Origin of the sequence: Alkalihalobacillus sp. MEB130 (assembly GCF_032335535.1) — a bacterium.
Classification (GTDB): Bacteria; Bacillota; Bacilli; order Bacillales; family Bacillaceae_D; genus Halalkalibacter.
In genome coordinates, this window is sequence record NZ_JAOANA010000029.1 from 1 (window position 1) to 40,976 (window position 40,976).

At 38.9% G+C, this 40,976-nt stretch carries 43 protein-coding genes, 10 tRNA genes and 1 rRNA gene; 49 read left to right on the top strand and 5 right to left on the bottom strand.

Features of this window, described 5'->3' with window-relative positions; all coding sequences use genetic code 11:
* The 9 genes from nirB to N0O92_RS21035 all read left to right on the top strand — a co-directional run.
* Nucleotides 1–1,415: nitrite reductase large subunit NirB (nirB, locus tag N0O92_RS20995; RefSeq protein ID WP_315616682.1), on the top strand; the 1,415-nt coding region annotated here is incomplete at its 5' end.
* A gap of 20 nt (nt 1,416–1,435) precedes the next feature.
* Nucleotides 1,436–1,762: a nitrite reductase small subunit NirD gene (gene nirD / locus N0O92_RS21000; RefSeq protein WP_315616684.1), complete on the top strand. Its 327-nt coding sequence runs from the start codon at nt 1,436–1,438 to the stop codon at nt 1,760–1,762.
* Nucleotides 1,763–2,270: 508 nt separating this feature from the next.
* Nucleotides 2,271–3,710: a PTS mannitol transporter subunit IIBC gene (locus tag N0O92_RS21005; protein ID WP_315616686.1), complete on the top strand. Its 1,440-nt coding sequence runs from the start codon at nt 2,271–2,273 to the stop codon at nt 3,708–3,710.
* Nucleotides 3,711–3,856: 146 nt separating this feature from the next.
* Nucleotides 3,857–5,998 carry a BglG family transcription antiterminator gene (locus tag N0O92_RS21010; protein ID WP_315616688.1) on the top strand — a complete coding sequence of 714 codons (2,142 nt, stop codon included), beginning with the start codon at nt 3,857–3,859 and terminating at the stop codon, nt 5,996–5,998.
* 13 nt (nt 5,999–6,011) lie between these two features.
* The gene (locus N0O92_RS21015) at nt 6,012–6,449 is read left to right on the top strand and encodes a PTS mannitol transporter subunit IIA (protein WP_315616690.1); all 438 of its coding nucleotides are present in this window, start codon (nt 6,012–6,014) and stop codon (nt 6,447–6,449) included.
* 1 nt (nt 6,450) lies between these two features.
* The gene (locus N0O92_RS21020) at nt 6,451–7,608 is read left to right on the top strand and encodes a mannitol-1-phosphate 5-dehydrogenase (protein WP_315616692.1); all 1,158 of its coding nucleotides are present in this window, start codon (nt 6,451–6,453) and stop codon (nt 7,606–7,608) included.
* 145 nt (nt 7,609–7,753) lie between these two features.
* Nucleotides 7,754–8,569, top strand: a complete 816-nt coding sequence (locus tag N0O92_RS21025; protein WP_315616694.1) for a uroporphyrinogen-III synthase — start codon at nt 7,754–7,756, stop codon at nt 8,567–8,569.
* A 180-nt stretch (nt 8,570–8,749) separates the two neighbouring features.
* On the top strand, nt 8,750–9,493 hold the full coding sequence (gene pxpB, locus N0O92_RS21030; RefSeq protein WP_315616696.1) for a 5-oxoprolinase subunit PxpB: 744 nt from the start codon (nt 8,750–8,752) through the stop codon (nt 9,491–9,493).
* Nucleotides 9,484–10,473, top strand: a complete 990-nt coding sequence (locus tag N0O92_RS21035) for a 5-oxoprolinase subunit C family protein (protein ID WP_315616698.1) — start codon at nt 9,484–9,486, stop codon at nt 10,471–10,473. Before pxpB ends, N0O92_RS21035 begins: the two co-directional genes overlap by 10 nt.
* Before the next feature lie 7 nt (nt 10,474–10,480).
* On the opposite strand, the gene N0O92_RS21040 is transcribed toward N0O92_RS21035, so the two are convergent.
* Nucleotides 10,481–11,233, bottom strand: coding sequence for an IclR family transcriptional regulator (locus N0O92_RS21040; protein ID WP_315616700.1), 753 nt, complete (start codon nt 11,231–11,233; stop codon nt 10,481–10,483).
* 165 nt (nt 11,234–11,398) lie between these two features.
* Here N0O92_RS21040 and N0O92_RS21045 point away from each other — a divergent pair, with 165 nt between their 5' ends.
* The 6 genes from N0O92_RS21045 to N0O92_RS21070 all read left to right on the top strand — a co-directional run bounded on the left by N0O92_RS21045 (nt 11,399) and on the right by N0O92_RS21070 (nt 17,251).
* The gene (locus N0O92_RS21045) at nt 11,399–12,586 is read left to right on the top strand and encodes an NRAMP family divalent metal transporter (protein WP_315616762.1); all 1,188 of its coding nucleotides are present in this window, start codon (nt 11,399–11,401) and stop codon (nt 12,584–12,586) included.
* A gap of 12 nt (nt 12,587–12,598) precedes the next feature.
* On the top strand, nt 12,599–13,357 hold the full coding sequence (locus tag N0O92_RS21050) for a LamB/YcsF family protein (RefSeq protein ID WP_315616702.1): 759 nt from the start codon (nt 12,599–12,601) through the stop codon (nt 13,355–13,357).
* 255 nt (nt 13,358–13,612) lie between these two features.
* The gene (locus N0O92_RS21055) at nt 13,613–14,224 is read left to right on the top strand and encodes a YitT family protein (protein WP_315616704.1); all 612 of its coding nucleotides are present in this window, start codon (nt 13,613–13,615) and stop codon (nt 14,222–14,224) included.
* 158 nt (nt 14,225–14,382) lie between these two features.
* Complete coding sequence (locus tag N0O92_RS21060; protein WP_315616706.1) at nt 14,383–14,901, top strand: GNAT family N-acetyltransferase; 519 nt, start codon at nt 14,383–14,385, stop codon at nt 14,899–14,901.
* 310 nt (nt 14,902–15,211) lie between these two features.
* The gene (locus tag N0O92_RS21065; RefSeq protein ID WP_315616708.1) at nt 15,212–16,621 is read left to right on the top strand and encodes an alanine/glycine:cation symporter family protein; all 1,410 of its coding nucleotides are present in this window, start codon (nt 15,212–15,214) and stop codon (nt 16,619–16,621) included.
* A 141-nt stretch (nt 16,622–16,762) separates the two neighbouring features.
* Entirely contained in the window at nt 16,763–17,251 is a 489-nt protein-coding gene (locus tag N0O92_RS21070) for an RDD family protein (protein WP_315616710.1), read from the top strand.
* Nucleotides 17,252–17,436: 185 nt separating this feature from the next.
* On the opposite strand, the gene N0O92_RS21075 is transcribed toward N0O92_RS21070, so the two are convergent.
* Entirely contained in the window at nt 17,437–17,745 is a 309-nt protein-coding gene (locus tag N0O92_RS21075; protein WP_315616712.1) for a winged helix-turn-helix transcriptional regulator, read from the bottom strand.
* A 198-nt stretch (nt 17,746–17,943) separates the two neighbouring features.
* On the opposite strand from N0O92_RS21075, the gene N0O92_RS21080 reads away from it, so the two are divergent.
* Both N0O92_RS21080 and N0O92_RS21085 read left to right on the top strand, forming a co-directional pair.
* Entirely contained in the window at nt 17,944–18,360 is a 417-nt protein-coding gene (locus N0O92_RS21080) for a universal stress protein (RefSeq protein ID WP_315616714.1), read from the top strand.
* Between the two features lie 196 nt (nt 18,361–18,556).
* Nucleotides 18,557–18,697, top strand: a complete 141-nt coding sequence (locus tag N0O92_RS21085) for a BH0509 family protein (RefSeq protein ID WP_315616716.1) — start codon at nt 18,557–18,559, stop codon at nt 18,695–18,697.
* A gap of 285 nt (nt 18,698–18,982) precedes the next feature.
* Here N0O92_RS21085 and mgtE read toward each other — a convergent pair whose 3' ends face one another.
* Nucleotides 18,983–20,347, bottom strand: coding sequence for a magnesium transporter (gene mgtE / locus N0O92_RS21090; RefSeq protein ID WP_315616718.1), 1,365 nt, complete (start codon nt 20,345–20,347; stop codon nt 18,983–18,985).
* Between the two features lie 376 nt (nt 20,348–20,723).
* On the opposite strand from mgtE, the gene N0O92_RS21095 reads away from it, so the two are divergent.
* The 6 genes from N0O92_RS21095 (at nt 20,724) to N0O92_RS21120 (ending at nt 26,787) form a co-directional block, all read left to right on the top strand.
* Entirely contained in the window at nt 20,724–21,782 is a 1,059-nt protein-coding gene (locus N0O92_RS21095) for an ABC transporter ATP-binding protein (RefSeq protein ID WP_315616720.1), read from the top strand.
* Nucleotides 21,783–21,935: 153 nt separating this feature from the next.
* A complete protein-coding gene (locus N0O92_RS21100; RefSeq protein ID WP_315616722.1) occupies nt 21,936–23,057 on the top strand; it encodes an extracellular solute-binding protein in 1,122 nt (373 codons plus the stop codon).
* A 36-nt stretch (nt 23,058–23,093) separates the two neighbouring features.
* A complete protein-coding gene (locus N0O92_RS21105; RefSeq protein WP_315616724.1) occupies nt 23,094–24,779 on the top strand; it encodes an ABC transporter permease in 1,686 nt (561 codons plus the stop codon).
* A 138-nt stretch (nt 24,780–24,917) separates the two neighbouring features.
* Nucleotides 24,918–25,241: a DUF2325 domain-containing protein gene (locus N0O92_RS21110; protein ID WP_315616726.1), complete on the top strand. Its 324-nt coding sequence runs from the start codon at nt 24,918–24,920 to the stop codon at nt 25,239–25,241.
* A 25-nt stretch (nt 25,242–25,266) separates the two neighbouring features.
* Entirely contained in the window at nt 25,267–25,800 is a 534-nt protein-coding gene (locus N0O92_RS21115) for a hypothetical protein (protein ID WP_315616728.1), read from the top strand.
* A gap of 96 nt (nt 25,801–25,896) precedes the next feature.
* Nucleotides 25,897–26,787, top strand: coding sequence for a metal ABC transporter substrate-binding protein (locus N0O92_RS21120; RefSeq protein ID WP_315616730.1), 891 nt, complete (start codon nt 25,897–25,899; stop codon nt 26,785–26,787).
* Between the two features lie 44 nt (nt 26,788–26,831).
* On the opposite strand, the gene N0O92_RS21125 is transcribed toward N0O92_RS21120, so the two are convergent.
* The gene (locus tag N0O92_RS21125; RefSeq protein WP_315616732.1) at nt 26,832–27,581 is read right to left on the bottom strand and encodes a rhomboid family intramembrane serine protease; all 750 of its coding nucleotides are present in this window, start codon (nt 27,579–27,581) and stop codon (nt 26,832–26,834) included.
* Between the two features lie 196 nt (nt 27,582–27,777).
* Between N0O92_RS21125 and acpS the strand changes: the two genes are divergently transcribed.
* The 14 genes from acpS to N0O92_RS21195 all read left to right on the top strand — a co-directional run bounded on the left by acpS (nt 27,778) and on the right by N0O92_RS21195 (nt 38,854).
* Nucleotides 27,778–28,131 carry a holo-ACP synthase gene (acpS, locus tag N0O92_RS21130; RefSeq protein ID WP_315616734.1) on the top strand — a complete coding sequence of 118 codons (354 nt, stop codon included), beginning with the start codon at nt 27,778–27,780 and terminating at the stop codon, nt 28,129–28,131.
* 232 nt (nt 28,132–28,363) lie between these two features.
* A complete protein-coding gene (locus N0O92_RS21135; RefSeq protein WP_315616736.1) occupies nt 28,364–29,374 on the top strand; it encodes a LolA family protein in 1,011 nt (336 codons plus the stop codon).
* A 110-nt stretch (nt 29,375–29,484) separates the two neighbouring features.
* Nucleotides 29,485–30,618, top strand: coding sequence for an alanine racemase (alr, locus tag N0O92_RS21140; protein WP_315616738.1), 1,134 nt, complete (start codon nt 29,485–29,487; stop codon nt 30,616–30,618).
* Between the two features lie 187 nt (nt 30,619–30,805).
* Entirely contained in the window at nt 30,806–31,090 is a 285-nt protein-coding gene (locus N0O92_RS21145; protein ID WP_034631317.1) for a CopG family ribbon-helix-helix protein, read from the top strand.
* A 3-nt stretch (nt 31,091–31,093) separates the two neighbouring features.
* Nucleotides 31,094–31,444 carry a type II toxin-antitoxin system PemK/MazF family toxin gene (locus tag N0O92_RS21150; RefSeq protein WP_034631315.1) on the top strand — a complete coding sequence of 117 codons (351 nt, stop codon included), beginning with the start codon at nt 31,094–31,096 and terminating at the stop codon, nt 31,442–31,444.
* Nucleotides 31,445–31,606: 162 nt separating this feature from the next.
* Entirely contained in the window at nt 31,607–32,425 is an 819-nt protein-coding gene (locus N0O92_RS21155) for an STAS domain-containing protein (RefSeq protein ID WP_315616743.1), read from the top strand.
* Between the two features lie 16 nt (nt 32,426–32,441).
* Nucleotides 32,442–32,798 (top strand): STAS domain-containing protein, encoded by a 357-nt coding sequence (locus N0O92_RS21160; RefSeq protein WP_315616745.1) that lies wholly within the window; start codon nt 32,442–32,444, stop codon nt 32,796–32,798.
* 3 nt (nt 32,799–32,801) lie between these two features.
* Nucleotides 32,802–33,215: an anti-sigma regulatory factor gene (locus tag N0O92_RS21165; RefSeq protein WP_315616747.1), complete on the top strand. Its 414-nt coding sequence runs from the start codon at nt 32,802–32,804 to the stop codon at nt 33,213–33,215.
* 70 nt (nt 33,216–33,285) lie between these two features.
* Entirely contained in the window at nt 33,286–34,299 is a 1,014-nt protein-coding gene (locus N0O92_RS21170) for a PP2C family protein-serine/threonine phosphatase (RefSeq protein WP_315616749.1), read from the top strand.
* 55 nt (nt 34,300–34,354) lie between these two features.
* The gene (locus tag N0O92_RS21175) at nt 34,355–34,678 is read left to right on the top strand and encodes an STAS domain-containing protein (protein ID WP_315616751.1); all 324 of its coding nucleotides are present in this window, start codon (nt 34,355–34,357) and stop codon (nt 34,676–34,678) included.
* Nucleotides 34,675–35,160 carry an anti-sigma B factor RsbW gene (rsbW, locus tag N0O92_RS21180; RefSeq protein WP_315616753.1) on the top strand — a complete coding sequence of 162 codons (486 nt, stop codon included), beginning with the start codon at nt 34,675–34,677 and terminating at the stop codon, nt 35,158–35,160. Before N0O92_RS21175 ends, rsbW begins: the two co-directional genes overlap by 4 nt.
* A complete protein-coding gene (sigB, locus tag N0O92_RS21185; protein WP_315616754.1) occupies nt 35,123–35,908 on the top strand; it encodes an RNA polymerase sigma factor SigB in 786 nt (261 codons plus the stop codon). The genes rsbW and sigB overlap by 38 nt, the downstream gene beginning before the upstream one ends.
* Entirely contained in the window at nt 35,908–36,507 is a 600-nt protein-coding gene (locus N0O92_RS21190; RefSeq protein ID WP_315616756.1) for a SpoIIE family protein phosphatase, read from the top strand. Before sigB ends, N0O92_RS21190 begins: the two co-directional genes overlap by 1 nt.
* Nucleotides 36,508–36,673: 166 nt before the next feature.
* Nucleotides 36,674–38,854, top strand: a complete 2,181-nt coding sequence (locus tag N0O92_RS21195; protein ID WP_315616758.1) for a Tex family protein — start codon at nt 36,674–36,676, stop codon at nt 38,852–38,854.
* Between the two features lie 56 nt (nt 38,855–38,910).
* Here the strand turns inward: N0O92_RS21195 and cmpA are convergent, their stop codons facing one another.
* Entirely contained in the window at nt 38,911–39,030 is a 120-nt protein-coding gene (gene cmpA / locus N0O92_RS21200; RefSeq protein ID WP_315616760.1) for a cortex morphogenetic protein CmpA, read from the bottom strand.
* Between the two features lie 106 nt (nt 39,031–39,136).
* Between cmpA and N0O92_RS21205 the strand changes: the two genes are divergently transcribed.
* From N0O92_RS21205 to N0O92_RS21260, 12 genes are all read left to right on the top strand, one after another.
* Entirely contained in the window at nt 39,137–39,586 is a 450-nt protein-coding gene (locus N0O92_RS21205; RefSeq protein ID WP_315616764.1) for a SprT family protein, read from the top strand.
* Nucleotides 39,587–39,710: 124 nt separating this feature from the next.
* Nucleotides 39,711–39,785 (top strand) — tRNA-Asn (locus N0O92_RS21210).
* Nucleotide 39,786: 1 nt separating this feature from the next.
* Nucleotides 39,787–39,877 (top strand) — tRNA-Ser (locus N0O92_RS21215).
* Nucleotides 39,878–39,890: 13 nt separating this feature from the next.
* A tRNA-Glu gene (locus N0O92_RS21220) sits at nt 39,891–39,965 on the top strand.
* Nucleotides 39,966–39,999: 34 nt separating this feature from the next.
* Nucleotides 40,000–40,075, top strand: a tRNA-Val gene (locus N0O92_RS21225).
* 4 nt (nt 40,076–40,079) lie between these two features.
* Nucleotides 40,080–40,156: transfer RNA gene (locus tag N0O92_RS21230), tRNA-Asp, on the top strand.
* 8 nt (nt 40,157–40,164) lie between these two features.
* A tRNA-Leu gene (locus tag N0O92_RS21235) sits at nt 40,165–40,246 on the top strand.
* Nucleotides 40,247–40,284: 38 nt separating this feature from the next.
* A tRNA-Leu gene (locus tag N0O92_RS21240) sits at nt 40,285–40,371 on the top strand.
* Nucleotides 40,372–40,397: 26 nt separating this feature from the next.
* Nucleotides 40,398–40,474: transfer RNA gene (locus tag N0O92_RS21245), tRNA-Pro, on the top strand.
* Nucleotides 40,475–40,482: 8 nt separating this feature from the next.
* Nucleotides 40,483–40,556: transfer RNA gene (locus tag N0O92_RS21250), tRNA-Gly, on the top strand.
* Between the two features lie 41 nt (nt 40,557–40,597).
* A tRNA-Ile gene (locus N0O92_RS21255) sits at nt 40,598–40,674 on the top strand.
* Nucleotides 40,675–40,869: 195 nt separating this feature from the next.
* Nucleotides 40,870–40,976: ribosomal RNA gene (locus tag N0O92_RS21260) — 16S ribosomal RNA — on the top strand; the annotation flags it as partial.

The following is a 40,976-nucleotide window of genomic DNA, read 5'->3' on the forward strand; positions in this document are numbered from 1 at the left end:
ATGCTGAAGATACGAAGGCCATTCGTGTTCATGATGAATTCGAAGGCATTTATAAGAAAGTGGTTGTTAAAGACAACAAAGTGATTGGGGCCGTTTTATTTGGTGATACATCAGATTCGACTCGTCTGCTTAGCATGATGCGAAAAGAAGAGGACATTTCAGGGATGAGCAAAGTCGCGCTTCTTCCATCAGAAAGTGGAGAAGCACCGGTGAGTCCGGTTGTGGCGATGGCAGATGACGATAATGTGTGTGACTGTAACGGAATTTCCAAAGGAGCAATCTGTTCAGCGATTACCGATCAAGGATTAACCACGGTTGAACAAGTGAAGCAATGTACGACAGCCGGTCGTTCTTGTGGAGGCTGTAAACCGCTTATTGCAGACCTTTTAACGTTAACAACTGGAGAAGAAGTAGGAAATGTTCCTGAACCATTATGTGGCTGTACGACTCATACCCACGAAGAAGTAGTCGCAGAAATTCGCGAGCTTGGCTTAACGCATCCACGTGAAGTGATGAATGTTCTTGGCTGGGAATCGGATGAAGGCTGTTCGAAGTGTCGCCCAGCGATTAACTACTATTTAAAAATGGTCGATCCTATTAAAAATGCTGATGACCCAACATCACGCTTCATCAACGAACGTGCGCACGCGAACATCAATCATAATGGTACCTTTACCGTTGTCCCAAGAATGTATGGCGGAGTAACAAATGCAGAGCAATTACGTAAAATTGCTGATGTCGCAGATAAGTATAATGTTCCATTGTTAAAAGTAACAGGTGGCCAACGTATCGACTTATTCGGGGTAGAAAAAGAAGATTTACCGAAAGTGTGGAGTGACCTTGGTATGAGATCAGGTTCAGCTTACGCAAAAGCACTTCGAACTGTCAAAACATGTGTTGGAGAGCAGTTCTGTCGTTTTGGAACACAAGATTCGATCGGTCTCGGTGTGGAGTTAGAGAAGAAATTTGAATACATCAACACCCCACATAAAGTAAAGATGGCAGTATCGGCTTGTCCACGTAACTGTGCAGAGTCAGGCATTAAAGACTTTGGAGTGGTCGGAGTGGATGGCGGTTGGGAGCTTTACGTTGGTGGAAACGGCGGGGTAGATCTACGCGGCGGAGACTTATTCTGTAAGGTGAAAACGAAAGAAGAAATCATCGATACGATCAGTGCCTTTATGCAGTACTACAGAGAACATGCCAGATATTTAGAGCGTACATCCCACTTTGTTGAACGTGTTGGTTTAGATCATATGAAGAAAGTCGTTCTAGAAGATGAGGAAGGCCGCAAAGCCCTTATTGAGAGAATGGACGTAGCGTTATCGACCGGAAAAGATCCTTGGAAAGAAATCGTCGAAAACGAAGAACTACAACAAGAATTTAAAAAGAAAGAAGTTCAAGTACTTTCTTAAATTGGAGGGGGAGCATTCATATGAGTAAAGTTGATAGTGCAAACAAGGTTCATGTAGCAAATATTTCGGATTTATCTGTAGGAGTAGGTCAAAGAGTCAACGTAGCTGGCGAAGAGATTGCGTTGTTCAAGCAAAAAGACGGTGTAATTCGCGCCATTCAAAACAGTTGTCCTCATAAAGGAGGTCCTTTGTCAGAAGGAATTGTCAGTGGCGAGCATGTCTTTTGTCCGCTTCACGATTGGAAAATCAGCATGAAAGACGGGCAAGTGCAGGCGCCAGATGTTGGCTGTGTGAAGAAATATGATGTAGAAGTAGTGGACGAAGCCATATATATCGTGATGGATTGAGAGCCATTAAAAGAGAGTTCCTTAAAGAAGGTGCTCTTTTTTTGTGCCTTGGTACATTTTTAAGGGAGCGGACACCAGGTTCGTTATTTAGAAAAAATTAGCGCTATGGGAAGTATAAACGGACAGGAGAGACCTTATTTGCCTAAAAAAGAGGGGTTTTTACGTAAAATTAGTGAAATAGAGGAACCACGGTCCTTTTAAACAGAAAAAAGGTAGTATTAAAAGAAATAGGGCATCTACAGTCCGTTTGTTGCATGTATTAGTGGCTATGGCTCCGCATACTGAAAGCCTCAAAGCTTTTTTTATTCTCTAAGTAATACAGATCAATTTAAGCGTAACGGCTTCCTTTTTTGACAAAAAAAGGACAATTTAATATTCGATTAAAATTTTGGCAACAATACAATTGACAAAAGAAGCTTTTCTATAGATGGATTCTCATCTGTAACCGCTTTATTATAGAGGTACAGCAAGACAAGATAAAACAAGCAAGACGAAGGGAGATAGAAAGATGGATTCACCTAAAACTAATTCAAATATCAAAGTTAGAATTCAACGCTTTGGTAGTTTTTTAAGTGGCATGATTATGCCGAATATTGGAGCATTTATAGCATGGGGACTTATTACTGCATTATTTATCCCGACAGGTTGGTTACCAAATGAGAACTTAGCAGAACTTGTTGGTCCGATGATTACGTACCTTCTTCCGCTATTAATCGGTTTTACTGGTGGTCGAATGGTGTATGACCTACGAGGAGGGGTCGTAGGTGCGACTGCAACAATGGGGGTTATCGTTGGAGCAGACATCCCAATGTTCCTAGGAGCAATGGTTATGGGTCCACTTGGTGGGTGGCTCATTAAGCAAGTTGATAAGTATTTCGAGAACAAAGTAAAATCTGGTTTTGAAATGTTAGTTAATAACTTCTCAGCTGGTATTATTGGGGGAGCGTTAACGCTTGTTGCGTATGTTGGTGTAGGTCCGATTGTTTATGGATTAAACCAAACACTTGCAGCAGGAGTAAACTTCCTAGTTACAAACAATTTGTTACCACTTGCGAGTATTTTAATTGAACCAGCCAAAGTATTATTCTTAAACAACGCCATTAATCACGGGATTTTAGGTCCGATTGGAATTGAGCAAGCAGCACGTGAAGGAATGTCAATCTTATTCCTATTAGAAGCAAACCCTGGACCTGGTCTTGGTATTTTACTTGCTTTCATGTTATTTGGAAAAGGAATGGCGAAACAATCAGCACCTGGTGCGACAATTATTCATTTCTTTGGAGGAATTCATGAGATTTACTTCCCGTATATCTTAATGAAACCTGCACTTATTGTAGCGGCAATTGCTGGTGGCGCAACAGGCGTATTTACACTAATGTTATTTAACGGTGGACTTGTAGCAGCTCCATCACCAGGTAGTATCATTGCAATACTTGCGATGACACCACGTGGCGGATACTTTGCAGTCATTGCCGGTGTTATTGCCGCAACAGCTGTTTCCTTTATCATTGCTTCTATTATTCTTAAGAGTTCAAAGGCAACAGATGAAGGTGACTTAGCAAAAGCAACAGCACAAACTTCTGCATTAAAAGGAAAAGAAAGCAGAGCATCTGTATTAGTGAATCAAGAAGAAACAAAAGAAGCATCAACTGAAAATAATGAAGTAGTGAAAGAAAATGTGAATAAAATCATTTTTGCATGTGATGCTGGTATGGGTTCGAGTGCTATGGGTGCATCGATTTTAAGAAATAAAGTTAAAAAAGCTGGCTTGGAAATTGATGTTACAAATACGGCTATCAATAATATTCCAAACGACGCTGATATCGTTATTTCGCACAAAGATCTAACAGACCGTGCGAAAGCAAAATTGCCTACTGCCGTTCATATTTCAGTAGAGAACTTCTTAAATAGTCCGAAGTATGATGAGCTAATTGAAAAGTTAAAATAGGATTGCGAAGGAAGGTGGAAAGTTATTCACCTTCCTTCTTTTTTAAATTATGGCAACAATGAACGAGACGAAATCGAAATTACCTTTTGTTGAATCAATAATTCAGCTCGATTATGATTAAAATATAGTCATGTGGTATTTTAATTTTGTCATCAACTTTGAAAGTGAATGAGGTGAATGCCATTTACATTACGGCAAGAGAAAGGCAGATCTTAGAACACTTGTTATCATCAGATCAAGAAATAACGGTAAAAGGCCTAGCTGAAAAAATTGATGTTAGTGTGAGAACCGTTCATCGCGATTTAAAAGGTGTTGAGGACATTCTAAAAGAATATGACTTGAGTTTGCTAAAAAAATCTGGTGTTGGTGTTCAACTAGTTGGCTCGCATGATCAGATTGAAAACCTGAAGTTGTTTCTCTTTAATATTCAGCATAATGAATATACACCTGAGGAAAGACAGACGATTATTTTATGTACACTGCTAGAGTCGGTTGAACCTGTTAAGCTTTTGGCTATAGCAAGTGATTTAAATGTCACCATTGCCACCATCAGTAACGACTTAAATAAAGTAGAAGAGCAGTTGCAAAATCATGAAAATCTTATCTTGGTTCGAAAACGAGGCTATGGTGTTGAAATAGTAGGAGATGAAACATCGAAGAGAAAGGCAATGAGTAAGATCATTTCAGAAAATGTTGATGAATTTGATTTGTTATCTTTGATTAGAGAAAACATCCAAAAGAAAACATCACAACAAACAGAACTGATTTCTGAAAGGTTATTAGGTTTAGTTGACAAAAGAAACCTACTCATTGTTGAAAAGGCTATAGAAGAAATAAACAAAGAACTTCCTTATTCCATAGCAGATAGTGCTTACATGGGATTAGTTGTTCACTTAGCATTGGCCATGGAAAGAATCTTACAAGGTGAGAACATATCAATCGACCAAGCCTACCTAGAACATTTGGAAGTCACTTCTGAATTCAAAATTGCAGAAAAAATAATTGAGAAGCTAGAAAAAGTATTTCAAACCAAGATTCCTAAAGCAGAGGTTGGTTATATTACGATGCATCTGCGAGGAGCTAAATTACGGCTAGATAAGGAATATCTAATTGAAGATACAAGCCTGCAAATAGCTTTAAAAGCAAAAAGTTTAATTCTTCACGTTGAAAAAGAAACAGGAGAGTCGTTAGCCGACAATCATGAACTGCTTCAAGGGTTAGTTGCCCATTTAAGTCCAGCTCTCTTTCGTATCAAACAAAACATGGGTATTAGCAATCCGCTTCTAGATAAAATTAAACAAGATTACTCTCATTTGTTTCATGTAGTACAAGATGGGGTGAAGCTCGTTTTTCCTGAATTAGAAGTTCCAGAAGAGGAAATTGGTTATTTGGTTCTTCATTTTGGCTCGGTTCTGTTAGGGAGACATAAAAAAGAGTCATTAAAAGCCCTGATTGTTTGCTCAAGTGGAATTGGGACGTCGAAAATGTTAGCAACAAGTCTGCAACAAGAAGTTCCTGAAATAAAAGAGTGTAGAAATGTGTCGATGTTTGAGCTTATTCAAATCGATAATCATGAGTATGATTTGATCTTATCAACCATTCGTCTACCGGATTTTAACCGAGAGTATATTTTAGTTAATCCTATCTTAACGAGCGATGAGATTGAGAAGATTAAATCTTTTATTCATAAACAAAAGCAGAATGTTACAGAAGGACCAAAACAAGATATAGATTTTCCGACGTTATCTAGAAAAGAAAATACGATCGAGCGGATGAAGGTAATAAAAGAGTATTCGGACACGATCGTAACGATTTTACAAGGATTAAAAGTGTCTACGTATAAAGAAGACCAAAATCTCTCTTCCCTCCTCCAATCTGCTTGTGAAACACTGTTGAGTGAAGGGGTTATATCAGAATTACCTACTGTTATACACGATTTATTGGAACGAGAGAAAATAGGTGGATTAGGAATACCAAATACAAAGTTAGCACTTTACCATGCAAGAAGTGATGCTGTAAGGAAGCCATCCTTCACGATTCATGCATTGCACGAACCACAAACGATAACGGGAATGGATCAAGTTGAGATGAAGGTAGAGACTATTTTGCTTATGCTTTCTCCTCGAGAACTAGCTACCCCGTCACTAGAAATATTAAGTCAAATTAGCGCAGTAATTATTGAAAATGAGTTAAGTATTATTAGGTTTGAATCAAAAGATGAGAACAAAATATCGTCTTATTTAGCATCGAAGTTAGAAAGCTTTTTTAAAGAAAAAACAAATTATTAAGGAGTGTTTTAATATGTCATTACCAATTTTGTCAAATGAGAACATTGTATTAAACACAGAAGTGGATACGAAGGAAAATGCAATTAAATTAACGGGTGAACTACTTGTTAATCGTGGGTATGTTGAACCAGCATATATTGACAGAATGTTAGAGCGAGAAGAGCTTACTTCTACTTATATGGGGAACTTTGTGGCTATCCCGCACGGAACAGAAGAAGGGAAGGCTTCTGTGAAAGAATCAGGTATCGCTATTATCCAAGTTCCTAATGGAGTCGATTTCGGTGAAGGAAATATCGTAAAGTTATTAATTGGAATTGCTGGTAAAGGTGATGAGCACCTAGACATTTTGTCGCAAATTGCCATTGTATTGTCCGAGGAAGAAAATGTTGAAAAGGTGGTATCAGCAACATCGACGGAGGAAATTCTCGAAATTTTTGAAGAGGTGAACTAAGATGAAAGCTGTACATTTTGGAGCGGGGAACATCGGGAGAGGGTTTATTGGGTCTTTGTTGTATGAGTCTGGATACGAGACTATTTTTGTTGATGTGAATAAAGAAATTGTTGATTTGCTTAATGCAAGAAAAGAATACAATGTTGTTCTGGCGGATCAATCAAAAGAGACGGCCACGATCAAAAATGTTTCAGCTATTAACAGTATGCAACAGCCAGAGCAAGTTATCGAGGCTATTGCTAATGCTGATATTGTCACAACGGCCGTTGGTCCGACTATTCTCCCGATCATTGCAAAGAGTTTAGTGGAAGGTTTGCGTTTACGAGTTCAAAAGAACAACACCCCTTTAAATATTATTGCGTGTGAAAATTTAATTGGTGGTAGTACTCTTTTAAAAGAAAGTGTGTATAGCCAATTAGCAGAAGAAGAAAAAGCTATCTTTGATCAGCGCTTTGCGTTTCCTGATGCAGCGGTTGACCGGATTGTTCCTAATCAAGTGAATGAAGATAAACTACTTGTAATGGTTGAACCTTACTATGAGTGGGTAGTCGAACAATCAAGCATGATAGGAGATATTCCGAAAATTAATGGCGTGACATATGTGGAGGACCTTAATCCTTACATTGAAAGAAAGTTATTTACCGTTAATACCGGTCATGCGGTAGCTGCATACCTGGGATATCATGCAGGTATTAAGACAATTGATCAGGCGTTAGAAGTGGAAGAAATTAGAACGTTACTTGAAAAAACATTGCAAGAAACAGGTCGTTTACTTTCGGAGAAACACTCCTTTAATTTAGATGAGCATGAACTATATATTCAAAAAATCATTACTCGATTTTTGAATGTGAATTTAGCTGATGATGTGACTAGGGTAGGAAGAGGACCACTACGGAAGCTTGGACCGAATGATCGACTGGTCGGGCCTGCGAGACAATTTATTGAAATCGTAGGGGAAGAACCTGTTTATTTAGCAAAAGCAATAGCAGCGGCTTTCCATTATGATGTACAAACAGATGAAGAAGCTGTTCAAATTCAGCAACTCATTAGGGATAAAGGATTGAAAACAGCGATAACAGAAGTGACTAAACTAGATCAAACTAGTCGTTTGCTAACTCTCATTGTTGAACAGTATGAGCAGCTTAACGATCAAAATTAACAGATTTAGAAGACTCTGATAAAGGACATATAACCTTTATCAGAGTCTTCTTTCATGTTTCAACCATTTTTTTCTACATGGAAAAAGCTTATAATAAGAATAAGTGAATGATAGAAAACTTGAAGTAGAAAGAGAAGTGACACGAATGAAGACTGGTTTAGATGAAAGAAAAATAGTGCTTGCAGCCTCAAGAAAAACAGATGAAATGAGTAAGCTCATTGAAAAGCAAAATGGAGTTCCTCTTGTGCGCTCTCTTCAAGGAACGGTGTTTAAGGCAGAAGAGGAAGTAAAAGATGACTTACAGAAGATTGTAAATGAGACATTTGACTGGATGGTTTTTACAACGGGAATAGGGACGAATGCTTTGCTAGAGTTGGCGGCTGAGTTAGAGATACAAGAGCAGTTTCTTCAAAAAATGAAAGAGGCGCAAATTGCCTCAAGAGGATACAAAACGTTTGCGGCCTTAAAGAAAATAGGATTTACACCAAGTGTAAAGGATGATGATGGCACAATAAAAGGATTAATTGAGTCCTTTGAAGGAATTGATTTCAAAGAAAAACGAGTGTTGGTTCAACTTCATGGTGAAAATGCACCTGCGCTGATTCAGTATTTAGAAGAAGCAGGAGCAGAAGTGATGAAGGTGCTTCCTTATCAGCATGTTGATCCTGACTTTGCTGTGGTAGAAAAGCTATGTCAGGAATTGTTTTCCTCTGATGTTGATGCGGTATGCTTTACAGCTGCCATTCAAGTTCGATCTTTCTTTAAGTATGTAAAAGAAAAAGGATATGTTGATCAAGTCCTACACGCCTTCAGAACCGGTGTTCTTGCAGTAGCTGTCGGTAAGGTAACGGCGGAAGCATTGCATGAGGAAGGGATCGAGAGAGTGGTAGCTCCTGAACTGGAAAGAATGGGTGCCATGATTGTTGAATTAGCTAGATATTATGAGAAAGCAAAAGAGTAGATGCTCTTTTGCTTTTTTTTGCATGAAACAAGGTTTATTTATGTAAAATACATACGCGTGGTACGCTCTCTTCTTTTGATTTTCCATTGCTTTTTTATAATCTGATAATTATAATTATTACAATACAACTGATAATCGGAATATAAGTTCCGAATTTCGGAACTGAAAGAGGTGAGCAGGTTGGATCGACTTATTACAGATTTTGAAAAAGAGGTAAAAGTGACGGCGTTAAGTGAGTCTGCGATAGCGGTCCATTTTGGGAATGAAATCGATGTGGAAGTACATAAAAAAGTAAAAGCTTTTGCTGCTCATTTAGAGAAAGATCCATTTAAAGGGTTAAAGGAAATAGTTCCGGCCTTTACAACTGTAACCGTATTTTATGATCCGCTTTCTATTCTTCCATTTAGTAAAGGTGAGTCACCCTCTTCTATTGTTTGTGCGACGTTAAAAGAGATAGCTTTGAATTTAAAAAAGGCAGATGAACAGAAAAGTCGCCTGATCGAAATTCCTGTCTGTTATGGTGGGGCATACGGTCCTGATCTTGAATATGTAGCCGAATATAATCGTCTAACTCCTGATCAAGTTGTAGACATTCACTCAAGTGGAGAGTATCTCGTTTACATGATTGGTTTTGCGCCTGGATTTCCGTATTTAGGAGGAATGTCAGAGAAGATTGCTACCCCTAGGAAGGAACAGCCACGAATGGAAATACCAAAGGGATCTGTTGGAATAGCGGGGAAACAAACGGGGGTGTACTCAATCTCGACTCCGGGAGGGTGGCAACTCATTGGAAAAACGCCTCTAGATTTATTCTTTAAAGATCAGACTCCTCCTAGTTTGCTTCAATCAGGTGATGTCATTCGTTTTAAACCCATTACTGAAGCTGAATATAACCAATATAGGGAGGATTCAAAATGGCTCTAAAAGTACTTAAGCCAGGTCTCTTAACTACTATTCAAGATTTAGGGAGAACCGGATTTCAAAAGCACGGGGTTATCATGAGCGGAGCGATGGATCCTTTGGCCCTCCGAATTGCCAATTTGTTAGTGGGCAATGCAGAAGATGAAGCCGCTTTGGAAATGACATTAGCTGGATCATCGTTACGGTTTGAGAAAGATGCACTTATTGCCATTGCAGGAGGAAATCTCTCCTCAACAATAGACAATCAATCCATTCCCATTCATCGACCTATTTTTGTGAAAAAAAACAGTATTTTATCGTTCGGTCCTGCGAAAACAGGTTGTCGATGCTATGTAGCCATTTCGGGAGGACTAGTTGTATCAGACGTGATGGGGAGTAAGAGTACGTACCTTCGAGCTAAATTAGGAGGATTTGAAGGGCGCGCTTTAGATGTTGGTGATGTTATTGAATTTAAACAAAATCAGGAATGGGATATGTGGGAAGAATCTCAAAATAAGTATCGTTCATGTATTGTAAGTCGGTGGGGGCTGAATTCAACTCTCGTACAAAATAAACGAAAAGAGATTAGGATTATTCCAGGGCCACATTATCAACAATTTACGAAAGAAAGTCAGGATCAATTGTTTCATTCCTCATTTAAAGTGACACCGCAATCTGATCGAATGGGTTACAGACTTTCTGGACCATCGCTGCGCGTGATTAATAAGGTAGAGTTACTATCAGAGGGGGTCACTTTTGGTACGATTCAAGTTCCGCCTGATGGAAATCCAATCATCTTACTTGCGGATAGGCAGACCATTGGCGGGTATCCCAAAATTGGGCAAGTGATAGAGGTAGATATCCCGGCTGTAGCCCAATTGAAACCAGGTGAGAAAATTTCTTTTTCCTGTGTGTCAATAGAGGAAGCGGAAAAGCTACTAATAAGAAGAGAAACCGAATTAAATGAGTTAAAAATAGGGATTAAATTAAAACATATGAAGTAAGCTAGCATTAATTGAATCCAAGCTTACAGGAGATTTGGTTGGCTGTTTGTTTTACTTTCTCTATCATTTCGGCCACGCGTGTTTCGGGAAAACGACTTTCTGGTCCAGCTACACTTAAGCCGCCAATCACTTGTCCGCTAATGTTGAAAATAGGGGCAGCGATAGAGACTGTATTGTTTTCGAGTTCTGAATAACTGATAGCAACGCCGTCTGTTCGTGATTGTTTTAAAACATTTCTTAAAACCTCTTTATCGGTTATGGTCTTTAACCCGACTGGTTTGAGATCGATAGTGCGAATATAAGATTCTTGCTCTTTTTCATCGATATGAGCGAGTAGAATTCTAGAGCAGGCACCGGAATAAAGCGGCGAACGACGTCCGACTTTTGTGAAAAGTCGCACAGGGTGGTCTGTGTCTACTTTTTCGACATATAGAGCTTCATTGCCATCTCGTATCGTTAAATTAACAGCTTCATTAACATCATCTCTAAGGGCTTCCATATATGGCTTAGCGATTTTAGGGAGATCAAGGCGTTCGGAAACGAGTTGTCCGTACTCTAAAAAAAGAAGGCCTAGGGAATAGTTACCTTCAAAGTCTTTTGTAAGAAATCCCATTTCAGTCAATGATCCGACCATTCGATGAGCAGATGTTTTTGGTAAATTTGACATTTGTACGATTTCGTTAAGAGTAAGGGCCGAATGTATTCGAAAAAGATTCAGGATCGTCATTGATTTTACAACCGTTTTATTTTTGCTTTGCAAATGAAACACCTCATCACTTATGACCTAAAGATAGTTTAATTTTACTAAACCAGTAAGATGGTGTCTATGTAACTTTAGTGAAAGCTGATGAGCGTATTCAATTAAAATATTTACTGAGTGAGGAAGAGCAGAATGAAAAATCAGAGGTCCCTTCATAATGAACAAATGACACCGAAAGAGAGAATGAGTGCGATGGCGGGAGCTGCCTTTTTGATGGCTACGTCAGCTATCGGACCTGGTTTCTTAACGCAAACAGCTGTGTTTACAGAACAGTTGTTGGCGAGCTTCGGGTTTGTTATCTTAGCATCCGTTATTTTAGATATTGGTGCACAAATCAATATTTGGAGAATCATTGCTGTCTCAAGAATGAGAGGACAGGAAATTGCGAATGCTGTTTTACCTGGGTTAGGATATGTAGTTGCCTTTTTTATTGTCCTTGGTGGACTAGCTTTTAATATAGGAAATGTGGCTGGTGGTGGTCTTGGAGTCAATGCCTTATTAGGGCTTGATACAACCATTGGTGCCATTATAACTGGGGTTATTTGTATTTTTATCTTTTTACTAAAAGAAGCGAACATGGCTATGGATAAAATAGTCCGCTATTTAGGGGCACTGATGATTTTGCTAACAGCTTACGTGATGATTGTAAGTGCGCCTCCATACGGAGAAGCAGTTTTACGGACATTTGTCCCAATCGAAATAGATTTCTTAGCTATTATCACAATCGTTGGTGGAACCGTCGGTGGGTATATTACGTTTGCTGGAGGTCACCGACTATTAGATGCAGGAATAACGGGAAGAGAGAACTTACGATATGTAACGAATACAGCTATTTCTGGTATTGTCGTAGCATCCATTATGCGGGTTATTTTGTTTTTGGCGATTTTAGGTGTTGTTTCAGCTGGATTTGTGCTAAATCCAGATAATCCAACGGCATCCGTTTTTCAAATTGCAGCTGGTGAAATTGGATATCGAATGTTTGGATTAGTATTATGGGCAGCGGGGATTACCTCTGTAATCGGAGCGGCTTATACATCTGTATCCTTCTTAACAACGTTTCATCCAAGTATTGAAAGAAACAAAAACTATTGGACAGTCGGTTTTATCGTTTTTTCTACGGTAGTATTCGCGTTGATTGGGAGACCGGTTGCGTTATTGTTGTTAGCCGGTGCCTTTAATGGACTTATTCTACCACTTACATTAGGGTGCATTTTGTTAGCTGCTCATCGCGTTAGTATTGTAGGAGATTATAAACATCCTGTTTGGATGACGGCATTCGGAGCTATTGTGGTGGTGCTAACAGCCTATCTTGGGGTTCGAACATTAATACAAATGATTCCGCAGCTTTTTTAAAGGGGGATGGAGATGACGAGTGTAGATATAAATTGTGACTTAGGTGAAAGTTTTGGTGCCTATAAAATCGGTCAAGATGAACTCATTTTAGATCATGTTACATCGGCAAACGTAGCGTGTGGTTATCATGCAGGGGATCACAATGTAATGGCTACAACGGTAAAAATGGCTGCGGCAAAAGGAGTAAAAATAGGCGCTCATCCAGGGTTTCCTGATCTGTTAGGATTCGGAAGAAGAATCATTGAAACAAATCCTGAAGATGTATATAATTTTGTGATCTATCAAATAAGTGCATTAAAAGGATTTTGTGACATTGAGGGTGTTACTATGCAGCATGTGAAGCCGCATGGTGCGTTGTATAATCTTGCTGCAACAAACGAAAATGTAGCCGATGCCATTGCACAAGCTGTGTATGATGTAGATCCTGCTCTCGTGTTATTCGGATTATCACAGAGTAAACTGACGAAAGCTGGGTTGGAAAAGAAGCTAAGAGTAGCGAATGAAGTATTTGCTGATCGAACTTATCAAGCTGATGGTACACTAACACCTCGCTCTCAGAAACATGCCCTTATCCACGACGTACACACAGCTATAGATCAAGTTGTAACCATGGCCAAAACAGGTACGGTAAAAGCAATTAATGGTACGGTTGTCCCTATTCAGGCTGATACCATTTGTATTCATGGAGATGGAGAAAACGCATTGACATTTGCTAAGGAATTAAAAAGAGTGTTGCATGTGGAAAGGATTTCTATTAAGCCTATTTTATAATAGTGAACAAAAAGAGTGTTTCTAGCAGACACTCTTTTTTGTTATGTTAATAAAGTTTCTATTGTTAAAAATACTAAAAATGACTTTAATTCATAAACGCTTTAAAGGTTAAGCGCGTTTGCGTATGTATTTGCGGCAGATTCAAATTGTTCTTATAATAATTTACTAGTGGATGATTTGGATTATTATTCAACGAAAATAGTTGAGGTACATATATGGTCATAGCAAAATAATACTCCAAGGAGGAGAGTATAAGTGAAACTACTAAATGTAGTGCTAGGTTGTTTAGTTGTTAGTATGGGTGTTTTGATTTTGCAAAGCTCACAAGTTACAACAGGTGGAACGGCAGGACTGGCATTAAGTCTTACCTACGGCTTCGATATTCCGTTTTCGGTCATGTTCTTTTTCATTAACATCCCTTTTTATATCTTAGCTGTAATGAAGATGGGGTGGAAATTCACCTTATCTACCATGTTTGCGGTAACAACAATGTCCGTATTAACCGAAGTAATTCAGTACCTTCCTAGTTTTTCAATGACACCTTGGGTAGGAGCCATTTTAGGAGGGACAGTTGCTGGATTGGGTTTGTCAATCTTGTTTTTAAATGGGTCGTCATTAGGAGGAGCCAATATTTTATCGTTATACGTTCAAAAACGGTTTCATTTCAATCCGGGAATCACCACATTTGTTTTTGACTTTATTGTTATATTTATTGGTCTGTTCTCCATTGGACTTATTAGGGGTTTGTATTCCATTTTATCTATTGTGATGATTTCATATATTATTAGCTTCTTTAAAGGGAAAATTGCAGCGGAAAATACGACGAAAACGCGGGCAGTTAGAACGACGCAGCCGAGCGCATCGTAAATTTGACGAGAAACCTTAGCCGATTAGTTGCTAAGGTTTTTTTTGCTTGTTATTTGAATGCGGAAGGGGGTTGCAAAAGGAAAGAGGAATATATTATACGTTTATATAACGTAATGAAAAGAACGTAAGGATTTCATTTAGAAAGAAGGAGGCTTATTATGGACATTAAATTAGAGGTGTTAACGATGGACCATGCTGAAGGGTTACTGCAATTTGAGGTAGAAAATAGAGAGTTTTTTGAAAAACTTGTTCCTGGAAGAGGAGAGTCATACTATGATCGGAACACGTTCTTAACGTTTCTAGATGAACTGTTAGTTGAGCATAAAAAGGGAGAAGGCATGTATTATCTTATCTTGACCTTGGATGGCACAATATTAGGGAGAATTAATTTATTTAATGTAACAGAAACGCCGATCTTTTCTGCTGAGATTGGCTACCGTATTGGTGAAATGTTTTTACGAAAAGGCATTGCATCAAAAAGTGTGAATCACTTGAAAGATTTGTTGGAATTAACCTATGAAAAAATAGAGCTTCGTGCTAAAACAACGAGTCATAACAAGGGATCGCAAAGAATTTTGGAGAAAAACGGTTTTGTTTTAGAAGCTATTGATGTGGGGGGAGCGTCCCTTAATGGGGAAGTGCATGACTTTCTTTCTTACACGTGGAAGAACTTTTAAGTAATAAGATATTTTCTTACACTAATAATACTTTATATTGGAATAATAGCTTATAAAAAATGAATTAAGGCTCTCTTTTTTAATTTTGTAAAAATGCTAACATGGCTATCGCTCGGAAATTTTGTCTTTGTGAAATTCTACAGTAATAACAGGGTTTTTAGCCTTCTTGAGTTAACAATCTGAGCACAAAGAAAAATTTGCCAGATAAATTTGTTAAATTTTCTGACACTTTATCTTTACAGGTTTACACCTCTTAGTGTATAGTAAAAAAATAATTTAGATAATTCAAACAAAGAGAGGTGTTCCAGTTTTGCAAGCAATTATTGATTTTCTTAATGGATTTTTATGGACGTATGTAGTTATCGGTGGTTTATTGGGTGCAGGTTTGTATTTCACGTTTAAAATTCGGTTTATGCAATTTCGCAGCATTGGTGAAATGTTTCGTGTGGTAACACAAAAGTCAACGCAAGTAGAGGGAATGAAAAGTATTAGTCCATTTAAATCATTTGCGATCGGTGCGGCAACACGTATCGGAACTGGGAACTTGGCAGGGGTTACGGTCGCCATTGCGTTAGGTGGTCCTGGTGCCGTGTTCTGGATGTGGGTCGTAGCATTACTTGGTGGTGCAACAAGTTTCATTGAAAGTACGTTAGCGCAAGTTTATAAAATCAAAGACAAAGAGTCTTTCCGTGGTGGCCCTGCATATTACATTGAAAAGGGATTAGGTCAACGTTGGTTAGGAATTGTGTTTGCGGTATTAATTGCTATTACATTTGGTCTTATTTTTAATTCTGTTCAAAGTAACACAATTGCTGGAGCGTTTGATAATGCGTTTGGGATTAGTCCATGGGTAATGGGAGCTATCATGACTGTGTTAGCGGGGGCTATTATTTTTGGTGGAGTTCACCGAATTGCGAACTTCTCAAGTGTGATTGTTCCAATTATGGCTGTGTTATATATTATCATTGCTTTAGTTGTCGTAGTCATGAATGTTTCTGAAATTCCAGCCGTTCTAAGTTTAATTGTACGTAGTGCATTCGGTTTTGAGCAAGCTCTTGGTGGCGGAATTGGTGCTGCTATTATGATGGGTGTTCGTCGTGGCCTCTTCTCGAATGAAGCAGGTATGGGTAGTGCTCCGAACGCAGCCGCTACGGCAAATGTATCACATCCTGCAAAACAAGGTTTTGTTCAAACATTAGGTGTATATGTTGATACATTAATCGTCTGTTCGGCTACAGCTTTTATCATTCTATTAAACACAGACTATCACTTAAGTGAAGCTGAAGGAATTCAATTGCTACAAAACTCTCTTAGTTTACAAATAGGTGGATGGGCAAGTTACTTTATCGCAGCGGCAATCTTTATGTTTGCATTTAGTTCGATCATTGGTAGTTACTATTATGGTGAAACGAATATCGAGTTCATCAAAAAGAGCAAAACAGCCGTAAATGTGTATCGTCTAGCAACAATGGGATTTGTACTTTTCGGTTCAGTGGCAAGCTTAGGTCTCGTATGGGATTTAGCTGACTTATTCATGGCATTGATGACAGTGATTAATATCATCGGTATTTTATTATTAGGGAAGATTGCCTTTAAAGTTCTTCAAGATTATGAGGACCAACGTAAGCAAGGTCTTGATCCTACATTCAGTCCAAAGAAGTTAGGGATTGAGAATACAGAAGCGTGGGATGAAGAAAAGTCTGATAAGATGGTAGGATAATTTTAGTATGAAAAATAGTCAGCTACTTAAGAGTAGCTGGCTATTTTGATATGGTTTGAAAATAAATAATTTTTTGAGGGTGAAACCAAAATATGGTAAAATTACTTTTAATCTCTAATTACCTTATGAGGAGTTGAATAAATGATTGCTGAACAGAAAAGTAATCAATGGGTTGAACGGTTATTAAATGAAGAACAACGTGCTGGTGGCTGGATCCGCTTAATTGCAGCGTTTTTTGACTTTGTTTTTTTAGCTCTTATTCTTATTGTTACTAGTGCGATTACGACGTTTTGGATGATCGTTCAATCAGAGGCTCCTTCTGATAATATAGAGTTTATTCGTAGATATATGTGGGAGAATGAATTCCATTTGTATGTAATAAATTGGATTGTGATTTTAATGGTGTTTGTAACCGTTCATTTGCTTTATGCAATCAAAGGGAAAAGAACAATAGGAATGAAGATTGTTGACCTTTACGTTTATAATGAAAAAGCAGAGAAACCTACAGGTGGACAATTTTTTATGAGAGAGATGTTAAAGTATGTGCTGTTTCCTTTCTTTATAATGTCTTTCGGGAAGGGTAGACGCACGCTTTATGATAAATGGACAAAAACGTATTTAGTGAAATAAAACACTTCTCCACGGTGCTACTGTTTGGAGGTGAAAGATGAATAAACGTGATTCAACAATGGTGAAGTCTCTTTTTTGTCGTCATTGCTATTTAGTGAAGCAAAGAGTTAGGCAATAGAAAAAGGGGAGTCCCTTAAAAGACCACTGAAGAAGGCGAAAGTTCGCACCTTTTTCAGTGGTCTTTTTTATGTCCAACTTTCTCCCCAAGATTGAATCGATTCAATGACTGGTTGTAGGGCTAAACCCTTTTCTGTTAACGAATATTCAATTCGAACCGGCTTTTCAGGAAAGACCGCTCTTGTAACGATATCTTGTTGCTCTAATTCTTTCATACGTTCAGTTAGTATACGGTCACTCATATCTGGTATTTGTGTTTTTATATCTTTGAAACGTTTTGGTCCGTCTAGCAGAACTCGAATGATAAGCCCGGTCCATCTTTTTCCTAATATCTCAATGGCATGCTCATATTTAGGACACATTTGGCTATAATCCATTTTTATCACCTCGATATTATTAGTTTACCACAAGGTTGTGGTAGAGATGAAATATGGAAGTAGGCAAAGTCGCCCGAAAATAGGTAAATATGTGAGTAAGTGTAAAAAAATTAAGCTGTTTCTCGTTTTAAATGTAATGACGCACCCCTTCCTTGTGTATGGATAAAATAAAGAGTAATAGATGTGAGGAGGGGTTTCATGTTCGAGAAGATCGTTGTTGCCTTGGATGGTTCAATTCAATCGATAAGAGCAGCCGAGAAAGCGATTGAGTTAGCGAAACAAAGTGGTGCGCATGCATATGTCGTTTATGTCGTCGATGGGAAAACGTCAAAAGCCGATGTGTTAAATACATGGAACTCCTTAGGGATAATGGAGAAACGGAAAAAGAAATTTAAACTTGTAGAAGATGTGGCAAAAAAGGAAGGAATCAGCTATGAAGTAAGATTGTTGCGAGGAGATCCAGCAGGAACACTTGTTACGTTCTCTAATGATATTCAAGCTGATTTAATTGTTGTTGGAAGCAGAGGCTTAAATCAGTTTCAACAAATGATCCTTGGAAGTGTAAGTCATAAAGTAGTAAAGCGTGCTACTTGTCCTGTGTTACTTATAAAATAAGAGGAAAAAAAGAGAACACCATTCATTAGCGAATTGAAAAAGTCAAAGTAGACTTTTTTAATTACCGATATAGATGGTGTTTTTTATGTGAGTAAAAATAGGCTGTTTTTTCTAAAAAAACGTTGACGTTTTTGAAAGATCTGTTATATAATACAATTAAATAAAATAAATTGTATTATTACAGGAGGCGATGAACATGAGCAGGCAAGAACGAGAAAATATGATTCAGTTTTTATCAAAGGTACAGGGAATGAAAGAAGGGAAGTTAATGTTAATGACAGATGAAGATGTAGAGCATTTGTATACGAGAGCATATCTTCTTTACGAAAAAGCGTAAGAGGTTGAAGAACCCAAACTCACTTACCTTCCTATAGGAAAAAGATCAATCCTTGTTCATAATAGTGTCTAAGCGTAACTCGGCCAAAATGTAGTATACTACTATCGAGAGTAGGAAAAAGGTGGTCGTCGAGTTATGAAAATGTCAAATAAGAAACTGTTTATACTCATCTCCGTTATCGTTTTACTATATGGAATTGGTTATTGGGTTATTGGGGATCTATTAACTAGGTAAAGAAAAGAAGCGACTCTTGAATGAGTCGCTTCTTTTCTTTGTAGAGGGCTTTTATAATCCAGACAATTGAGTTAAGAACGCTGTAGCAATACTAAAGTAAATAATTAAGGAAAAGATATCATTTAAAGTAGTGATGAGAGGGCCAGAGGCAACGGCAGGATCCACACCAAAACGGTTTAATGTTAAAGGAATAACCGTACCAGCTAATGTTCCTACAATCAATGTAATTAATAGAGAAGTTCCTACAACAAACCCTAAAATCAAACTACCTATCCAAAAGTATGCAATTAAAAAGATAAGAATACCACAAGTTATTCCGATAATGATGCCAACTCTTAGCTCCCTGAAAACAAGTTTTATAACTGTTTTTCGATCTGTATCATTTGTAACCAAACCTCGAACAACAACGGCAAGTGATTGAGTACCTGTATTTCCAGTCATTCCGGCAATCATCGGCATAAAGAAAATGAGAGCCACTACTTGTTCAAGGGTCGCTTCAAACCCGCTAATGATACTTCCGGATACAAGACCAATGAATAGTAAAAGGATGAGCCAAGGAAGGCGACGAACAGAAGCAGTGACTGCCTTTGTGTGGAAATCGATCGCTTTACCCGTTGCAGATAACTTTTCAATATCTTCATTAGCTTCTTGGATGACGATATCAATCGCATCGTCAACCGTAATAATCCCTTTTAGCACATTTTGGTCGTCGACGACAGGAACCGCTATAAAGTCATATCTTTCAATTGTTTGAGCTACTTCTTCTTGATCATCATCGACATGAACGGACACGACACGAGTGAACATTAAATCTTCGATAATTTCATCGATGTCAGCGATTAATAAATCTCGGTAGGATACCACCCCCACGAGCTTATCCTCTTCATTAATGACATATAAATAGTAAATGTTCTCAGAAAAACTAGCATATTCTTTTAACTTATCTACAGCTTGTCTTACGTTTTGATTCGCATGAATCCAAATGAATTGATTGGTCATAATCCCACCAGCTGTATCAGCAGGATAACTCATCAGGGATTGGATATTTTTTGAGTCTTCATTTTTCATAATATCTAGAAACTCTTGTATCTTATCGACAGATAGTTCATTTAAAAGATCGGCAAGATCATCATTGTCCATATGATCCATTACCTTAGAAGAACGTTCAATGCCAAGTTTATGTAAAATTTCTATTTGCATTTCGTATTCCAGCTCTTGAATTAACGCTGCAATTTGAGAAGGTGTTAAGAAAGTAAGAAATTTATGATGATGCTTTTCTGGTAACCCTTTATAGAGTTGCGCAAAATCATATGGATGTAGCTCGTCAAGTATCTCCTGCAAAGCCCCGCGTTTGGCTTCTTTCATGTATTTTATTACTAACACTAACAATTGATCTTCAGTCATATTCGAAATCATAATGTCACCCCGCTTATGTATACGTATTTACTTTACAGAAAAACCCCTTGTAAGAAAACCTCTTTTTTTCCAAATAGCAAATAGATAACTCCTTACAATATTTACAAAGTTTATATGATTAACACCGTGATTACAAACTGCATACAGTCCGTTTCGTTTTCTATTATTATTTAGGGTGTATCAAAGAAACGAATTCAAACCAAATGAACAAAACCGTTCATCTTTCTTAACAGAGAAGGGGATAAATAAGTGAATGTATGCCTTTTTCTTACCTATTTAGTCGGTATTAGCATTGACGCTTTCAAAAAACGTATGATACACTTAACTTAAAGTGATATTCATTCTCAAGTTGGCCGGATAAATGGGGGAGGTACAGATGAGCTTTATTCAACTAAAACAACTGACAAAGCTGTATAAGAAAACAGAAACACCAGCGGTTGATACGATTGACTTAACGATTGAAAAAGGCGAAATTATCACGCTCCTAGGTCCGAGCGGATGTGGAAAAACAACGACTTTACGAATGATTGCCGGATTTGAGCAACCTACAGCAGGTTCCATTACGATTGATAACAAAGAAGTGTATAGCAATACAACGTATCTTCCTCCAGAAAAAAGAGGAATTGGTATGGTGTTCCAAGATTATGCTTTATTTCCGCATCTAACAATAGAAAAAAATGTTACGTTTGGTTTAAATAAATGGAGTAATAGAGAGAAAAAAGAAAGAGCGAAAGAAGTTCTAGAATTAGTGGGCTTAGCAGAGTATGGAAAGCGTTATCCAAATGAATTATCAGGTGGGCAACAACAACGAGTTGCTTTAGCTAGAGCGCTTGCGCCGAGACCACATGTTGTATTGATGGATGAACCGTTTAGTAATTTGGATGCAGGGTTACGTGAGAGAATGAGGTATGATGTGACCGTTATTTTGCGTAAAGCGAATACTACGGCGATTATTGTTACCCATGATCAAAAAGACGCTTTTGCTGTGTCTGATCGAGTGGTGGTCATGAATCAAGGAGTCATTCAACAGATTGCCTCTCCACGAGAAATGTATCGTTGTCCGAAAAATTGTTTTGTTGCTCAATTTGTCGGCAAAACAAATCTGTTAGAGGGAACGCTTTGCTCCGATCTTAAACATGTAGATACGTATATTGGTCGTGTGTCATTGCCCACGCAAAGTGAAAAGATGCTAGAGGAAGTACGTGTCTCTATTCGTCCGGAAGGCTGTCACTTAGCGGAAAATGGCCGATATTCGGGGAAAGTTGAGCGTGTGACTTACAGTGGAGAATACCAAGAGGTCGAAGTTCGTTTGGGGGAGCAACACGAAGCTTCACAGCCAATGGTAGTTTATGCACCCATTGAACAGGATATTGAAATTGGCTCAATCGTCTCGTTTGATATTAAGGCAGAACTTGTTGCACTTGTAGAAGCATAAAACAAAGAAGCTTATAAGGAGGTCTCATTCCTTGTAAGCTTTTTTATATTTTCTATTGACAATGATTCTCATTGTCGATATACTTGCAAATGTAAGCAAGTGATAATAAATATCAGTACTTGCTAAAACTACATAGACATTGGGGGAGCAAAGATGAACAAAGGGTTAAAGATCTTCTTGTTTGGTATTCTTGCCATGACACTATTTGTAATGGCTGCTTGTGGAGGAACAGATGAGGCGGCAGAAGAGCCTGCAACTGAGCCTGAGGAGGCAACGGAAGAGCAAACAGAAGAGGAACTTAGCGATGAAGTAGTGGAACTAGATGGACAACTTGTAGTATACTCAGCACGTAACGAAAACTTTGTACAACCTTTACTTGATAAATTTTCTGAAGAAACTGGCATTGAAGTGTTAGCGCTTCATGGAGCAGATCCACTTCAACTTCAGGAGGAATCTGGAAATGTCCAAGCTGACGTGTTTATCTCAAACGATCTTGGAGCATTGGAATTTCTAAATCAACAAGGATTACTTGAAGGATTTGAACCTGAAGGTGTAGAGTCAATTGATGCACAATACCGTGCAGATGACAATGCTTGGATTGCCCTTTCAGCAAGAGCACGTGGTTTCATCTATAATAAAGACATGATTACAGAAGAAGAGATGCCTAAAAGCATGGAAGACCTCTTTGATGCTAAATGGGCGGATGTTGAAAATGGATATGCCATTACTCGTGGTGGTAACGGTGGTATGATTGGTAACGTATCAGCACTACGTCATGAGTGGGGTGACGAGAAGACAGCTGAATGGATTGCGGCAATTAAAGACAATGCAGCTGGTATCTTTGAAGGACACGGTGATATTCGTAGAGCAGTAGGTTCAGGTGAACATGCATTTGGACTTGTTAACAACTATTATTACCATCAACAATTAGAAGAGCCAACAGATAATAATGTCGGTTTCATCTATGCTGATCAAGGTGAAGATCAAATGGGAGCTATTGCAAACGCTGCTGGAGTAGGTCTAGTTAGCGGAGGTCCTAATGAAGCAAATGCAAAAGCGTTTATTGAGTGGGTATTAAAGACTGAAAATCAACTTGCTTTTGTTGGAGAGTCATTAGAACTACCAATTAACCCAGAATTGGAACCACCTTATGAAGCTGCTATTAGTTTTAGTGAGTTGAAAATTCAAGACATGCCTCTAAAAGAGCTTGGAAATTATTTTGAAGATACAAAAGCTCTCATTGAAGAATCAGGTCTTGATCTAGATTTAAGATAGTTTGAAAAAAGAGCTTATTTTTTGGGAGAGGACAACATGGATAACAATCAAGATCGAGATAAGCAATTGAATAGTGATCCTAGTGTTGAGGTTGGGGAGAAGTCTGCCCCAACCCTTTTCCATTTTTTTCGGAAAATGTGGTTTTCTATTTGGCAAGGTAACCCTCCAGGGCCGATCTTGCTCCTTTTTGGTCTTTTTGTAGCGCTCATTATGTCTATACCGATTATATATGTGATATGGCGCTCACTCTTTGCGGGGGCCGATCGTTGGATGAGGCTTTTGGATGGGAGAATTCCACAGTTGTTATGGAATACGTTCTCATTAACTGCAGCCGTGACGGTATGTGCCGTTGCAATCGGGGTTTCTTTAGCTTGGATTGTTGTACGTACCGATTTGCCTGGACGAAAAATGTGGCAATGGCTCCTTGCTTTGCCTCTTGTTATCCCGCCATATGTTGGGGCAGTAACGTACATTATTATTTTTGGTCCAAGTGGATGGGTACGTAATATTTGGAGAGATACTCCTTGGTTAGTCCAAACATTTGGGGACTATCCTTTAAATATCTATTCTTTCTGGGGTGTATTTTTCGTCTTAACGATGTTTACCTATCCTTATGTATTTTTAATTGCTAGTGCCTCTCTTAGAAAGATGAACCGTAACTTTGAAGAGGTTGCGCGCTCGCAAGGGATGAGTACATCGAAAATCTTTTGGAAAGTAAACTTGCCGTTTTTACGTCCGGCTATTGGGGCAGGTGCGATTTTAATCTCCCTTTATGTTTTATCCGACTTTGGTGCAATTGCGATGTTGCGTTATGTGACATTTACCGCAGCTATCTATTTCCAGAGAGCTAGCTTTGATACAGCCTCTGCCTCGGTATTGAGTCTAGTATTAATCTTGCTCACTATTATGATTTTATGGATTGAAGCAAGAACGAGAAAGAAAAATAAATACTATCAAACAACGAATAGTTTTAGAGTACCCGAAACGCTGACACTAGGAAAATGGAAGCCGCTTGCGATGTTTTATGTTGGAATGGTGTTTGTTTTATCTATTTTGTTGCCAATTGTTGTCCTTGTTTACTGGTCAATTATCGGAATTGGTATGGGTGCGTTAGATGAACGGTTCTTTGGTTTTGCTTGGAATAGCATTAAAGTTTCTGGGTTTGCGGCGATTTTATGTATGGTTCTTGCCATGCCGATTATTTATCTGAAATCGCGTTACCCTTCTTTTATATCAAGTGGGATTGATCGATTAAGTTACGCTGGATATGCTCTTCCAGGTGTTATTGTTGGGTTAGGGATGATCTTCATTTTTAACAATCACATTCCGGCTTTATACAATACTTTCTATATGATCGCTCTTGCTTTTGTCGTGCGGTTCTTGCCACAAGCTATGCAAGCAGGAGAGGCTTCTCTTAGTCTCGTTTCTCCAAGAATTGATGAAGCGGCACGAAGTTTGGGATACCCGCCGTGGAAAGTGATGTTCAAGGTTATTTTGCCCTCAATTTTACCGGGGGTGTTAGCTGGAGGAGCACTCGTATTCGTTAGTTCGATTAAAGAGCTACCGGCCACATTAATGCTTAGACCTCCGGGTTTTGATACGTTGGCCGTGCGGGTGTATTTTGAAGCAACTGAAGCGATCTATCATTTAGCTGCGCCGGCAGCGTTGTTAATTATTCTTGTTTCTATTATCCCGTTGCGATATTTATTGAAAAAATATTAATTTTATGTGAAGCACATTTGCTCTTTTTAGAGTGGTGTGCTTTTTTATTTGAACGTTTTTTACCAAATATATGTTGACAATGAGAATCAATTTCAATTATTATAATGATAACAATTCTCAATATAAGGGGTGTTTCATATGTCTTCTTTATTAATCGTTGGTGCCGACCGCTTAGGATCGATTCCTAAAAAGCTTGAAGAGTTAGGATTCAATGAAATCATTCATGTGTCTGGTCGGAAAGTTCAAATGGTAAAAAAAGAAATTCCATCTCACGTTGACTTGGTTCTTGTGTTAACAGATTTTATAAATCATAATTTGACAGGGGTATTGAAAAAGAAGGCGACAGAGCAAGAGATTCCGATTTGTTATGCAAAGCGCTCGTGGTGTTCCATTTATCAAGCAATCGGGAAGTGTGACTTTGGCTGTGAGAGCGATAAATCATGTCAATTTCGGAACAATTAACGAAAAGCTAATGAGGAATCATACAGTGAAAATTACATACAACCAGATGGATGAATCGTTTCTCACTTGCCCTTATGACTATTATGACCACGAGTTGCACGAAGATGTTATCGGTACAAACTGGAAGCAAGAAGTCCAACATACAGTTAATAAGATTGTTTATGAGTTTTTCGAAACGCCATTTTCAAAGAGAACAAATGGGTATGTGATTAAAATTATTAGTGATTATTGGTGTCGGCTCGACCGAACGATCTTTGATTCTATTCAGCAATTTTTATCTATCTCTGCTGTGGTAATAGATCATTTAATGAGTTTTCTGGAAAATAATAAGCATTTTAAATTGAGTGGCGCCTTTGATCCTTATTCGATTATGGAATTACAGAATGGAAGCGAAACGGTAATCTTTGAAAAAATGCTTCTTGAAGTAGACGAACATTTATTAAAGACGTATTACGACGTGGCAAAACGTTATTATTTTACAAAACATGGTTTTTTTCCTCGCCGAATTGAGGTTGTTGATTTAATTCATGCTAAACGATATGTTCATTTTCCAACTTAGGTAAGAATATTCCCAATAAAAAAGTTCGAATCAGGAACATAAAGTTGCCCCTGTGCATATCTTTGGTAAGGTACCAAGTATAGGGGAGGAAACAACATGAAAAAGAAATTGATCTTATTTATTACGGCAGTCATGACGACCTTTGCTCTAGCTGCTTGCGGGGGTACAGATGAAAGTTCGGATGAGGGCTTAAAGATAGTAGCAAGCTTTTCCATTATTGCAGATTTAGCGGAACAGGTAGCTGGAGATCGTGCGGAGGTTGACTATTTAGTTCCGATTGGAGAAGAACCACATGAATACGAAACCGTACCAAGTGATTTCAGGAAAGTAAGCGATGCGGATGTGTTCTTTGTTAATGGATTTGGTCTTGAAGAATGGTTAGAGCGTCTTGTTCAAAACACAGGAGATGTTTCCATTGTGAATGTTTCTGATGGTGTGACTCCACTTCCGATTGCAGGAGAAGAAGGAGAAGATCCTCACGCTTGGTTAGATGTGTTAAATGTAATCAAATATGTAGAAAACATTCGAGATGATCTTATAGAACGTGACCGAGAAGGAGCGGAAGAGTACACGGCCAATGCAGATGCCTATATTGGGGAGTTAGAAGAGCTTCACGCATGGATTCAAGCGGAAGTAGAGCTTATCGATAATCGCTCAATCGCTGTAAGTGAAAATGCGTTTCAGTATTTTGGAGAACAATATGGATTTCAAACATATGGGGTTTGGGAATTAAATTCTCATGAAGAAGGGACTCCTGGCCAAATTTCTGCTCTTGTTGATACAATTATAGAGCAAAACATTCCAGCAGTCTTTGTGGAAACAACAGTGGACTCACGTTATATGGAAACAGTAGCAAATGATGCTGGAGTAGAAATTGCCGGAGAGGTATATACCGATGCGGTCGGTTTAGATGGTAGTGGTGCCGAAACATATATTAAGATGATGGAACACAATGTAAACACGTTTGTGGAAGGATTAACGAACTAAAAAATGAGGGATGACTCGATAAGAATGAGTCATCCCTTTCTATTTTATAAAATTCGTCCTAATAAACCAAATAGAACGAGAATCCCGAAACCGATCCACAGGGCTTGCTTAAGTCTTTTATTATTTCTTCTTTTCTTTTGCCATCTATTTGGATCAAAGACAGGTTCCGTGACATCAGAGAAAACTCGTTGAGCTGCATAATAGGGTCTTGCTCCAATAAGGAAAAGGGGGGCAAGGGCAGCACCTGCAATGAGTCCGAATAAATGGGCAAGAATATTAATATTTGGATTCACGAATGTCATGACTAAACCAATAACAATAATAGTCATGACTAATTGTGAATTCATACGATCAATTAAATCTTTACGGTTTAATACGATATAGACGTACATCCCTAATAAGCCGAAGATTGCACCAGAAGCACCTAAATGAGGTGGATAAGTTAACCCTCCTAGATAAAAGGTGGCGATATTGGCGATAATCCCTGTTACTAGGTAAACGAGAATGAACTTCACTTTTCCTAGCATTCTTTCAAGAGCTGGACCAAAAATCACTAAAGAAAAGGAATTGAAAATAACATGACCTGCTCCAATGTGCATGAAAATAGGGGTGATCAGGCGCCAATATTCGCCATTAGCAATAGCGAGATTGTAGCCAACGCCCATAGCTCGAATATAATTTCCAAAAGGGAGAAAGTTCATCCAAATAAATAAAATAAGATGAATGGCCACAAGAACCGTAATAATTGGATAATTTCGTCTGAATGAATAGAAGCTTTCATTTCGGATAAACATCAATACAGCCTCCTTTAATATTTGCTATTATAACAGAAAAAACAAGATGAGCTTAAGTAAAACGGGTACCAAAAAGGAGAAAGACTATTTTTAACGAAATCACTAAATGTGTACTTGCTATATAAGCCAAATGAAGGCTTTAATTTAGCCTATGTTAATTGAAAAAAGCTCATGATAAAAGAGAGTAGGGAAGAACATGATTGTTGGAATTGGAGTAGACCTGATTGAGTTAGAACGAATTGCAGAAGTGGTGAAACGGCAACCAAGATTTATAGATCGAGTGTTCACTCACTATGAAAAAAATATGCTTACTACCTACACAGGGGTAAGGAAAATGGAATTTCTTGCTGGTAGATTTGCGGCAAAAGAAGCTTTTGTGAAAGCGGCAGGAACAGGAATTTCAAAAAAATATAGTTGGCTTGACATCGAAGTGAGGAAAGAGGCCAGTGGGAAGCCAACCTTAGTCGTGGCGGGGCTTCAAGGGACCGCTCACCTGTCCATTTCACATAGCGAAAACTATGCAATTGCCCAAGTAATTATTGAAAACTAAATAGGCTAGTCTGCATAATGCTCAAGGTTGTCTCATATAGTTGTAGAGCGAATAGAAGAGGTAAACATTCAAAGATTAGGTCTATTTACCACAAGAAGTTCCTCGTTTTCTAGTGCTCGGTAAGTATACCAGTCGTATTTACGAGTTAACGAAACAGGGCAAACAGCAAGAAGTAAGCCATCTCTTGAATGCATTCGCTCTCTTCTTTCAAATGAGACAAAGGGGTGAAAGCATGAAAAAAGCAATCTGGTTCGCTACACTAGGGTTACTACTATCAATGATACTCGTAGGTTGCGGCGAAAAGACACAAGAAGACATTATGACAGATTTAGACGAGAAGCTAGAGGAGATGACTGGGTACAAAGCAAATTCAACCATGACATTGGAAACAGGGCAAGATCAGCAGACGTATGACGTGGAGGTTTGGCATCAAGCAAAAAGCTATTATCGTGTAGCTTTAGAAAATCAAAATAGAGACCAAAGCCAAATTATTCTACGTAACGATGATGGGGTTTTCGTGTTGACACCCGCTTTAAACAAAAGCTTCCGATTCCAAAGTGATTGGCCGACAAACAGCAGTCAAGTATATCTTTATGAGTCTCTTATCCAAGATATTTTGATGGATCCAGAGAGATCGTTCCAAGCAGATGAGGATTATTATGTGTTCCAAACGAATACAAACTACCAAAATAAAAACTTAAATACACAAGAGATCAAATTGAATAAGAAAGATCTTTCGCCTGCTCAGGTGAAAATCATGAACGCAGATCTTGAAGTCCTTGTTCAACTTGATTTCACAAGCTTTGAATGGAATGCAAGCTTCAATGAAGGTGACTTCGATATGGAGCGTAACATGACAGGAGCTCAGATGACAGAAGAACCTGCAATGGCGGAACCGCTAGAGCCAATGACGGTTTACTATCCAATGTATACGCCAGATGGAACTCAATTTAATGCTTCTCAAAATATCGAATCTGAAAATGGGGAGCGCGTTGTTTTACAATACAGCGGGGAGCAACCATTTACGTTAATCCAAGAACAAAGTCAAGTCGTTCCTGCTTCAACACCAATGAATGTTAGTCAAGGAGAGCCTGTAGATCTTGGATTTACGATTGGCGTTATGACGAATGAGTCATTGCAGTGGTCTTACAATGGAGTTGACTTCTTCCTTGCTTCAGAAAACTTAAGTCAAGAAGAAATGATGTCTATTGCAAGTTCTGTTTATGGCACTGAAGAAAAATAATGCAGTATTTTAGACTCAGCTATTTCAGCTGAGTCTTTTCTTTTCACAAGGGTAGTATGGTAAAATGAAGGAAACAGAGCAATGGTAGTGTGGGTACTGGAGGAGAAATGATGAGTCAGCTGTTTTATCGAGATACTTGGGCAGAGATTGATTTACGTGCAATTGCTCAAAACGTCTCTTCGATTAGCGAGCTTTACAAGAACAAGGGAGTTCATGTCATGGCTGTTGTGAAAGCGAATGGATATGGACACGGAGCGATTGAAGTAGCGAAAACTGCTTTGCAGTCAGGGGCGAGCTATTTAGCGGTAGCTTTACTAGATGAAGCCATAGAATTAAGGGACGCGGGAATAAATGCACCTATTCTCGTTTTAGGTCGTATAAGACCAGAAGACGTTCAGGTGGCAGCTCGGCTAGATATTATGGTTACGGTCTTCCAAGTGGACTGGCTAGAGCAAGCAAAAGATTTTCTTGAAAAGGAAGAACAAATTCAGCTTCATCTGAAATTTGATACGGGCATGGGGAGAATTGGTCTCCGCACAAAGGATGAGGCACAATTGCTGCTTCAATTCTTAAAAGACCACGAACAATTTCAGCTAATCGGGATTTTTACACACTTTGCTACCGCAGATGAATTAGACGTTTCGTATGTAGAGGAACAACACTCTCGCTTCAAAGAAATGTTGGAATGGGTACATGAGTGGGACATGAACGTGCCGCTCATTCATACTGGCAATAGTGCTGCTGGACTTCGTTTCCCTGAAAAGATGTTTACGTTATTTAGATTAGGCATTTCTATGTACGGACTGACTCCGTCACCAGAAATAACCGAAGAACTTCCCGTTAAATTGAAACAAGCTTTCTCATTGAAAAGTCGCCTCGTTCAGGTGAAGGAGTTACCACCTGGTGAATCAATTAGCTATGGTGCAACGTATGTAACAAAAGAAAATGAATGGATCGGCACCATTCCAATTGGTTATGCAGATGGTTGGCTAAGGTATCACAGTACAGCTGGAGGCGAAGTACTAGTTAATGGAGAAAGAGTTCCCTTTGTAGGACGCATTTGTATGGACCAATGCATGGTTAAGTTATCAGAAAAAGTGGAAACTGGAACGGTTGTAACATTGATTGGTGAAGATGGAAATGATAAAATAACAATGGATGAAGTTGCTGCAAGGCTTGGTACTATTAATTATGAAATACCTTGTGTTATAGGTGCGAGGGTTCCAAGGGTTTATGTGAAATAGTTTAAAAATAGGCTCGGATCAGAAGGGTTTATACGTTTACTTACTAAAAATACATGAATTTAGACTATCCAGTCTTTGCATTTTGATCTAGCTAATGCTATGATTAATTTTGGATATCAATTAGGAAATGTCTGTTTAATATGGTTCATATAATTAGCATAAGGTTAATGGTGGATGCTGGGGGTGGATGTTTGTGTCAGAGCAAAACACAAAGCGCATAGTAATCAATTTGCCACAACATTTGTTGAACGAGGTGGACGGTGTGATCAAAAAAGAAAACGTCAATCGTAGTGAATTTATTTCACAAGCTACAAAGATGTATCTTCGCGAACGTAAGAAACGTCAAATTCGTGAGACGATGCAACAAGGTTATATGGAAATGGCGAAAATTAACCTAAACATTGCATCAGAATCTTTTCTTGCCGAGGAGGAAGCAGAGAATACCCTCGATCGCTTAGTGAGTGGGGTGTAGCCTTTGATTGTAAAACGAGGCGACGTATACTTTGCGGATCTTTCACCTGTTGTTGGTTCAGAACAAGGGGGAGTTCGTCCTGTACTCGTCATACAAAATGATATTGGCAATCGTTTCAGCCCGACAGTAATTGTTGCTGCGATTACAGCGCAAATACAAAAGGCGAAATTACCAACCCATGTTGAAATCAACGCAAAGCGTTATGGCTTTGATCGTGATTCCGTCATTTTATTAGAGCAAGTACGAACAATTGACAAGCAAAGGCTAACTGATAAAATTACTCATTTGGATGATGATATGATGAATCGAGTGAATGATGCATTGTTTATTAGTTTAGGACTTATTGATTTTTAAGTGGGAAAACCTCGTATTGGTACGAGGTTTTTTTGTTTTTTACATCTTCGTGCTATTGTACGGAATTTGAACAAATATGTAAAAATTTCTAAACATTTATCTTTGCAACTCGTTTTTTGTCATGAAATAATAAGAATAAGGAAGTTATGGGAGGAATCTGATATGCAACCTGATATTGTTTCATTACTAAACAATCAAAGAGATGTGGTATTAGAACTTTGGGAAAAAGAGTTGGAAGTAGTTAGGGTAACTAACCGCCTTTCCTCTATTTCAGATCATGTCTATGAAAATATGAATAAAGAATTTATGCAATTTATTATGAGTCAAGTGACGACAGAACAAGCTGAGGCTAAGGAAGAACTGAGTTCTTTTGCGGAAACGTATATACAAAGTGGTTGGCCGCTTTCTTATTTTACACAAGGCTTGCAAGCTTTCCGTCGTGTTTTGTTAGCGACTTTATCGAAACATGAGTCTAATGTACAAGCTCTATTATCAACATTTAGCGAACTAGAAGAGTGGATTGATGGGATTATCAATCAACTCGTTTATGATTATACAGGCAACTGGGAAGATATTATTGAAATGCAAAAGCTTTCTCTGCTTGAATTATCAGCTCCATTAATTCCGGTACTAGAAGGAGTAACAGTTATGCCTCTAATTGGCACAATTGATACAGCAAGAGCAAAGCTGATTATGGAGAATCTGTTAGAGGGTGTCATTGAACATCGTTGTGAAGTGGTACTAATTGATATTACTGGTGTTCCTGTTGTTGATACAATGGTCGCTCATCATATTATTCAAGCTTCTGAAGCTGTCAGATTAGTAGGGGCAACATGTATTTTGGTTGGTATACGACCGGAAATAGCCCAAACGATCGTCAATTTAGGGATTGATTTAAGTAAGTTCCCGACAAAGAGTACGTTACGAAAAGGAATTGAAACAGCGCTCGAATTGACGAATAAAAAAATGATTGATTTGTAAGTTGGAGGGAATACGGATGAGAATTCCTATTTTGAAGTTACAGAAATATTTATTAATTAGTATTCAAGTGGAACTCGATGATCAAACGGCGTTGCAATTCCAAGAAGATCTATTAAACAAAATTCATGCAGAAGGTTCCCTTGGGGTTGTCATTGATTTGACGTCAGTTGATATGATTGATTCATTTATAGCAAAAGTTCTCGGAGATGTAGTAGACATGTCTAGTTTAATGGGTGCGAAAGTGGTATTAACAGGTATAAGACCTGCAGTAGCCATTACTTTAATTGATATGGGAATCAAACTTGATAATGTTCATACTGCTTTGGATTTAGAACAGGGTTTAATGAAGTTGCAGCATGAATTGGAGGGGTAAGGAATGGAAACCCAATCCTGTGTTGAAGTGAAGAATGAATGGGGAATTGTTGCAGCTAGACAAGCTGGTCGCTCCTTATCAAAAGAAATTGGTTTTGGTAGTGTAGATCAGGCTAGAATAACGACTGCGATTTCTGAGTTAGCCCGCAATATTTATCTTTATGCAAAGCGTGGACAAATTTGCATAGAAGAAGTGCAAAAACCATCCAAAATGGGAATGAGAATAGGGATCCAAATTGTTGCTCGAGATGAAGGGCCAGGAATACCTGATATTCGGCAAGTGATGGTCGATGGCTTTACGACATCTGGAGGAATGGGAGCAGGCTTGCCGGGGGTCAAACGGTTAATGGACGAGTTTGAGATTGATTCTGAATTAGGACAAGGTACGATCATTAAAACGATAAAATGGCTTAGGTAATCCTGATTATACGAGGGCATTAAAAAGGGCCGTGGTACTCTTTATACCCTCAAAACAAAGGGGGGCTTTTGTGGAACAGACTGTACAAAATTTACAAGAAACATACAAGCGAATCTTAACTACTTTTTTACGTAAAAAAAGTGAACAAGGGTTATATGAAGCGCAACAATTTAGTAAAGTTCTTCTAGAGCATCAAGTTTCACCTGAAGAATTGGTTAGTGTTCATCGAGAGGTTCTAGAGGATTTGTTTCCGGCTATTTCAGATGAAGTGTTAGGTTCCCTAGATTTATTGCTTGAGGTAATGATGGGGTATGGGTTGGCATATCGTGAACACCAAAGCTTAAGAGATAGGCAGCGTGAGTTAGAGTCAGAAATTGAGGTTGCCGCTAATATGCAGCAAACCCTTTTGCCAAATGATATACCGAGTGTTGATAGTCTTGATATAGGAGTTGTGAGTGTTCCTGCAGAAAAAATGAGTGGGGATTATTACCACTATATTATGGATGATCAACAATGTATAGGAGTGGCTATTGCTGATATTATCGGCAAAGGTGTTCCTGCTGCGCTTTGTATGTCGATGATCAAGTATGCGATGGATAGTGTACCGGAACAAAGGTTGCAACCAGCTGCGTTGTTAGAAAGTTTAAATCGAGTTGTCGAACAAAATGTTAATGACAATATGTTTATTACGATGATGTATGGGTCGTATGATTGTCGGTCTCATGAATTTCAGTATTCTGCTGCTGGTCACGAACCTGGTTTTTATTATCGAGCAGCTTTGGACCAGTTTGAAGAGTTGTATGCAAAGGGAATGGCTTTAGGTGTTTCGAAAAAGCCTGTTTTTAGAGAGTACACAAGACAAATAAATCAGGGAGATATGATTGTTTTTTTGTCTGATGGTGTGACGGAAAGTCGGATTGGAGATCATTTTATTGAGCGAGAGGAAATTACCGATCTCATTAGAAAGTATATGCATCTATCAACCCAAGAGATAGTGGATAGTGTTTATTATGATCTAGCAAAAATGCAGGATTTTGAATTAAAAGATGATTTTACCTTAATGATTATCCGTAGAAAGGTTTAACACTTTTAAATAAGGGTATAGATTTATAACAATCTTTAAATGGAAGGGGATTACTATGAATTTATCTATTCGTTCTGAGAAAAAAGTTGATATGGATGTATTATATTTAGCGGGGGAGATCGATGCATATACTGCGCCGAAGCTTCGGGAAGAACTACTTCCGTTAGCTGAATCAGGTACGGACGTTAGAATTGATCTTTCGGAAGTGCAATATATTGATAGTACAGGCCTTGGAGTGTTTATCGGTGCTTTGAAGGCTACGGATGCAAATGGTACACGTCTAACTCTCGTTGGTATGTCGCAAAGAGTACAGCGTTTGTTTACAATTACAGGCTTGGATGAAGTTATGGCAATTGAAGAAGGGGAGGGTTCAAAATGAATCAACATGAGGCAGACCACATTGTAATGAGCGTACCTGCCAAGCCAGAATACGTAGGAGTTGTTCGTTTGACTGTTTCTGGAATTGCCAATCGAGCGGGTTTTAGTTATGACGATATTGAAGACATGAAGATTGCGGTTGCAGAAGCATGTACCAACGTTGTGAACCATGCCTATGAAGATAGTGGGACGATGAGTATCTCTTATTTGTTATACGATAATCGAATTGAAATTATTGTTGCAGATAGTGGGCAAAGTTTTGATGTGGCGAAAGTGAAAGAGCATTTAGGACCTGTAGATGCGAATCGTCCAATTGGAGATTTAAAAGAGGGTGGATTAGGTTTATTCCTAATTGGCACGCTTATGGACAAAGTAGAAATAAACGATGAATCAGGCATTGTACTTGTTATGACGAAGTTCCTTCATGGGAATGAGGTGGACCAAAATGTCGATGGAATCCAACAGACACAACCTGAACAATGAACAAGTGTATCAGTGGATTAAGCATTATCAAGAGTTCGATGATGAAGAATCTCAGTTAAAGCTTGTTCAACATTATGAAGCGCTTGTTCGTTCCTTGTCTCGTAAATTCTCGAAAGGTCGAGATTATGATGAAGATATGTTCCAAGTAGGGATGGTGGGATTGCTTGCGGCGTTAAAAAGATATGATGCGCAATATGGTAAGAGTTTTGAATCGTTTGCGGTGCCGACAATTGTTGGAGAAATTAAACGCTTTATTCGGGATAAGACGTGGAGTGTTCATGTTCCGAGGCGAATTAAAGAGTTAGGTCCGAAAATTAAGAATGCAGTTGAAGCTCTTACGATCGAATGGCAAAGGTCTCCTTTAGTTCATGAGATAGCAGATTACCTTGGTGTTTCGGAAGAAGAAGTGTTAGAGACAATGGAAATGAGTAAGAGTTATCAAGCTCTTTCTGTCGACCGGTCGCTTGAAGCGGATCAAGAAGGTGGGGAGGTAACGCTTCTAGATTTAGTTGGAAATGTCGATTCTGGTTATGAAGAGGCAGATCAGAGGTTAGTGCTAGAGAAAGCTTTTGATGTTCTTGAAGAAAGAGAAAAACAAATTTTAATCTGTACGTATTTTGAGAATTATAGTCAAAAAGAAACGGGAGAAAAACTCGGAATGTCACAAATGCATGTATCTCGTTTGCAACGGCGTGCGCTTGAGAAATTAAGGGAGTCAATTAAAATTGAACCTACGGAGATCTTTTAATGCTTACTATTTATAAAGATGAAAAGGTAGAATTAGCGGCATACGAGCGAGCGAAAAAAGGCAACGATTGTAACGGAGACACTCATGTTGTCATTCAACAAGAACATTACCTAGTTTGTGCGGTTATTGATGGCTTGGGGAGTGGAGCTGGGGCGCTGAAGTCAGCATCGGCGGCTATTGATGTGATTCGGTTGCATCATGATCAATCCGTTCAGGAGATGGTTGTTCGCTGCAATGAGGCATTGAGAAACAAGCGCGGTGCTGTTTTGACTGTACTTAAAGTAGATTATGATAAACGCGTCATCCGGTACTGTAACTTTGGTAATATTAGTTTTGTGATGTATTTATCAGATGGTCAGGTCATACAGCCGATTCCGACTAGAGGTTATTTATCTGGGAGAAAACAAGTGTTAACAGAAAAGCAATTTCCGTACCTTAAGGGGAGTTTCTTTTTATTACATTCAGATGGGGTAAGGAAGAAGCCGGATAAAGAGTTATTTAAGACTCTTACTTCCCCTAAAGAGGCAGCTGATGTGTTGTTTTCTAGTGAGTGCTTTGCTGATGACGATGTGACGATGATTGTGGGTAAACTTCCATAAGAAAGAGATTCTATTGCCATAAAAGCTATCTTATTAAAAGAGATGGTGAGAATGGGTGGAATCTCTTTTTTTAGTGAGAGAGTTTGATTAGGTCATGCGTGTCTTTCTAGAATGAAGGAACGCAGTTATGCTATCATGGATATATTCTAGTTGATGAGGTGTTCGAATGAACGAAATAAAGCAGACTGAAACAGTTCAAGCTATAGCAAAAGAGTTAAATGTAAAATCATCATACATAGAGCAATTAATTACGTTAGTTGAAGAAGGCAACACAGTCCCGTTTATTGCGCGTTATCGGAAAGAAATGACCGGTGGGCTTGATGAAGTGCAAATTCGGACGATTGTGGAAAAGTGGGAGTATGCGAATCAATTATCCAATCGACAAGAGGAAGTGATTCGATTAATTGATGAGCAAGGCAAGTTAACGGATGAACTAAGTGCAAAAATAATAGCTGCAAAAAAATTACAAGAAGTAGAAGATTTGTATCGACCTTTTAAGCAAAAGAGAAGAACGAGAGCCACGGTTGCTAAGGAAAAAGGATTAGAACCGTTTGCGCTATGGTTACAGTCACTTCCAAAGACAGGATCGGTTGAAGAACAAGCGGCGAAATATCTGTCTGAAGAACATGAGTTAACAGCTGTAGAAGATGTTATTGCTGGAGCGAAGGATATTTTAGCAGAAGTGGTATCAGATGATGCGGAGATTCGTAAAGCGATTCGATTGATGGGTTTTAAAGAAGGAAAAATGAAAACGACTTTGAAAGACAAAGAAGCAGACGAAAAGCAAGTATTTGAAATGTACTATGAATATGAAGAGGCGATCAAATCCATTGTACCTCACCGTATTTTGGCGATGAATAGGGGTGAAAAGGAAGGGATTTTAAGAGTTTCATTAGTATTTCCGGTTGAGCGTATTATTACCAATATTAAGCGTTCATTTATTCGCTTCCCGAACTCGCCTACTGCTTCCATAGTTGAAGAGGCGATTGAAGACGGATATAAGCGATTGATTGAACCTTCCATAGAACGGGATATTCGCAATGAGTTAACGGAAAAAGCAGAAGAGCAAGCCATTCATATTTTTGCGGAAAATCTTCGTCATTTATTATTGCAACCACCGATGAAAGATAAAACTGTGTTAGGGGTGGACCCGGCTTACCGAACTGGTTGTAAGTTAGCTGTAGTGGATGCAACTGGGAAAGTACTTGATATCTCGGTAATTTATCCAACTCCTCCACGTAATGAAACTGAAAAAGCGATGAAAGTGGTCAAGCAATTTATTGAAAAATATGATGTGGAAATGATCGCTATCGGCAATGGAACAGCGTCTCGTGAGACAGAACAATTCATTGCTGATGTAATGAAGGAATTAACGAAGCCGGTTTATTATCTAATTGTCAATGAAGCGGGTGCAAGTGTGTATTCAGCGTCAGAGTTAGGGAGAGAGGAGTTCCCGGATCTTCAAGTAGAGGAAAGAAGTGCTGCTTCTATTGCGAGACGACTTCAAGATCCTTTAGCTGAGCTTGTGAAAATCGATCCAAAATCAGTTGGTGTAGGTCAATACCAGCATGATGTTTCTCAAAAGCGTTTAAATGAGTCATTAACCTTTGTTGTTGAGACAGTTGTTAACCAGGTGGGTGTGAATGTTAATACAGCATCAGTTTCTTTATTGCAGTATGTTGCTGGTTTATCAAAAGCGGTGGCCACAAACATTGTCAAACGTAGAGATGAAGAAGGGCGTTTCACTAATCGTAAACAGTTGAAGAAAATCCCTAGACTTGGAGCAAAGACATACGAGCAAGCTATTGGTTTCTTGCGAATTCAAGATGGGGATCAGCCGTTAGATGCAACGGCGATCCATCCAGAAAGTTACAAAGAGACAGATCGTTTGTTGAAACATATTAGTGCAACTGTTGAACAAATCGGCACAGAGCAGGTCAAAGAACAGCTTCAAGCTATTCGCATTGAAGAGTTGGCTTCGGAATTAGAGGTCGGAGTACCAACTTTAAAAGATATCATAGACAGTTTGATTCGACCTTCAAGGGATCCACGGGATGAAGTGGCAAAGCCGTTGTTGAAACAAGATGTATTGAAAATGGAAGATCTGCAACCGGGTATGGAATTACAAGGTACCGTTCGTAATGTGGTTGACTTTGGGGCTTTTGTTGATATAGGAGTAAAACAAGATGGACTTGTTCATATTTCAAAAATAACTAATCGTTTTATAAAGCATCCTCTTGAAGTTGTGGCGGTTGGCGAAATTGTTACGGTCTGGGTTGAAGAGGTAGATGTGAAAAAGGGAAGAGTTTCCTTAACGATGAAGCAGCCAGAGCTTCAAACTGTATAATACAAAAGGTGACATCGAAGTGTTTAACACTTTGATGTCACCTTTTGTGTGTGTCGTCAAAAATCTGTGTCTTCTTTCTCTTTGTAATAAAACCAACACTGGTTCAGTATTTTTATTTGATAACGGTCTTTCTGCTGATATGCTCGCTTCAACTGTTCTCTGAGCCAAGTGGGCATAAGCAAACAACTCCTTAACAACTTACTCTATTTGAATTATTATATGTAAGAGGGTTTGTCAAAGTTGAAGGATTGGTGAAGATTTATGAATGAAAACCAAGATTTAATGACAGAAGAGCAGCTGCAGGTGTTAGTTGAGCGGATTTCTCGTGAGGATTTCGGTTTGAAATTTAAACATAGGGCTATATTCAATAATCGGCTCCGTACAACGGGTGGTAGATATTTATTGCGAAGTCACAATATCGAAATTAATCCAAAGCAATATCATTTCTTTGGAGAAGAAGCTCTCATTGGTATTATCAAACATGAGCTATGTCATTATCATCTCCATATTCAGGGGAAAGGCTATAAGCATCGTGATCAGGATTTCAAAATGTTAATGCAAAAAGTAGGAGCTCCTAGGTTTTGTGATGTTGTGCCAGGTACGGTGAATATGTCTACTACGACCCATAAGTATGAGTGTCAAACGTGTCATCTTCAATATAAACGAAAAAGAAAATTAGATGTTCGTAAATATGTTTGTGGGAAGTGTAAAGGAAAACTAAAAAAAATATAAAATATAGTGTTGCAAACTAATCTAGTCCTGTGCTATATTATAGAAGTCGCTGAACGAGATGGCGATAACAAAGGTTGACACACAAAAGATTTCATATTAGAATATCTAAAGTCAGCAACAACGTTCCACAGTAGCTCAGTGGTAGAGCTATCGGCTGTTAACCGATCGGTCGTAGGTTCGAGTCCTACCTGTGGAGCCACGGAGAAGTACCCAAGTGGCTGAAGGGGCGCCCCTGCTAAGGGTGTAGGTCGTTTACGCGGCGCGAGGGTTCAAATCCCTCCTTCTCCGCCACAATATATTAGTTGGCCCGTTGGTCAAGCGGTTAAGACACCGCCCTTTCACGGCGGTAACACGGGTTCGAATCCCGTACGGGTCACCATTTTCAAAGATTAGAAGTAGATATAAAAACACATGGAGGATTAGCTCAGCTGGGAGAGCACCTGCCTTACAAGCAGGGGGTCGGCGGTTCGATCCCGTCATCCTCCACCATATTGGTCCGGTAGTTCAGTTGGTTAGAATGCCTGCCTGTCACGCAGGAGGTCGCGGGTTCGAGTCCCGTCCGGACCGCCATTACCTTTGCGGGTGTGGCGGAATTGGCAGACGCGCTAGACTTAGGATCTAGTGTCTTATGACGTGGGGGTTCGACTCCCTTCACCCGCACTTGTTTTTATTTTAAATGAATGTGTTTGGTGTATGACGCGGTTGTGGCGGAATGGCAGACGCGCTAGGTTGAGGGCCTAGTGGGGGTTGACCCCGTGGAGGTTCGAGTCCTCTCAACCGCACCAATGTATATATGAATCTAGCAAAAAAACGGGAAGTGGCTCAGCTTGGTAGAGCACCTGGTTTGGGACCAGGGGGTCGCAGGTTCAAATCCTGTCTTCCCGACCATTGTTTTTGCGGGTGTAGTTTAGTGGTAAAACCTCAGCCTTCCAAGCTGATGTCGTGAGTTCGATTCTCATCACCCGCTCCAAATTCAATATAAAAATTAAGTGCTTTTTTTATGCCTTTTTAGGGCCTGTAGCTCAGCTGGTTAGAGCGCACGCCTGATAAGCGTGAGGTCGGTGGTTCGAGTCCACTCAGGCCCACCAAAAAAAGTTCTTGACTAGTTGAAGTTAACCTAGTAATATAGGTTAGGTCGCCAATGAGCGACGAACGAGTTCTTTGAAAACTGAACAAAAGCCAAGCGAAATAGAGATACATGATATCTCGTCAATTTTTTCTCATCATTTTATTAAAAATGATGAAGTATCGTTAGCGATACATTTTGAGCTTACTCAAACACTTTTATGGAGAGTTTGATCCTGGCTCAGGACGAACGCTGGCGGCGTGCCTAATACATGCAAGTCGAGCGGACTGATTAAGAGCTTGCTCTTATGACGTTAGCGGCGGA

Bases quoted from the DNA above. Each gene is read 5' to 3' on its own strand.
- nirD (WP_315616684.1), top strand. From the start codon at position 1,436: ATGAGTAAAGTTGATAGTGCAAACAAGGTTCATGTAGCAAATATTTCG.
- N0O92_RS21005 (WP_315616686.1), top strand. From the start codon at position 2,271: ATGGATTCACCTAAAACTAATTCAAATATCAAAGTTAGAATTCAACGC.
- N0O92_RS21015 (WP_315616690.1), top strand. From the start codon at position 6,012: ATGTCATTACCAATTTTGTCAAATGAGAACATTGTATTAAACACAGAA.
- N0O92_RS21020 (WP_315616692.1), top strand. From the start codon at position 6,451: ATGAAAGCTGTACATTTTGGAGCGGGGAACATCGGGAGAGGGTTTATT.
- N0O92_RS21025 (WP_315616694.1), top strand. From the start codon at position 7,754: ATGAAGACTGGTTTAGATGAAAGAAAAATAGTGCTTGCAGCCTCAAGA.
- N0O92_RS21035 (WP_315616698.1), top strand. From the start codon at position 9,484: ATGGCTCTAAAAGTACTTAAGCCAGGTCTCTTAACTACTATTCAAGAT.
- N0O92_RS21045 (WP_315616762.1), top strand. From the start codon at position 11,399: ATGACACCGAAAGAGAGAATGAGTGCGATGGCGGGAGCTGCCTTTTTG.
- N0O92_RS21050 (WP_315616702.1), top strand. From the start codon at position 12,599: ATGACGAGTGTAGATATAAATTGTGACTTAGGTGAAAGTTTTGGTGCC.
- N0O92_RS21060 (WP_315616706.1), top strand. From the start codon at position 14,383: ATGGACATTAAATTAGAGGTGTTAACGATGGACCATGCTGAAGGGTTA.
- N0O92_RS21070 (WP_315616710.1), top strand. From the start codon at position 16,763: ATGATTGCTGAACAGAAAAGTAATCAATGGGTTGAACGGTTATTAAAT.
- N0O92_RS21075 (WP_315616712.1), bottom strand. From the start codon at position 17,745: ATGGATTATAGCCAAATGTGTCCTAAATATGAGCATGCCATTGAGATA.
- N0O92_RS21080 (WP_315616714.1), top strand. From the start codon at position 17,944: ATGTTCGAGAAGATCGTTGTTGCCTTGGATGGTTCAATTCAATCGATA.
- N0O92_RS21085 (WP_315616716.1), top strand. From the start codon at position 18,557: ATGAGCAGGCAAGAACGAGAAAATATGATTCAGTTTTTATCAAAGGTA.
- mgtE (WP_315616718.1), bottom strand. From the start codon at position 20,347: ATGATTTCGAATATGACTGAAGATCAATTGTTAGTGTTAGTAATAAAA.
- N0O92_RS21095 (WP_315616720.1), top strand. From the start codon at position 20,724: ATGAGCTTTATTCAACTAAAACAACTGACAAAGCTGTATAAGAAAACA.
- N0O92_RS21100 (WP_315616722.1), top strand. From the start codon at position 21,936: ATGAACAAAGGGTTAAAGATCTTCTTGTTTGGTATTCTTGCCATGACA.
- N0O92_RS21105 (WP_315616724.1), top strand. From the start codon at position 23,094: ATGGATAACAATCAAGATCGAGATAAGCAATTGAATAGTGATCCTAGT.
- N0O92_RS21110 (WP_315616726.1), top strand. From the start codon at position 24,918: ATGTCTTCTTTATTAATCGTTGGTGCCGACCGCTTAGGATCGATTCCT.
- N0O92_RS21120 (WP_315616730.1), top strand. From the start codon at position 25,897: ATGAAAAAGAAATTGATCTTATTTATTACGGCAGTCATGACGACCTTT.
- N0O92_RS21125 (WP_315616732.1), bottom strand. From the start codon at position 27,581: ATGTTTATCCGAAATGAAAGCTTCTATTCATTCAGACGAAATTATCCA.
- acpS (WP_315616734.1), top strand. From the start codon at position 27,778: ATGATTGTTGGAATTGGAGTAGACCTGATTGAGTTAGAACGAATTGCA.
- N0O92_RS21135 (WP_315616736.1), top strand. From the start codon at position 28,364: ATGAAAAAAGCAATCTGGTTCGCTACACTAGGGTTACTACTATCAATG.
- alr (WP_315616738.1), top strand. From the start codon at position 29,485: ATGAGTCAGCTGTTTTATCGAGATACTTGGGCAGAGATTGATTTACGT.
- N0O92_RS21145 (WP_034631317.1), top strand. From the start codon at position 30,806: ATGTTTGTGTCAGAGCAAAACACAAAGCGCATAGTAATCAATTTGCCA.
- N0O92_RS21155 (WP_315616743.1), top strand. From the start codon at position 31,607: ATGCAACCTGATATTGTTTCATTACTAAACAATCAAAGAGATGTGGTA.
- N0O92_RS21160 (WP_315616745.1), top strand. From the start codon at position 32,442: ATGAGAATTCCTATTTTGAAGTTACAGAAATATTTATTAATTAGTATT.
- N0O92_RS21165 (WP_315616747.1), top strand. From the start codon at position 32,802: ATGGAAACCCAATCCTGTGTTGAAGTGAAGAATGAATGGGGAATTGTT.
- N0O92_RS21175 (WP_315616751.1), top strand. From the start codon at position 34,355: ATGAATTTATCTATTCGTTCTGAGAAAAAAGTTGATATGGATGTATTA.
- rsbW (WP_315616753.1), top strand. From the start codon at position 34,675: ATGAATCAACATGAGGCAGACCACATTGTAATGAGCGTACCTGCCAAG.
- sigB (WP_315616754.1), top strand. From the start codon at position 35,123: ATGTCGATGGAATCCAACAGACACAACCTGAACAATGAACAAGTGTAT.
- N0O92_RS21190 (WP_315616756.1), top strand. From the start codon at position 35,908: ATGCTTACTATTTATAAAGATGAAAAGGTAGAATTAGCGGCATACGAG.
- N0O92_RS21195 (WP_315616758.1), top strand. From the start codon at position 36,674: ATGAACGAAATAAAGCAGACTGAAACAGTTCAAGCTATAGCAAAAGAG.
- cmpA (WP_315616760.1), bottom strand. From the start codon at position 39,030: ATGCCCACTTGGCTCAGAGAACAGTTGAAGCGAGCATATCAGCAGAAA.
- N0O92_RS21205 (WP_315616764.1), top strand. From the start codon at position 39,137: ATGACAGAAGAGCAGCTGCAGGTGTTAGTTGAGCGGATTTCTCGTGAG.